Below are 57,671 nucleotides of genomic sequence, written 5' to 3' on the forward strand. Positions count from 1 at the left end.
ACAATTAAATGGACTTGACTATAAGAAGAGGTCATAACCCCCGAAGAGGAAGGGAAGCAGCTGCTACGACAGATAAGAGGGGGTCATAACCCCCGAAGAGGAAGGGAAGCAACTGCTATGACAGATAAGAAGAGGTCATAACCCCCGAAGGCGATAGGGATCGAGAGCTACGACAGATAAGAAGAGGTCATAACCCCCGAAGGCGATAGGGATCGAGAGCTACGACAGATAAGAAGAAGTCATAACCCCCGAAGGCGAAAGGGGTCGAGAGCTACGACAGATAAGAAGAGGTCATAACCCCCGATGGCGAAAGGGATCGAGACCTGCTACAGATAAGAAATGCTCTTAGCCCCGGAAGGTCTCAAACCAGTTTTTTTGCAAAATAAAACATTATAAATAATAATAGTAAATGAAAAGGAAGGTGTTATCAGTGGAGAACTTTACATTTTTAAATCCAACCAAATTAATTTTTGGAAAAGGCCAGCTTGAACAATTAAAAACTGAAATTCCGCAATATGGAAAAAAAGTGTTACTTGTTTATGGCGGCGGCAGTATTAAAAAAGGCGGCCTTTATAATCAAGTAACCAGCATCTTGGATGAAATAGGCGCACAGGTTTTTGAACTTTCCGGAGTAGAACCAAATCCGCGCATTTCAACCGCAAGAAAAGGTGTAGATATCTGTAAACAAGAAGGAATCGAATTTCTTTTAGCAGTCGGAGGCGGCAGTGTTATTGACTGCACCAAACTAATTGCCGCAGGTGCTAAATACGACGGAGATCCATGGGATATCGTGATAAAGAAGACCTTCGCACGCGAAGCACTGCCATTCGGAACCGTCTTAACACTTGCAGCAACTGGATCTGAGATGAATTCAGGCTCTGTTATTACCAATTGGGAAACCAATGAGAAATACGGCTGGGGAAGTGCCGTAACGTTCCCTAAGTTTTCAATCCTTGACCCGGTAAATACTTATACCGTTCCAAGAAATCAAACCATTTATGGCATGGTCGATATGATGTCACATGTGTTTGAACATTACTTCCATCTAGAAGAAAATACACAGTTTCAGGACCGCATGTGTGAATCACTGCTGATTACGGTGATGGAGACGGCTCCTAAGTTACTGGCAGACCTTGAAAACTATGAACACCGTGCTACGATTCTTTACGCGGGTACAATGGCTTTGAACGGCATGGTAAACATGGGCTATCATGGTGACTGGGCTACCCATAACCTCGAACACGCAGTATCGGCAGTCTATGATATTCCTCATGGCGGCGGCTTAGCGATTCTTTTCCCACACTGGATGGAGCATAACCTAAGTGTTAAACCGGAGCGCTTTAAGCAGCTGGCGGTTAGAGTGTTCGGCGTAAATCCAGAAGGAAAGACTGCGGAGGAAGCTGGTTTAGAAGGAATTCGTAAGCTGCGCGAATTCTGGAACAGTATAGAGGCTCCTGCGCGTCTGGCAGATTACGATATAGATGACAGTAAGATTGAATTGATGGCTGACCGTGCGATGGTGAATGGCGAATTTGGCAACTTTAAAAAGCTAAACCGTGACGACGTACTAGCTATTTACCGGGCTTCTTTATAAAAGTAGCAAATTGTCGAAAATGGGTACGTTTACATAAGCTTGGGTTTCTTGATTATTTACCCAAGCTTATGTAAAGTGATAACTGAAAATAAAATAATGGAGGATCACTACATGACACACGTTCGTTTTGATTACTCGAAAGCCCTCTCCTTTTTTGGAGAACATGAAATTACATATTTACGCGATGCGGTCAAGGTGGCCCATCATTCCCTGCATGAGGGAACAGGAGCTGGAAGTGACTTTAGAGGCTGGATCGAGCTTCCAACAAACTATGATAAAGAAGAATTCTCTCGGATTCAGAAATCAGCAGAGAAGATTAAATCAGATTCAGATGTTCTGCTTGTAATCGGTATTGGCGGATCATATCTTGGTGCAAGAGCAGCGATTGATATGCTTTCTCACAGCTTTTACAACGCACTTCCAAAAGAAAAACGCAGCAATCCACAGATCATCTTTGTTGGAAACAGCATTAGCTCAACTTATATGCACGATGTAATCGACTTGCTTGATGGTAAAGATTTTTCTATTAACGTTATCTCAAAATCAGGAACCACTACAGAGCCAGCCATTGCTTTCCGTATCTTCCGTAAAATTCTAGAAGAGAAATACGGTGTAGAGGAAGCTCGTAAACGCATCTACGCAACTACTGACAAAGCAAGAGGCGCGCTTAAAACATTAGCAAATGAAGAAGGCTACGAATCCTTTGTGATTCCGGATGATGTCGGCGGACGCTATTCTGTTTTAACAGCTGTAGGTCTATTGCCAATTGCAGTAGCTGGTGCAGATATTGACAAGATGATGGAAGGTGCTCGTCAAGCACAAAATGATTTCAGTCAGTCTGAACTAGAAGAAAACCAAGCCTACCAATATGCGGCTGTAAGAAATATTCTTTACAATAAAGGCAAAACGATTGAAATGCTGATTAACTATGAGCCAGGCTTACAGTATTTTAATGAATGGTGGAAGCAATTGTTTGGTGAAAGTGAAGGGAAAGACCAAAAAGGTATTTACCCATCTTCAGCCAACTACTCAACAGACCTTCACTCATTAGGACAATATGTTCAAGAAGGACGACGTGATCTATTCGAAACAATTGTGAAAGTAGACAAGCCTCGTCATGAGCTAACGATTGAAGCCTTTGAAAATGATTTAGATGGTCTTAACTATCTAGAAGGAAAAACCGTTGACTTTGTGAACAACAAAGCTTTTGAAGGAACCATGCTTGCCCATACAGATGGCGGTGTGCCAAACCTAATTGTCTCCATCCCTGCAATGGATGAATATTCTTTTGGCTACCTTGTTTATTTCTTTGAAAAAGCAGTTGCGATGAGCGGATACCTTCTAGGTGTGAATCCATTTGACCAGCCAGGCGTTGAAGCTTACAAGGTCAATATGTTTGCTCTATTAGGCAAACCAGGCTTTGAAGAGAAGAAAGCAGAACTTGAAAAACGTCTATAAATAGGAAAGCAGCAGCGCCTTGGCGCTGATGCAGAAATTTCTAAAAGTACGTGAGATAAATTAACAAAAGAGTGCTGATGCCATTTTTGCATCAGCACTCTTTTGTTTGGGGAAACTAACGCTATCCAAAAGGGGGGAAGTTTTTATGCTAGAAATACAATCCAAAGTCGAAGGAAAACAATTTGATCTATATAAGCTCGAGCAAAAATTAAAACCAATCGGCTATACGATTGGCGGTAATTGGGATTATGATCATGGAGCATTCGACTATAAACTTAATGATGAAGAAAGTTATCAGTTTCTAAGGGTGCCATTTACTGCGGTCGATGGCGAACTGGATACAAGAGGCTGCACCGTCGAGATGGGCCGGCCCTTTCTTCTGGGCCATCAATACGAATATGGCATTGATGAACACGGTGATACTGGTAATTTTTCAGCTTCCTTAAATCAATTTCAAGCACCTATTGATAAAGATGCAGATATTCCTGCTCAATATGTCAATAGAGGAAAAAGATTAGTGGCCGAATTAGAAAACGTCCTCTTATCCATCGAATAACTACTTAAATGTTAATAATTGGTCATGTTCTTTAATTTCAAATGAGTGCGGGGGATTAAGAATCGTCTCATCCCCCCTTTTTAATCCGATTAATAATAAGCCATTCTCCATCTGATTAATCCCTATTTCCCGGAAACTCCTCCCGATATCCGCTGTTTTGACAGGATTAGTAAAGAGCCTGCTTTCCTGCAGCTGGTTAATAACATTCAACAATAGTCCGTCCCCTTTAGAATGAAGGCTATTAATCATGAAGACACTTGTTAACTTATTAGACTGAATAACCTCATCTGCTCCAGCGCGCTTTGCATTCACCACTTGTTCAGCAGTCAAAATTTCAATAATACATTTTACTTGCGGGCATAGGCCCTTAATGGTCAGTAATGTTAAGATGCTGTTCATATCTGCTTGTAATTCATCGTTGCCCCTGTCAGCCGTAATGAGTACTTTTTCCGCATTTTCAATATCACTTTTTACAATTGTATCATCTACATGGCCTTTCCCTTGGATAAAATGGACGTATCTTGATTTAACAGGATTTGCTTCAAGTGTTTCATCAATTAAGATGATCATTTGTTGTTTATTTTCACTAGTAAGCTTATGGATTAATTCTTTTGAGCGCTCATTCCAGCCGATGATGATTATATGACCGGTCCCCTTAAACGCGATTTTTCCCTCAGAAAGGGCATCTTGTTTGGTGACAGCCGCAGCAGCTAATGTCCCAAAATAGGAGGAGACAAAAGCCACTCCAAATAGGATTAATAGTAAGGCCGTTAATCTGCCAAAGAATGAATGTGGCACATAATCCCCATATCCAACAGTAGATGCTGTAATAATCGCCCACCAGATCCCATCAAAGATCGTTGGAAAGGTGTCAGGCTCTAAAAAGTGTATGGATATCCCGAATGATAGAAACACCAGTAAAGCCATCATTAGGATACGGACTAGAAGCGGCAAGCGTAAAAAGCCTATATATACTCTGTTCGGCATAACTGGCACCTCGTTTCTGTACTCATTAGTATTATGGTCAAAAATAGTAAGTCTCATAATCTTTCTCGGAGATTTCAGCGAATAGGCCAATGTTCACAAAATGTTGGAATATGATGTATGAAACCTACTTGTATTCTCCTGGAAAAACTTATAAATTATCATTAATAGCATGGTTACAGTTATAATGTGAAGAGAGGGTTGACCTATGGAAATTAGAATTGAATCCCTTTTATCAACTATTGAAAATACGAGATTGGAAATGATTCATTTAGCACATCAATTTGGATATTCTAATCCCAGTGTAGTTAAATGCAGCCAGAAACTCGATTCACTATTAAATGTTTATCACAGTAATTTAATAAAAAGATAAGACAAGACCCTTCCAAGTAATTGGGAGGTTTTTTAATTTCTAGCTGCAGTGCCTGATCAAGGCGCTGTGGCTTTTTTTGCTTTTTTGGAATAATTTCCAACCTATCAGTAAATTTTAAAATGGAAGAACTTCTCGAACATAGGGGTGTTAAAGAGTGGTTATTGAAACGAAAAAGGAGCGCAGCTTAATCCTTTTCGCTTTAATTGTGATTGCGGTCTATCTCTCTCCATTATTCATTTTGCAGGAAAATGCCCATATCAGGGTTCATGATAATCTGGATTCTAATTTAGCCTGGTATAAGGTATTAGCAAGAAGTGGAGAAATGTTTGGCAGCGTGAATGCGGTCATTCCGCAAATTATCAACGGACAATTATCGAGAAATGCTTTTGGTACGGAATACAGTGTGATTGTTTGGTTATATACTCTTTTTCCGACAATGATTGCCTACGGATTAAGCCAAGCACTCACAAGGATCGTGGCTTTCTTTGGGATGTATTTATTGCTAAAAGACCATTTCATGCCTGATCAAAAATGGCTTGTCATCAAAGTTGGCAGTGCACTTGCGTTTGCTCTAACCCCTTTTTGGCCGTCAGGGATGCTGAGCACATTAGGGATGCCATTTGCCCTTTGGGCATTCTTGAATATTCGTAAGCACCAAGATACATGGAAGGACTATCTTGTTCTTACCTTAATTCCTTTATATGCAAGCATTGTATTAGGCTTTTTCTTTTTTCTTAGCGCGATGGGCGTTTTTTGGCTGTGGGATTGTTTTCGGGGAAAGGGATGGAACCTGCGCTTTTTATTTGCGATTGGTTATATGACGGGAATTTTTATGCTGGTGGAGTACCGACTGATTTATTCGTTTATGTTTTCCTCCGAACCTAATAGCCGGGATGAATACTTCCATGCGCATCTTCCATTTTGGAGAGCTGTTAGGCTTTTTGTGAAAAACTACGTACTTGGACACACCCATGTGATGACCGTCCATACCCTCATTATTTTGCCAGCAACCTTTATGGCGATGTACATCGTCGTGACCAAAAAGCTTTGGGAGCAGGAAAAGCTTTATTTGTTCTTATTTGGATTAAATATCGTTCTGTCGTTATGGTATGCCTTTTGGTTTTATGAGGGCTGGCTGCCGTTAACAAAGGTCTTTCACTTTATGGATACCTTTAATTTTGCCCGCTACCATTTTTTAAGACCGATGGAGATTTATGCAAGCTTTGCCCTTGCCTTAAAAATTATTGCCGGACACGGCCTTGATGGGGTGAAATTAGCGAAATGGCTGGTCATTTCCCAGATTGCTTTTTTAGGATTAATGAATGATGAAATTATTTACCGGGAAAAGCCAACGGTTAAAGAGTTTTTTGCAGAAGACTTGTTTACTGAGATAAAGGATTATATTGGCGATAACCCGGAAGAATACCGCGTCGCCAGTATCGGTATCCATCCGGCTGTTTCCCAATTTAATGGCTTCTATACCATTGATACCTATAATAATTTCTATCCATTAAGCTATAAACATCAATTTAGGAAAATCATTGCAAAAGAATTAGAAAAAAATAAAACAATCCAAAAATATTATGACAAGTGGGGCGGTCGCTGCTATCTTTTTACAGCCCAACTTGGAAAAAGATACATGATCAAAAAAGATTCAAAACGGCACTTAAAAAATCTTCAGCTAAATACAGAAGTCTTCAAAGAGATGGGCGGCCGTTATATCTTCTCAGCGATTCCAATTGACAATGCCGAGCAGAACCAGCTTTTCCTTGAAAAGGTATTCTCTTCAAAAAATGCAGCTTGGAAGATTTATTTATACAAAACAATGTAGACACCGGGGGTAGTACAAATGATAGAACCAGTCCTTACAATTGTTGTACCATGCTATAACGAACAAGAGGTGCTGCCAGAAACCATGAGCCAGCTCGAGGGACACCTAAAAGAGTTAATCTCTGAAGCGCTTATATCGTCGCAAAGTAAAATCTTACTGGTTGATGACGGTAGTAAGGATCGCACATGGGAGCTGATTTATAAGGAGGGGCTGCGGAACCATTTTGTCCGCGGCCTCAAGTTATCAAGGAATGTGGGCCATCAAAATGCCCTGCTGGCGGGGTTATTTACCGCGAAGGAGCATTCTGATTGTGTTATTTCGATTGATGCTGACCTTCAGGATGATATCCGGGTCATTCGTGAATTTATCGTCAAGTTCCATCAAGGTTTTGAAATTGTTTATGGTGTCCGCAAAGGACGGGAGACGGATACACTCTTTAAACGAAGCAGCGCACAAGGGTTTTACAAACTAATGAAAAAAATGGGAGTCGACCTGGTCTATAATCATGCCGATTACCGGCTGTTAAGCAAACGTGCCCTGCAGGAACTCGAACGGTTCAATGAGGTTAATTTATTTTTAAGAGGCATTGTTCCCCTGCTAGGTTTTCGCTCCGATGTTGTTTATTATGACCGTTTAGAAAGACAGGCAGGCGAAACAAAATACCCTTTGAAAAAAATGATCGGCTTTGCCTTTGATGGCATTACATCCTTTTCTATTTCCCCGATTCGTTTTGTTTTATTAACAGGATTTGTTTCGTTCTTTATGAGTTTGCTTTTTGGCGGATACTTCTTATTCCTTAAATTTTTTGGTACAACCTTAACTGGGTGGACGTCCTTAATTACCTCGATTTGGTTAATTGGCGGCCTGCAGTTGATTGCGATCGGCTTAATTGGTGAATATGTCGGGAAGATCTATAAGGAAACCAAGCAAAGGCCTAAATATATTGTAGAAATTGATTCCTATTCTTTACCAAAGCCTAGGCACCACTTCCTTAATCAGACTGGGGAAGAGGGAGGATATAGTTTTGATTTAAGAAAGGTGTCAGAAACCAATCAGTGAATTACCCATAGGGCTTTCCTTAAAATTAAGGGAAAGCTCTTTTTTTCTTTTTTTAGTTGTACAACCTTCTCCTGCTGAATAAACATGGATAGACAGGCATCTATCCATTGCTTTGGGGGGAGAGGTATTAATGAATGTATTTTTAAGTTATATACTTTTGGGATTATCGCTAGCCGCTCCAATTGGGCCGATTAATGCGGCCCAAATTGATCGTGGAATTCGAAATGGCTTTATGCACTCGTGGCTGATTGGGGTTGGAGCGGTTTTAGCAGATGGGATCTATATGCTTGTCGTTTACGTAGGAGTGGTTCAATTCCTAGAGACCGCCTTTATGCAAACCTTCCTGTGGTTCTTTGGCTGCTTTGTGCTAATGTATACAGGAATTGAAACATTTATGAATGCTGGAAAAATCAATTTGCAGAATGCCAGAGGGAAAGAGCCGCTTTACAAATCCTTCTTTTCCGGTTTCTTAATGTCCATTTCCAATCCATTAACCATCCTTTTCTGGTTAGGAATTTATGGATCTGTCCTTGCGAAAACCGCGGCTACCTATGATACCAGTCAATTAATTCTTTATAGCAGTGCCATTTTTATCGGCCTATTAACCTGGGATATCATGATGGCAGGTGTAGCAAGCAGCGCTCGCAAATTTTTAACTTCCCACTTACTAGTGGGTATATCTTGTCTATCGGGACTTTCCTTGGTTGGTTTTGGTATATATTTTGGCATGCAAGCGTTTCATAATATGTTTGGGTAACAAAAAAGTCAGCTTTAGAATAGCTGACTTTTTTGCTTTCAAAAGAAATTATATAAATTTTGACTTTGAGAATTGTCCAGCTCCAGCGCCCAGCGACTAGTGTACTTCGCCCATCTCCCTACGATAAGTCAACATCGAAATGCTGACACTCTTTGTGTTTCCTTTATCTCAGTCGATGGGCTCCAGTCCATACGTCGCTAAACGGCCGCTTCTGCTTTTCTTTATGCGGTTGGCCAAGGTTTTAGTACTTTACTCTTGCTTTTTTCCTTCTTCTTTTCCTTCTTCCATTTGAAACTCAGGATGAGGGTGATAATTCCGATCACCCCGATAAAGGCTAAGCTAATAAAGAAGCCTGGTCTGCTCGTATCGTGGAATAATGTTCCGCTAACTGCCACCAAAATAAAGAAAGCGCCTATTGTATACATGATTTTTTCCTTGCGCTTTAAATCTAAAATTTTTCGAGAGGATGCAAGAATAAAAAGCCAATTATAAAGAAGCATTAATCCTGCCGCCGTTGTAACCCACTCATAAATTTTATCCGGAAGTACCAGAGCCGAGACAATTGATGCCGTGATTCCAAGCATGGTAATGATTAAAGTCCATAAGGGTACCTTAAGCTTTCCTTTTTTAGCAAAACAAGCAGGAGCGTCTTCTTCTTCGCCCAAGGTTTCCAGCACGCTTGTGACACCATATAATGAGGCTGTCATGGTAGAAAAACCGGCAATAATCAGCGTAGCATTAAAGAAATGAGGGATAAAAGGCAGATGGTATGCATTTAACGCAACGACAAAAGTACTTTCCTTTGTATTGAATTGATTCCAGGAACAAATAATGACCGCCAAGCCAATCGATAATACATAAATAATCATGAGTGTAAACAGCATGACTTTTCCCGCCTTCGGTGCTTCACTTGGATCCTTAAGTTTTGTGGCCATTAAACCTAAGATTTCAATTCCGCCAAAAGCATAAAAGGCAAAAATAACAGCAGACCATAAACCGATCGTCCCATGCGGGATCAATTCATTGCTGCTATTCGGAAACTGGATCGGACGATTGCCCTCGATAACCCCAAAAAGGGCTAATAATGCAATCACGATAAACATGGTAATCGCTGAAATTTTTAAGATGGCTAGAATATTTTCGAGCCTGTTTAACACTTTCACTCCAATTAAAATAATCGTTAATCCCAAAATCGCATAGATGGCGGTAAATATCCATAATGGAATGTTTGGAAACCAGAAGCGAGAAAAGATGGACAGTGCGGTCAATTGACTCCCCATAATCAGCACTTCTGATGACCAATAGACCCAGCCGCTGCTAAACCCGGCCCATCGCCCATAGGCCTTCTTGGCATAGGACCTGAAACCGCCTTTTAAGGGCTCTTTTGCGGTCATTTTAGACAAGGCATCATAGACAAAGTAAGTACCAAGCGCAGCCATTAAAAACGCAAGTAAAATAGCGGGTCCTGCCATTTTAATGGCAAGCCCAGAGCCAAGGAAGAAGCCTGTTCCAATCGTACAGCCGACTCCAAATAGGGATAGCTGCCACCATTTCATATTGTTTTTTTCTTTTGCACCTGATTTGGATTTACTCATTGAATTCTCCTTTGCATCGATCATAGCCCTGTTAAAAAGGCTAAGGGTAGCTATTTATAGGTTACGACCTGTTGCACCTGGTGATTTATCTGTATTGGATTGATTATTATATTCACGATCATTTAGACCGGGCTGTTTCTTTTTATCACTTCCTAAATACTTTCCCTGATGTTTGAGCTCAACCTTCCTAAATTGATCAAAGTTTTCATTAACCACACTAAATCTCCTCTTTTCTCTTCATTTTGCTTTATCATTCTTAAGATACACGACCACCTGAAACTTATTCGATGGATCCTTGAAAAAACAAATGGGAAATTTACTGGAATTAAATTTTCATTACATAAACAACCCTAAAAAAAATGAAAATAGAAAGGAACGATTAAATAAAAACGTTGATGGGTAAATAGATGATGAAATTGCGTATAGTGAAAGGGGTTTTCACATGCTATCAACACAGCAGTTAGCGGAGTTAAGGTTACAATTGTTAAAGGAAAAAAGTAATGTGGAGGAACGTTTAGACCAGAACGACCATCTAGGATTTGAGCGCGGTCACGATCACGAATCAATGGGGGAGCTATCCAGCTACGATAACCATCCCGCTGATGATGCGACCGAACTATATGAGCGTGAAAAAGATAACGCCTTGCTCGAGCACTATAAATTACAATTAGGAAACATTAATCATGCCCTAGAGGCGATGGAACAAGGAACATATGGAAAGTGCGAGGTCTGTGGAAAAGAAATTCCGATGGAAAGATTGGAAGCTTTGCCAAATACGACGTATTGTATTGAGCATAGTCCTGACCAAGTAACCTCACATGACCGCCCGATTGAAGAAGGAGTCCTCATGCCTCCGTTTGGTAAGTTTGATATGGACGAATCGGACGAGAATGTAGCCTTTGATGCAGAGGATTCCTGGCAGGCAGTAGCGGAGTTTGGAACCTCTGATACACCATCTGATTTAGCCTTTCCTAAAGACCATTATAATGACACCTATAATGAATCTGAAGAGAGTATTGGCTATGTAGAGGACTATGAAAACTTTGTTGGAAATGATATGTATGGACAGAATATAACCGTTTATCCAAATGCCCAGCATGAAAAATACGAAGATGCTCTTGACGAAGAAGGAATTATGACAAGCTTTGGCGATTTGCCTGCTTTTGAACATGACCCATATGTTGACAATGATAAATGATAACGAAAAAAAGAAAACAGCTTTCGATTGAGAGCTGTTTTCCTACTTCAAAAAAAGTTATTTAGATTTTGACTTAGATAATTGTCTAGCTCCAGGCGCCATCGGCTCTAGGTCACAAGCCAATCCGTCCAAAAGGTTAAAGAACAACCTTTCGGCCGGCTCGTCTTGTGCTTGGCGCCGATAGGCAGGCGCCTTGCGCTTTTCTACTTATTCAAAACCTTTTCTAGGGATCGGAATATCCTTTCCATTCACATCATCAATGACGGCCCCGATTTCGCCTTCAGCATAAGTGTCGCTTACTTGCTCATGTGAAGTAGCAATGCCAGAGGATAGGTCGTCGCTTTCAGTGTAGTAGCTTGGATGATAAAAACTTCCTGCAAGTTCTTTTTTAGGGTTTGCTTTCTTATGTTCCACCTTTGTAACCTCCCTTTTTTGGATTAATCGTACAACCGTATTTTTTCTTATTTTACATTTATTACTCCTAAAAATTTTTGAAAGGGGAATGACGATGAAACAAAAAAATGAATTTCCATCACGTGAGGAGTTAGATGAAGCGTTCCATTATCTCCATGATCAAATCAACTGGATTTCTGTTGTCGAAGAAGTGGAGATGCAAAAGCAGGAAAAAGAGGTGGAAGAAGAGTAAGGGCATATTTGCTGCCCTTATTCAATATTGTTTAATCACACAATTGTTTTTCTCTGGACCCACCTAGGTCCTTTTTGATATGATTTTTTAGGCAAATCTGCTAATACTTAATAAGGAAACAGGACGAGAAATGTCTAGCTCCAGCGCCTAGCCCCTCGATGGTCTACAGCCAATCCGTCCAAAAGGTTAAAAAGCAACCTTCTGGCCGGCTCGTCTTATGCTTGTCGGGGCTGACCAAGGCGCTTGCGCTTTTCTTAATTTAAAGGTGGTTTCAAAATGGTAATGAGAGAAACTCTGGCGAAAAAAGTAGCCTGGATAAGTGTGATAAGTAATGTCATCCTGACAATCGGGAAGATTGTGATTGGCTGGTACGGACATAGTGATGCGGTTTTTGCAGATGGTATTCACTCTGCGGCAGATGTTTTTGCATCAGTGATTGTTCTGCTTGTGATTAAGATTGCCAATAAACCGGCCGATAAAGAACATCCATATGGCCATGGAAAAGCTGAGGTCATTGTATCGGAGATCATCGGGATTCTTCTTCTTATAGTTGCGATTTACGTGGCTTACGAAGGAATCAGCGGTTTCTTTCAGGAAGTGGAATCACCAAATCTGTTAGCAATGTGGGTCGCTCTTTTTTCATTTATTACGAAGATCATCTTATATCGAAGTTCCCTAAAAGTGGCTACTGAGAATCATAGTAAAGCCATTGAAGCGATCGCTTTTGATCATAAGGCGGATATTGTTGCCTCTATTGCAGCAGCGATTGGGGTTCTTCTTTCCATTATCGGAAGTCGGATGGATATTCATGTATTACTTTACGGTGATAAGGCTGCCAGTGTTTTTGTGGCTTATTTAATTTTTAAAATTGCGAAAGATATGTTAACCGAAGCGTTTGATATTTTATTAGAGCGGAATATCGACTCGGAAATTTTACAAGAATACATAGCTGTGATAAAGAATTTTCCAGAGGTAAAACGAATCGACCGAGTAAGAGCAAGAGAGCATGGCCATTATGTATTAGTGGACGTTCGTATTGCGATTGATCATTCTAAAACCATTAAACAGGGGCATGATTTAGCCAAATCCATTAAAGGGGCACTCATGGACCAGAATGATAATATTCGTGAAGTATTAATCCATCTAAACCCTTATTTTCCTGAAGACAAATAATTCCTAAAAAAACTCCTTTGTACTTTGAGGCATTTCGGTTTATGATAGGATAGGATATAAAAGAAAAGGGAGTTGATATTTTTGAGTTATTCCATAGACCCGGACCCAAGTAGGCGGGGGGAAGTCAATATAATTTTAGAATTGATTAAATTGAAGATCAGAATATCAACTCTTCAAAAGGTTGTTGGCTTCCTCGACTAAAGTATCAGAGGAGGTTTTGACATGTTAGAAATTTTCAAAAGTACCGATACAAGGGTTCTTGAACAGGTTGACACAGTCTCAAAAGGCTGCTGGGTGAATATGTATGCCCCAACTGCAGAAGAAATTAATAAGGTTTCAACTGATGCCCAAGTGGATGTCGATATTATTAAAGATGCGCTGGATGATGAAGAACGTCCGAGGATTGAACGTGATGACGGCCGAGTCTACATTATCGTCGACTTTCCATATATTGTTCACGATGAATCAGGCCTTGCTGTTTATGAAACCATTCCGATTGGCATCATTTTAACTGAGGATAATATTATTACGGTTTCCTTAAAGGATTCACCGATTATCGAAGAATTCCGTAAGAATCGTGTGAAAGAATTTTTTACCTTTAAAAAAACACGCTTTGCCTTGCAAATCCTGTTTGTGATTTCGTCTTATTATCTTCGTTATCTCAAGCAAATTAATAAGAAAACAAATGAAATAGAACGTGAAATACACCAGTCTTTAAAAAATAAAGAGCTATATGCCTTTCTTGCCTTAGAGAAAAGTTTAGTTTACTTTACCACTTCGTTAAAATCGAATAAGGTTGTCCTTGATAAGATTTTGAGGTTCAATTATTTAAAAATGTATGAAGAAGACAAAGATTTATTAGAAGACGTCATTATTGAGAAAACGCAGGCGATCGAAATGGCGGAAACCTACCGTTCGATTTTATCCGGGATGATGAATGCTTTTGCTTCAATTATTTCTAATAACTTGAATATTGTCATGAAATTTTTAACGTCGATCACGATTATTTTGTCCTTCCCGACGATGGTCGCTAGCTTTTATGGGATGAACGTGGATATCCCTTTTCAGCATGCAACCCATTCGTATGCCATACCACTTATCATTTCGGCATTTTTAACTAGTTTAACAGCGTTTATTTTTTGGAAAAAGAGATATTTCTAGATTACCAGTCTTTTAAAAGGCTGGTTTTTTTATTGGGTTTTTTCACTTTTTTAAAAATTTTCCCAACTTTTTTTCCTTATATCAACCGACTGTCTGAATATAATTTAGTTCCAGATGATTTTTGAAAATTGGATACTTTAAAAATAGTCTATGTATGACTATTAGGAACTTTTTTATTATAGTAAAATGGAATTAAAAGAAAGGCAAGCTGGTGACAAATGGAATTCGGAGCCCTGATTAAATACTATCGAACCCAACGAGGAATGACCCAAACAGAGCTTGCAAAAGGAATATGCTCTGTTCCGCATTTAAGTAAAATTGAAAACAATTCAAAGGAAGCAAACGAAGAAACGATCGCCCTTTTACTTGAACGGCTCAGCATTAGCCTTGAAGAAATGGAAGAAAAGGAAGATGAAATTAAACACCTCCTTAGAGATGTAAATAATAAAATAAATTTCTACCTGACTAAAGAGGTGGATGAGATTTATCAGAAATTAAAAAAAAGGGAGCATCTGACCCCATTCTCAAAACATATTTATATTTGGGAGCTAACGAAATATCGCTATCTCTTATTTAAAAGACAAATTGGGGAAGCGGAGTCGCAAAGGGACTTATTATTTAAACAAAAGAAAAAATTTTCCCAACATGAAAGCTATTTTTTTCGCTATTATAATGCGATATTCTTAATTTTAAAAGGACAGCACAAAAACGCTGATGACATCCTTGAAACCTTGTACATTGAAAATGAACATGATACAACGAGCGGCGAATTCCTATATCACCGGGCACTTGTAAAAAGTTCGCTAGAACAGTCTGGACATGCCATTCATTTCGGAAAGATGGCGCTGCAGATTTTTATGAACCAGCATAACTTCTTGCGCATTCTGCACACGTTAATGCTCTTAGGCATTAGTTACACGCACTCGAAAATTTACGAGGAAGCAGAAGGGTGTTTTCAGCATTTAATCCGGAATGCTGAATTGTTAAAGGAAGAAAAAATGCTGCCGCAGATTTACCATAACATGGGCTTCTTACAACATAAGATGAATAATGACAGGGAAGCACTGTTCTATTATGAAAAAAGTTTGGCTCTTCAGACTAACTTAGACCAGCACTATTTAGTTACCCTTTATTCTATAGGTGAAATTTATTGCTCTCTCCAATCGACTGAAAAGGCAAAAAAATATTTGCAGGAAGCCTTTTTACTTTCAAAAGAGTTAGGAAATAAGAAATATCGTCTTTTGGCAGAATTTTATTTATTTCATATGGCTTCACCGCAAAAAGCGTTCAAATATTTAGAAGCAAAGGTCATTCCTTATTTTGAGGAGACTAATGAACAGAAGGACTACCTTACTCGTTTTTATAAAATGCTGGCTGATTATTACAATGAAAACGGGATGGTTCACAAAGCAGTAAGCTATCTCAATAAAATTACAGGAGGAATCGTATGAAAAAAATGGCTGTTCTATTACTTTCCGTTTCGTTCCTTGTTCTTTTTGCATCCAATCACGAAGTAAAAAGCGAAGCTGTATCTCATACTCATGACTATGCTTACGTAGGGCCACAAGGACCTCCTATTCTGCCTCCAGTATGATAATGTTGTCTAAATTGGGCTGTTGATTTCCGCTCCAGGCGGCTTCGCTCCAATCAACAGGTTCTTTTACTTAGTCTAACAAAAAGGTATAATTTCTCATCATTAAGAGATTATACCTTTTTTGTTGTTACTTTAGGATTCTTAATGAACCGAAGATTTTCAATGTCCCTATTTTTTCAAGGGATTTTTTTAATTCATTGGAATGAATGACTATAAAGGGCAGAAAATAAGCAAAAAGTTACTTTTATAGGAGTTTACCCAATGAGACATATAAAAGAGTTTGAGCAAGATAAGCAGATTTGTATGCAGTATGAAGATGACCGTGATCGTTTTCACGGGGCTGTTGTTCCCCCCACATTCCAAAACACATTGTTTACTTATCCAAGATTGAGCGAATTAGTGGATGCTGTTCAGTCAGAAAAACACCATTATGTGTATGGAAGAGGAACGAATCCTACGGTTGAAATTGTGGAAAAAAAATTAGCTGCGTTAGAACGTGGGGAAGACTGCAAGACCTTTTCATCAGGAATGGCAGCAATCAGCGCGGCCCTTATCAATAGTGTTCAGAGTGGCGACCATGTCCTTTGCGTCAGTAATTTATATTACTCGACGATGGAACTCCTAAAATATTTAGGAAAGTTTCATATAAGTCATTCAGTTGTATATTCTACTAATACTGATGAAATATCTCAGGCGATTCAGTCCAACACCAAAGTCATTTTTCTCGAAAGTCCGACGGATATGACCTACCGATTAATTGATCTAGCGGCAGTCAGTAAGCTGGCTAAGGAAAACGGGATTCGTACCATTATTGATAATACTTGGGCAACTCCACTATTTCAAAAGCCAATAACCCTCGGAATCGATGTAGTCGTTCATTCAGCCTCCAAATATCTTGGCGGCCATAGTGACGTCTTAGGCGGGGCTTTAATTACGAGTAAAAAAATTATGAACACCTTATTTACTAAAGAATACTTGCTAATGGGCGCTGCCATGCCGCCGTCTGAAGCAGCGTTATTACTAAGAGGAATAAGAACATTACCATTGCGAATGCTGTCCCATCAGGAGAATGCATTAAAAGTGGCAACCTATTTGGAATCACATCCCAAAGTTGCAAAGGTTAACTATCCTGCTCTTGAATCCCATCCGGATTATACGCTGGGAAAAAAACAGTTATCAGGTTACAGCGGTCTGATGAGTATCGAATTAGCAGCATCAAATTATGAGCAAGTGGAAAAGGTCATTAACAAATTTAAAGCTTTTAAAATTGGGGTTTCCTGGGGCTCGTTTGAAAGCCTGGTTATTACCCCTAATCTTAAAAACAATGAAGGAAAGTTGATAAAGGAACATATGAGTCCAGGGACAATTCGTCTAGCGGTCGGTCTCGAGGATGTGAATGTTTTACTGCGTGATTTAGAGCAGGCCTTAAGTAATTAAAGAGTTCAAATCGAAAGCAGGTGAATGGTATGAGAGATGAAAAACGGCGTCAGCTGTTTGAAGATGATGAATGGGAAAAAGAGGCGATGAAACAACTGTATGGCGTGGAACCGGAAATGACGCTGCAAACAGCCCGGTTCGCCACAACAGAAAATCCGCTTCTAACGGAATATTACCAAGATCGATGTAATGATTACAAGAAGCCTGAATGAAATGAATCCCTTGTTGGGTATCCTACTAACATGTGTTTGTACTTTATGTAGAGGTTAAGGAGGATATCATGGAATCATTTGTGGTTGGGTTTCACCAAGAAGATAATGTAGACAGCATGCAAATACAGAAAATAAATCAAGAGGAATTTAACAAAGCAACAGAGGGCGGGACAAGACAATTATTCGAGCTTGATACCAATATTGGCTTTTTTGTCTTTTTTGACGCTGCAGACATTGATGGGAATCTCTCTTACATGGTCTTACAATATGAAGACGACAATGAAGATCCGGTCGGCTGTTATTCCTTTCAATTGAAAGACTTCTATGAATTTATGGTGTTATTCTTAAGTGACCTTCAAGTCAGCGAGGAAGAAACAGAGGAAGAGGAAGAGTATGGCGCAATCCATCATCTGGCCCACTTATTGTTTCATATCGTGGAAGCAGGCAAGGATCTTAAAGTGTAGAAAACAAGCACTGACGTTTTAGGTCAGTGCTTGTTTTTTTAACCTTTTGCGGGTTTCTTGCTGACTTCGACGCGGGCGTTCCCCATAAATATAATCGTAATCGCAGCAAGCACAATTGGAATCAATGTTAGGATAAAGGTGTGTGTGATCGAATAAGACATTGCTTGAACAATTTTATCTAAAATAAAATCCGGAATTTTTGCCCGCTCACTTGCTTGGAAAATTTGCCGGGGGTCGCCGATTTGGAATTGCTGTCCGCCCCCGCCTTGCATGCCTTTAAAGGCTTCCTTTAATTGATTTGTAAACAGGTTACCCTGGAGCGTACCAAAAATGGTTACCCCAAGTGTCATTCCGAAAGAACGTAAAAAGGAATTGGTTGAATTGGCTGTTCCCCGGTATTGCGGCTCCAAATTGTGCATTGAGGCGGTTGGCAGCAAGGAAAAAGAAAAGCCAACCCCAAAGCCAACCAAAATCATATAAATCGTTAGTAAATAGCGGGCGGTGTCGACCGTCATTGTTCCAAGTAAGTACATACCAGCTACATAAGAAACAATCGATAAGAACATCAAATTACGGAAAGACGTTTTTGTTAAAAAGATCCCTCCAATCGAACTTCCTGCTACTGACCCTAACATCATCGGTGTTAATATTAATCCAGCGTTTTTGGCTGTACCACCATAAACGGCTTGAACAAAAATCGGAATAAACACAGTTAAAATAATAAAGGTTCCGCCGTATAAGAACGACAGGATCTGTGAGGTAGCAAATAAGCGGCGTTTAAAAAGCCAAAGTGGTAAAATCGGTTCTGCTGCCTTGAACTCGGCAATGAAGAAGGCTACAAAAAAGATGAAAAAGCTGGCAAATAAACTGATGATTTGGACCGAATCCCAATCATATTCTTTACCGCCTAATTCGAGAGCAAACATCAGACTGACGACTGAAATGACAAGCGTAATCGCCCCAAGATAATCAATTTTTTGCTTGGCATGCTGTAAGGATTCATGATAGAAACGAACAATTAAAATAATGGATACAATCCCGATTGGAACGTTTACATAAAAGACCCAATGCCAGCTAATATAATCTGTTATATAGGCACCAAGTAATGGTCCAAGGACACTGGAGGCACCAAAAACAGCACCGAGCAAACCGGTCATCTTGCCGCGGTTTTCCGGCGGGAAAATGTCGAATACAATTGTGAACGCAATTGGCATAAGTGCGCCGCCGCCTATTCCTTGAATGGCCCGGTAAATACTTAACTGAACAATGGATTGGGCAATTCCACAAAGTGCTGAGCCAATCAGGAAGACGATTAACCCAAAAAGAAAGAAACGTTTGCGGCCATACATATCGGATAGCTTGCCGAAGATCGGCATTCCCGCCATGACGGCGACCATGTAGGCAGAGGTGACCCAGACAAATTTATCAAAGCCGCCGAGGTCTGAGACGATCGTTCCCATTGCCGTTGCCACGATGGTATTATCCATGGCCGACATTAATATCGCGAGCAAGAGCCCGGCCACAACGAGCTTAAGATTATTATCTTTTTTTATCATAAATATCCCCTTTATATTCCGAAATGGAAGTAGCTTGACTTTGGTAAAAGTACTCTCCTTTGCAAAAGATTTTCAGGACTAAATAAATTCTATTAATTGTTGAATGGCAATTAATTAGAAGGTTAAAGTAATTTTAAAAGGTTAGCTGAAAACCTGTCAAATGTTAAGTGAAATTAGCTAAATACTAGAAAGGATGAACATAGATATGTACCAAGTGAAGGTTCATCAAGAGAATGGACTAAGTGTATATGAATTATTCGATACCGAGTTCGGCAGCTGGCTGAAAGTTGTTCCTGAACGGGGAGGAATTATTACTGGGTTTGGGGTTGAAAATGAGGAAATTTTCTTTTTAAATGAAAATACACTCTATGATGCAGAAAAGAATATTAGAGGCGGAATACCGATTCTATTTCCCATCTCAGGACAATTAGAAAATGGGCAGTATGAATGGAACGGTCAGGTGTATAAAATGAAAAATCATGGGGTAGCCAGAAATTATCCCTGGGAAGTAGTGGAGACTTGTCCGAATGAAAAGACCGCCTCTATTACCTTACGATTAACTAGTAATGATGGTACACTGAAAGAGTATCCTTTTAAGTTTGAAGTCATCTTTACTTATACCATTACAAAAAATGACCTCCGGATTGATCAGGTCTATCGAAATATTTCGGAGAATACCATGCCGATTTATGCAGGATTTCATCCGTACTTTAAAACATCCTATAAGGATTTGATCTATCAAACGGATGCGAAAACCTACTTAGATTATAATGACATGCGCAAAAAATCAATACAAGGTTCATTGAATTTAACTGACTTAAAGGAGTCCGTTGTTCTATTAGATGCAGCTCAAAGGGAGATATCATTTGAGCTTCCCGATCAAAAGAAGACTGTTACAATGAGGTATGGGGATGAATTTAAGTATATTGTGTTATGGACTGAAAAAGACCAAGAATTTATTTGTGTAGAGCCATGGATGGCCAAGACCGATGAATTGAACCGTAAGGAAGAATTAGTCATGGTTGAACCAGGTAAAGCACTTCATTCATCATTAGTCATATCGATCAAATAGTGAATTTAAGATAATACGTAAAAACCTCCCGGAAAAAGGAGGTTTTTTACTACTATCTTTTAAAGAATTCAACTTTTTCTCCGTCAGGACCGTTCACAAAGAAGTTACGATACCCGTTTGGAAGCGTGTCGACTTGTTCACTTATAAATGAAACATCTAACCCCTTTAAACGGTTAAATTCCTCTTCAATATCATCAACTAAAAAAGCGATGTGGTTGACTTTCCCTTCCTCTGGAAGATCGGGATTGCCGCCATATACTAATTCCAATTCCGTTTCATCAGAACCATTGAAGCCAAGGAATGCTAAAGTTAAAGCTCCATTATTAATGGTAAACTGATCCTTAAGGTCCATCCCAACAATCTCTTGATAAAATGTCAGTGATGCATCTAGGTCTTTAACAAATACGCCAACGTGGTCCATTTTCTTTGCAGGCATTTGGATGCTCCTTAATAAATTAAGATTTTAATACATCATGGTCAACATAACGTTCACCATTGATTTCACTAATCACATTGATTGCTACTTTTGCGCCGTCGCCTGCTGTGATAATGGTATGTACACTTACACCAGCAACCGTTCCAGCAGCCCAAATACCATCGATATTGGTTTTTCCGGCAGTATCAACATCAAGAACTGTTTTAATTCTTGGTTCTGTTCCTGGCTTGGTTTTTAGACCAATAGGTTCTGCGAGAGCAGTTAAAGCTCCAGTTGCCACAATGACATGCTTGGCTTGGTATTGGCTTTGGTCGGTTACCACTTTGAAACCTTCTTCATTTTTTTGAACATCGGTTACAGTAGCTTCTACTATTTCTGCCCCAAATTTTGTTGCTTGCTTTTTACCGATTTCAATCAAATCTGGTCCAGTGATTTCAGAAACACCATAATGGTTTTCAATCCAAGCGCGTTTGGTCATGCTCTTGTCATTGTCGACAACCAACGTTTTTTTACCAGCTTTAGCTGTAAACAAAGCTGCACTTGCCCCTGCAGCGCCTGCTCCAATAATAACCACATCAAACATCAAAATCCCTCCAATATTTAGTAATAAGTCTAGCTTAGCGTAATTAAAAATGATTGTAAAATGAAGTGCTTTCATTTCAAAAATTCTGGCTAAAAAGCGACGATATTACTTGAATTATATGGAGCCAAGCTATAACGTAAAACCAACGAAGAAAAAATGGGAGATAATCATGATCGAGATAAAATCACTTGGAGACTTAAGCCTGCAAGTTTCGTTTGGAAACCAAATTAGTGAAAAAATCCAAAGGGAGATTCAGCAATTTATTAGAGGCCTTGAAGAGGCGGAAATAAAGGGAATTACCGAATGGGTGCCTGCTTATTCTACGGTTGCGATCTACTATCAGCCAGAAAGGATCAGCTATCATGATTTAGAAAGCTGGATCAAAAGAATCTACACTTCGGCTATTAAAATGAACGATGAACAGCGTTTGGTTTATGAAGTGCCCGTTTACTATGGCGGGACAACTGGCCCTGATTTAGCCTATGTTGCGAGGTATCATCAGTTACGTGAAGAAGAGGTTATTCGGCAGCATACAAGCAAGGAGTACCTTATTTATATGATGGGCTTTGTTCCGGGCTTCCCTTATCTAGGCGGGCTGCCTCCAAATCTTGCAGTCCCTAGACTGGAGCATCCACGGTCAAGTGTGCTGCCAGGTTCTGTTGGAATTGGCGGTAATCAAACAGGCATATACCCCACCGATGTTCCATCAGGATGGCGAATCCTTGGGATTACACCTTTAAAGCTGTTTGACCTAGATCGTCCATCACCGTTACTTTTTTCTGCGGGAAACTATATCAAATTTCATTCGATAGATTTTAAAGAGTATAAAAGAATCCAGCAATTAATTAACAATAAAACATATACGCTAAAAACTTATAAAAGGGAGAAGGACGTATGACTGTGATTGATTTGAATTGTGATTTGGGGGAAAGTTTTGGCGCCTTTAAGATTGGGAACGATGAGGAAGTTTTAAAACATATCTCCTCTGCGAATATTGCCTGTGGTTATCACGGCGGGGACCACAATGTCATGTTTGAGACGGTTAGCCGTGCCAAAAAATATGGAGTGCAAATAGGTGCTCATCCCGGCTTTCCTGATCTAGCTGGTTTTGGACGGAGAGAAATGAAGCTGGCACCGCGAGAGATATATAATCTTGTGGTTTATCAAATCGGTGCATTAGATGCTGTGTGTAAAGCTAACGGAACGAACCTTGTTCATGTAAAGCCGCATGGCGCTTTATATAATATGGCGGCCAGGAGCAGGGAAATGGCTGAGTCGATTGCGCAAGCTGTATTTGATGTTAATCCTGAGCTTGTTTTATTTGCACTTGCAGGCAGTGAGTTAGCGAAGGAGGGCAAGGAGAGGGGATTGCTGGTTGCTGGGGAAGTGTTTGCCGATCGTACTTACCAGCCTGACGGGACATTAACATACCGCGTGGAGCCGAATGCGATGATTCATGATTCGGCGTTTGCGATTACTCGGGTCATTCGCATGATTAAGGAAGGAAAGGTAGAGGCTGTTGATGGCTCAGATATAGCGATTCAAGCGGATACGATTTGTGTACATGGGGATGATCCGCAGGCGTTAGAATTTGTCTCAAAATTAAAGCAGGCTTTTCAACAAGTAAACATTCAGATTAGAAAAAGCTGGCGAACCTAATGGAGGCTATCTTTAAAGTATTGAAACCCGGTCTGCAAACAACAGTTCAGGATTTAGGCAGATATGGGTATCAACAATATGGTATCAGTCCATCCGGTGCGATGGACACCTATTCCATGCAAGTGGCAAATATTCTTGTTGGAAATCCTAATAGTGAAGCCGTACTCGAGTCAGCTATCATAGGGCCCGAGGTCGAGGCATTAAATGATGTAGCAATCGCCATTTGCGGCGGTAATTTTACGCCCAAAGTGGATGGGGAGGAAGTTTCGATGTGGAAAAGCTTCCTGTTACGGAAGGGTCAGGTTCTTACAGTTGGCCATAGTAAACGAGGAGCTCGAGCTTATATAGCCATTGGAGGAGGCATTGATGTTCCTTTTGTGTTAGGCAGCAAATCCACCTTTTTAAATGGGAAATTTGGCGGCTTTAAGGGACGGGCATTGCAGAAAGGAGATGTACTAGCAGGCAACCCCTTAATAAGAAAGCCTTATAAAATGCTTCATCCAGAATTGGCTCCCCAATATTCAAAAGAAATGACCATTCGGGTGGTTATTGGACCTCATGAGAATCGATTTACGGAGGAGAGTATACACCGGTTTTGCTCGGAGGAATATGTAGTGACCCATCAAGCCAATCGGATGGGCTATCAGCTAAAAGGCCCGAAACTTGAACACATCGGTAGTCCTGATATCATCTCCGAACCCATCCCGCTAGGCGGAATCCAAGTCCCCGCAAGCGGCCAGCCCATCATCCTCCTCGCCGATCGGCAAACCACCGGCGGCTACACAAGAATCGGAACAGTAATCTCAGCGGACATTCCGAAAGTTGCTCAAGCGGTGCCTGACACCATTCTTCACTTTTCCATGGTGTCAGTAGAGGAAGCGCAGCAGCATTATCTGGAAAGGCAGCGGTTATTAAAGTATTTGCAGCTGGGGGCAGCAAAATAAAAAGAACCATCATTTCCGTCATGGGATTGATGGTTCTCGTGTTTGAACAGATATAAATGGTCTTTTTTGGTTTTGGTTGTTCTTGTTCTCATATCCGTGAAAACAAATGGACTTCTCTTGACTTCGGGATTCATTTGTCCTTCGCGAGCTAGTTTTTCTCTAAGCTTTTTGGCTTTTGATTTTGCCATAATCATCACTCCTCTGATTTGGTTCATTTCATTATATAACAAATCGAGGAGCAATGTTAAAAAACTTAAATTTCCTGTCCTTTTGTTTGTTGGACAGATTCCTTTGCCGAAGCATTTTTTTTCGTATGAAGGAAGTAAAAAAGAACCAATCCAATTAAGATATAAAACGAAGAGAAGCAATAAAGAGTACTGTAATCCATCTTTGAGGCAATAACCCCAACAATAAACGAACCTAACGCAATTCCGGTATCATAGATGGATAAGAACGTGGCCGTTGCCAAACCTCTTTTTCGAGGTTCTGCATCTTGAATCGCGATCGTTTGGAAGGTTGGGAAAAGGGTACCCCAGCCAATCCCAATCAATCCTGCTGAAAAAAGGAAGGTAACCGCTCCATTACTTTGACTCAAAATAAACATACCAATCGCGAAAAGAACGATACATGGGAAACTAATCACATTAGGACCATGCTGATCCAGCCATTTACCTGTGAAGGGTCTTGACGCTAATAAGACAATCGCGTAGACAACAAAGAACATGCTGGCAATGTGCTCTAAGTGAATTTCACCTGCATAAATCGATACAAATGATAATAGAGCAGAATAGACAATCGCCATAAAGCTGCCAACGATTGAAATTGGCACGGCAGAAGCCTCAAACAGGCTGCTGATGGAAAAAGAAGAATGAGCTTTCGTTTGTTCAGGAGTTTCAAATGTATTATGTTTCACAATTAACCCTGTTATTAAAGAACAAAAAGCTACAATCACACTTAGAATAAATAATGGACGAGCACCCCATTGCTGCATCGCCAATAACCCCACAAACGGGCCAAAAACCATCGCTAAATTGGTTGACATCGCAAAATAGCCCATTCCTTCACCACGACGGGAAGCAGGAATGATATCTGCCACAATTGTCCCAACGGCTGTCGTCGCCATACCAAACCCAATCCCATGTAAGAGACGGATCACTAAGAAACCACCAACGGTTTTAGGTAAGAAATAAAGAAGTGAGGCTGCAGCGAAAAGAAAGAGTGCTGTTAGCAATACCTTCTTATTACCCGCCCGTTCAAGCCATTGTCCGGCAAGAGGCCGAGAAATAATCGCTGATAGTAAAAAGACCGTTGTCATCAAGCCTGCCATCGAAGAGCTACTATGTAATTCATCAAGGGCGTAAGAGGGAAGTGTAACAAGCAAGATGTAAAAAGTTAAAAATAGAAAAAGATTACTAAAGGAAATACTAATAAAGTTTTTTGTCCATAGTTTAGGTTTGTTCATGTGATGCACCTCAATTTATAAAATTTGCTGTAACCAGCTTTTTTGGAGTTTTACGAGTTGTTCTCGAGATTCAATGGGAAAGTCTCTCATGAGTTCATGATTGACCGAGTTAACAATATGCTCCCATTTTGAATATTCCTGATCAGCCAATTCTGTTAGCTGAACATGTTTTTCACGTTTGTCTTTCCCGGGGACTTGAGTCACATACCCTTGTTTTACTAAACGTTGAATGGTTCTTGTCATGGGCGGCGCTTCAACAAATAGGTAATCACAAAGTTCTTTTTGTGTCAGTGAACCTTTATTTTTCAGAACGTAGATAAGAGCCCACTGGGCACTGTATAGTCCTAATGGTTTTAAGGCTTCATTAAGTTTGTTGGTGAGATGTCTTGAAAGCTGATGAAGTGTATGGAATAATTCGTGGGTTAACATGGTTCGCTCCAATGTTTTTAAAATTAGTTACCTAGGTAACTATAGTGGAGATTGTAGAAATTGTCAAGGTGGGATTGAAAAAATGGGCAGGATTTGTGGGAGAATGGGATTTACGGAAATAATTGAAATTTGTACGGAATTAATTAGAAAATACGCGGAATTAATTAGAAAGTGCACGGAATTAATTAGAAAGTACACGGAAATAATTAGAGAGTGTACGGAATTAATTTGAAAATGCACGGAATTATTCCGGCTTCCCACGGGTATAACGCAAAGAAACGCGCAATAAATCAAAATTCCACGGGAAAATCAAAAATCTCACAGAATTACATATGCGCAAAATCCTCAAATCCCATACAAAACAAAGAATCCGCTGAAGAACCGCGGACTCTTTCTTATCTATTCACATTAAAATACCGAGCCTCAGGATGTGCAAACACAATTGCTGAAACCGATGCTTCAGGTTCCATCATACAGCCTTCCGTTAATTCAATCCCGATCTCTTCAGGGTGAATTAACTTAAACAGCTTCTTCTGATCTTCTAACTCCGGACAAGCCGGGTAACCAAATGAGAAACGCTGCCCTTGATATTTGGCCGTAAAACGATCCTGCATCGTGAAATCAAGCGGATCTGGGAATCCCCAGCGATCGCGCATCTGGCGGTGAATCAACTCGGCAAAGCCTTCAGCAGACTCAAGCGCCAATGATTGAAGCGCATGACTTTCAAGGAATCGTCCCTCAGCCTTAAACTCATCTGCTTTTTGGCGAATCCCTCTTCCAGCTGTCACTGTAAAGAAGCCAACATAATCCATCACACCGCTGTCAACCGACTTTAAAAAGTCAGCTAAACAAAGGAATGGTGCGGATTCCTGACGAGGAAAATCAAAGGTCTCAATAATAGTCTTTTGATCTACCGGATTATAGATATAGACCTTATTCCCGTCCGATTGCGCTGGGAAAAATTGATAGGCCGCTGCAGGTGTAATCCAGTTATTTGCACTGGCATCTGCTAACAATTGATCTACCGTTCCTTTAATTTTTAAGGCTTTATCATCCTTTTCGGCAAGCAGCTTCGAAAGTTTTCCTTTCAAACCAAGATGATGGCCGATCAACATTTGCATATTGATATAAGGCTCAATATGAGAAAGAGAATAAGATCTTAAAATATGTCTCTTCGTGTCCATCGGCGTAAAGACAGGTACCTCTGTTGACACCGCAGGTTTCACTTTTACCGCGACAGCACTAGCTGCACGGGTTGGTAATTCCCGTGGAATCTCCAAAGCTGCCAGCTTTTCTTCTTTATCTTCAAGCAGCTTTTGATACTCTTCTGGTGACTGTAATTGATTGGCAAGCGATAGACCGTTCATGGCATCCTTTGCATAAAGGACCAATCCATCATATTCCTTGGCAATCCTGGTATCGGTGAACTTACGAGATAGGGCAGCACCGCCAACAAGAATCGGCACAGAAATCCCAGCTTCTTTCATATCTTGGGCCGTTAACACCATTTGCTGCGCTGATTTCACCAATAAACCAGATAATCCGACCATATCGGGCTTCTCTTCACGAATCGCTTGCACCAAATCCGTTGGAGTAACCTTAATCCCTAAGTCAACGACGTTATAGCCGTTATTACTTAGGATGATATCTACGAGGTTTTTCCCGATATCGTGAACATCACCTTTAACCGTTGCTAAAATAACCTTCCCCTTAGAGGCAGAAACATCGCCTTTTTCCATATGAGGCTCTAGGAAGGAAACAGAGGCTTTCATGACCTCCGCACTTTGCAGAACCTCCGCGACAATTAACTGGTTATCATTAAAGAGGCGGCCAACTTCTTTCATGCCATCCATTAATGGACCGTTAATAATATCTAATGGAGCAGGGTAGGAGGCAAGCGCTAATTCTAAATCAGGAAGCAAACCTTCTTTTGTTCCTTCAATCACATAGTAGGCTAAGCGCTCTTCCAATGTCATATTTGGTATGGTTGTCTTTGCTTCCTTCTTTTTCCCACGGTAAAACTCGGTAAATGTAGCTAATGTTTCATCGGTTGTATCAAATAACAAAGCCTCTGCTAATTGCACTTCTTCCTTTGAAATCGAAGCAAAGCGCTCCAGCTTTTCCGTATTCACAATCGCATAATCCAAGCCAGCCTGCGTACAATGGTAGAGGAAGACCGAATTCAGCACCTCGCGTCCGACAGGAGGAAGACCGAAGGAAACGTTACTAATTCCAAGGATGGTCTGCACTTCCGGCATCGCTTCTTTAATCATCCTAATTCCTTCTACGGTTGCCTTAGCTGAGCCAATATATTGTTCATCCCCTGTACCAACTGGGAAAACAAGCGGGTCAAAAATGAGATCTTGTGACTTAAGGCCATATTTATGAACTAACAGGTCATGGGAACGTTTGGCAATGGCCAGTTTCCGTTCAGCTGAAACTCCCATTCCTTCTTCATCAATTGTTCCCACAACGACAGCCGCACCATATCGGTGAATTAACGGTACAATCGCTTCAAAGCGCTCTTCGCCATCCTCAAGGTTGATCGAGTTGATAATGGCTTTCCCTTGAGAATATTTGAGTGCTCTTTCGATGACCTTTTCATCCGTAGAATCAATAACAAGCGGAACCTTAACCTTTTTAACGACTTCCTTAATGAAATTCTCCATATCAATCATTTCGTCACGATCGGGATCGGCAAGGCAAATATCAATAACATGGGCGCCGCCCTTAACCTGAGCGCGGGCAATTTCCGACGCTTCTTCAAATTTGCCTTCTGTAATTAATCGTTTGAATTTACGAGAACCGATAACGTTTGTACGTTCTCCAACCATGATTGGCCGTAAAGTAGGATCATCGTAAATAAATGGCTCAATACCAGAAACCATGTGCGTGCTTGTTGATTGGAACGGACGTGGCTGGTATTGTTTCATCGCCTCAGCAATGACCTTGATATGTTCAGGTGTTGTACCACAGCAGCCGCCGACAATATTCAACCAGCCATGTGCCGCAAAATCGGAAAGCTTTTTCGCCAATATTTCTGGTGTTTCGTGATAGTGTCCGTCTTCATCAGGCAAGCCGGCATTTGGATAACAGCTGACAGCGGTTGTTGCCAAACCTGCAAGTGAACGAATATGGTCCTGCATGAATTCAGGGCCGGTCGCACAGTTAAGACCGACGGCGATCGGATTCATGTGTTCCACAGAAATAAAGAACGACTCAATTGTTTGCCCGGCCAAGGTTGTCCCCATTGGTTCAATGGTTCCGGAAATAAACAGCGGCAGGGTTTTACCCGTTTTTGAAAAAGCACTTTGAATTCCTACAAAACCAGCTTTCACATTTAATAAGTCCTGGCTAGTTTCTAGTAAAAGTAAATCAACACCGCCATCGATTAACCCAATCGCCTGCTCTTCATAAGTAGCAGAGAGGGCATCGAAAGTGGTTCCGCCTGTTACACTTAAGGTTTTGGTTGTCGGACCCATGGAACCAGCTACATAACGAGGCCATTCATCGGTCGATACGCTCATTGCTTCTCTGACAGCCAGCATCGATGCGATTTTATTAATCTCATAAGCTTTAAATCCCAGTTCATATTCATCTAAAACAAGGCTTGTTGCCCCAAACGTATTCGTTTCAATAATGTCTGCACCGGCTTCTAAATATTCCCGATGAATACGAGAAATGACGGAAGGAGCTGTTAGAACGAGGTGTTCGTTACAGCCCTCATACTGCTCGCCGCCAAAATCTTCTGCTGTAAGATCGGCTTGCTGCAGCATTGTACCCATTGCACCGTCCATGACTAAGATGCGCTTTTTAAGTTGTTCAGAAAATGGTGTTTTCGGCATAGCTGCCCCCCCTAATCTCACTAGCCCGCTGGTTTGTATAAGCAGCAAGTTCTGCTGTTAATTCAAACCTTAAGAATGGTGTAATTAAATAAATTCCATTAAATAAATCTAATGCTGTATCAATCAAGGACTTCGTAATCGCAATTCCTTCTCTAGCGGCCTGAAGCGGGTTATCATTCAAGAGAGCCATCCGGTCACGAATCGAATCGGCAATTTTGATCCCAGGCACTTCATTATGAAGAAACTCTGCGTTTTTACTGCTGGTTAACGGCATTAAGCCAATGTAAATCGGTGTATCAAGATGTTTGGTATTTTCATAGACTTCAATCAATTTCTCCTCAGAAAAAACTGGCTGAGAAATAAAGTAATCGGCACCATATTGAATCTTCTTCTCCAAACGCTTTACGGCTTTCTCAACCGAGCGGACATTTGGATTAAAGGCTGCTGCTACACTAAAAGCTGTTTTTTGTCCTAAATCTTTACCAGAGAAGGACAAGCCTTCGTTCATCTGTTTGATCATTTGAATCAGTTCAAACGACGACACATCATAAACGGAAGAGGCACCAGGGAAATCTCCGACTCTAGCAGGGTCTCCCGTAATCGCTAAGATATCATTCATTCCAAGGGTGTGAAGTCCCATTAGGTGCGATTGCAGCCCGATGATATTGCGGTCACGGCAGGCAAGATGAATCAGCGGGCGCATAGCGTATTCATTTTTTAAAAGATAGCCTAAGGATTCATTGGAAATCCGAACGGTTGCCAGTGAATTATCCGCAAGTGTGATCGAATCGATTCCCGCTTTTTTAAGCGCCTTAGCCCCTTCGAAAAACTTGGTCGTATCCAGCTTCCGAGGAGGGTCTAATTCAACAATCACTGAAGGCCGTTCTTTCACGATTTCCTGCAGGGGAGTGAATTCCCTTTTAGGAGTTGATTCGACAATAATCGGCTTTTGTTTCAATTTTACAACTTTTTCAGTCACAGGGATACTATTCTTTAATTCAGATGCATAGGCGCGAATATGGTCGGGTGTTGTACCGCAGCAGCCGCCGAGTAACCGAACTCCTTGACTGCGAAAGCTTTGCGCTGATTTTTGAAAATAATCGGCATCGCCTTCATAATGAAACTTTCCGTCTGTATAGGTAGGAAGGCTGGCGTTTGGATACGCAGAGAGAAAGGCATGCTTTGGAATTTCCACCTGTTCTAAAGCTAATAACATATGGTGCGGACCTAAGCGGCAATTGAGGCCGACAACATCGGCGCCAAGGCCTTCCAGTCTTTTTAACGCATCATTAACAGGTGTCCGGTCCTGTAAGAAACCAGGGTCCTGAAGGGAAACCTGAGTGATAATGGGCAGCTTTGTTTCCTTCCGGGCAATCGTTAGGACGGTTTCAAGTTCTTCTAAATCGTAAAAGGTTTCGAGCAATAGCCCATCCACACCTTCAAGGAGCAAACAATATAATTGCTCCCGAAAGCTCCGTTTTAATTCTTCTATTGTCATCGAACTTGTTTTAATACCACGGTTGCCGCCAATAGTCCCGACGACAAAAGCATTTGATTGAGCGGCTTTTTTAGCATTCCGGACGGCAGCGCTGTTGATTTCCTTAACCGAGTCTTCTAATCCATATCGCTGCAGCTTTAAATAATTGGCCGCATAGGTATGGGTTTGAATCACATCCGCTCCGGCATCAATATAGGCTCGATGAATATTTTGGATTTGCTCCGGTTGAGATAAATTCAACTCTTCCGAACACGTATCCACACCGAACGAATATAGCAGCGTGCCCATCGCACCATCCGCAATGAGGATTTGTTTTTGTAATTTTTCTAAAAGGTTCATAATCATTCCCCTTGATGTAGGACGAGATGTTTAGTACGAACTTGCTCAAGTGCCTGCGAAAAATCTTTTATTAAATCATCAGGATTTTCAAGTCCCACTGATAGTCGGACGAGTCCATCGGTAATTCCGCGCTGATGGCGGTCCTCACGAGACATAGCAGCATGAGACATTTTCGCTGGATAAGAGAGAATGGATTCTACCGCACCTAAACTGACGGCAAATACAGGTATTTTCACATTCGCAACAAAGGTGCGAAGCGCATCTTCAGTCGCTAATTCAAACGATAAAACAGCTCCTGGACCATCTGCTTGCTCTTTTTGAATTTGATATTGCGGGTGGCTTTCAAGCCCTGGATAGTGAACTTTTTCCACAAGTGGATGGGAATCTAAAAATTCTGCCATTTTTATCGCTGATTTTTGTGATTGCTCGAGGCGGACACTTAGCGTCTTAATTCCTCGTAGTACGAGCCAGGCATCTTGGACACCCAAGATGGCACCAAAACTATTTTGTAAGAATCCTAAGCGTTTAGCTAACTCTTCATCTTTAACAACGGCAAGACCTGCTACGACATCACTATGTCCTGCCAAAAATTTCGTTGCACTATGAAGGACAACATCTGCACCAAGTGCTAACGGTTTTTGGTGGGAAGGAGTCAGGAATGTGTTATCAACAAATGTTAACGCTCCGATTTCTTGTGCAATCCTACTAACCGCTCTAATATCCGTTACTTTCATTAATGGATTGGAAGGTGTTTCGACATAAAAGGCTTTTGTATTCGGCTGAATCGCTTCTTTTACTTCCGCCAAATTGGTCATATCGACAAACGTATGTTCAATCCCAAGTCTTGTCAGAACTTGAGTGACCATCCGGAAGGTACCGCCGTACACATCCTCGGTGATCACAATGTGGTCCCCAGATGATAGAAGAAGGAAGGCAGTTGAAATAGCGGCCATTCCTGATGCAAACGCAAATCCTTTCACTCCGCCTTCAAGTTCTGCAATTACATCCTCAAGTGCTTCACGAGTTGGATTCAAACTGCGGCCATAATCATACTTCCCAAATGAATCAAAATCAGCTTGATGGAAGGTGGACGCATGCTGGATCGGTACACTAACTGCCCCTGTTACTGGATCAATTTTATGCTTATTGTGGAGCAGTCTGGTTTCAAAGCTATATTCTTCGTGTGCCATTATTATGCGATCACTCCTTCTTGAACTCTAGCAAAAGCGTTCTGTAAGTCTTCAATAATATCTTGTGAATCTTCAATTCCAACAGAGAAACGTAATAAACGGTTGCAAACTCCGGCTTGAATGCGAATCTCTTCGGGGATATCCATATGTGTTTGCGTTGCTGGGTACGTAATGAAGCTTTCCGTTCCGCCTAAGCTTTCGGCAAAACTGATTAAATTTAAATTCTGTAAGAATGGATTTACCCATGCTTCGTCTTTAATTCTAAAAGAAACCATTCCACCGCGTCCTGGGTAGAGAACATCTGTTATAGCATCACTGTTTGAAAGGAATTCAACGATGGCTTTCGCATTCTTTTCATGTCGGTCCATGCGTAGGGACAATGTTTTCATTCCGCGCATTAATAACCAAGAGTCGAATGGACTTAACACCGCACCGGCTCCGTTGTGATGGAAGGCTAAGCCTTCACAAAGTTCTTTACCTTTCGCTACAACAAGGCCAGCCAGGACATCATTATGACCTCCAAGGTATTTCGTTCCGCTGTGGATGACAATATCCGCACCAAGGCTGATCGGCTGTTGTAAAAGCGGTGTATAGAACGTATTATCTACGATTAACAATAATCCATGCTGCTTAGCAATCTTTGAAATCGCCGCAATATCCGATTCCTGCATAAGCGGATTGGTTGGTGTTTCTAGGAAAATCGCCTTTGTTTGCGGAGTGATTTTTTTCTCCACTTCGTCCGGACAACAGGTATTTACGTATTGAGTCTTTAAGCCCCATTTTTTATAGCCTTTTTCTAATAGGCGGTAAGTTCCGCCATATAAATCATCGCTGACAATCCATTCATCACCAGATTCAAATAAGGCAAGAATAAGTTGGATAGCAGCCATTCCAGAACTGCAGGCAAATCCTTGATCCGCACCTTCTAAATCAGCGATCGTCTTTTCAAGGAGCTGACGGGTCGGGTTTCCTGTGCGGGTATAGTCAAACCCGGTTGATTGCCCGATTCCTTCATGGCGAAAGGCTGTAGAGAAGTATACAGGCGGGTTGACGGTTCCAGTTGTTGTTTCGCTGCGGTTGCCTATTTGGGCAAGTTTTGTATCGATTTTGTACATGACGGACACTCCTTGTAGTAAATAAAGTTTATAATGTTTCGCATTAACGCGATTGAGTAATAAAGCTTTTAGATAAATAAAAAAAGTCTTCTTATAAGAAGAAGACTTTTGGATGCACAACGCATTTGTCATTCTTCTTATCTTGCAAATTAGTAAATTTGCAGGACTTAGCACCTTTTCAATGAGAAAAAACATTGAAGGTTGCTGAGGTGTCGCAGGGCCCTTCCCTCAACCTCTCTTGATAAGAAAACAATTATTAGATTATTTATAAAATTTACTACAAATTTTGCGGTATGTCAATTTGTTTTTTTAGCAATAACTATATCAATGAAGAAACTAGGCGAAAAATCTTTATATAAAAATATATTAATAGTTAATGGAAAAATTGTTGACAGTGGTAGTTTATGGATTTATTATAGGGTTATAAGTTGTTCTCAATAAAGAACTAATATAGGTATTATGTAATGGGATTTAGTAGTTTTGATACATAACATTAATAAAATTATACCATAGATTCAGGAAAATAAATGAAAAGATATTTCCTTTAGTTAACTATGGATTTGATGTTCTATTTAGTGAACTTACATTTCGGTTAATAGATTTTTAAACTGGTGAAATGTATGGCAGGAGGAAAAGATGAGCGCTATAGCCGGAATATATCATTTAAATGATGAACCGATCAATTTAGAACATGGAAACAGGATGATGAAAGAATTAGAAAAATATCCGGCTGATGATGTTCAAACTTGGCATAACGACAAAGTCTTCCTTGGCTGCCATGCTCAATGGATCACACCTGAGTCTGTGGGGGAGAAACTTCCTTATTATGATCATGAGCGGAAGTTAGCGATTACGGCTGATGCAATTATTGATAATCGGGATGAATTGTTTGAGAGGTTACAAGTTAATAAGAGAAAACAAAAAGATATTACTGATAGCGAACTAATATTGCTTTCTTATCATAAATGGGGAGAGGATTCACCTAAATATCTAATCGGTGATTTTGCCTTCGTTGTATGGGATGAAATAGAAAAAAAACTTTTTGGAGCAAGAGACTTTTCGGGTGCCCGTACTCTTTATTTCCATTTTAATAATTCTCGATTTTCCTTTAGTACAGTAATTCATCCCTTATTTTCTATCCCTGATGTTAATAAGGAATCTAATGAACAATGGCTTGCGGAATTCTTGGTATTATCAGGTACTATTGATGCTGTGGATACTTCAATTACTCCATATAAAAATATTTTTCAAATTCCACCTTCTCATTACATTTTGGTGGAAAAAGGGAAAATATCATTTAAAAAATACTGTGATCTAAAGCAACAAAAACCAATAAAACTAAAAAATGATGAGGAGTATGTTGAAGCCTTTCAAGAGGTATTTCAGGAAGCAGTGAATGCTAGATTACGTACTCATCTAAATGTTGGTGCTCAACTTAGTGGTGGTTTAGATTCTGGTGCTGTAGTAAGTTATGCAGCTAGGACACTTAAAGAAAAAAATAAGAGTTTATATACTTTTAGTTATATTCCACCAAAAGATTTTGTGGATTTTACCCCAAAACAACTATTAGCTGATGAACGACCTTTTATTAAATCAACAGTAAATTATGTTGGGGGAATAGAAGATTATTATTTGGATTTTCATGGAAGAAATTCTTATTTAGAAATAGACAGTTTATTAGAAGTATTGGAAATGCCTTATAAATTTTTTGAGAATTCCTTCTGGTTAAAGGGAATGTTTGAGAAATCTAATGAAGCTAGGGTTGGGTTATTACTAAACGGCGATAGAGGAAACTTCAGCATTTCTTGGGGATTTGCCTTAGACTACTATTCAATTCTGCTGAAGAAACTAAGATGGCTACGCCTTTATCAAGAATTGGATAGGTATTCAAAAAATATTGGAGGACCAAGATTAAAAAGGCTACCGGAGATAATTAGTGTGGGATTTCCTTTTGTAAATCAGATTTTAGAACATGGAACTACATATAAACTGCCAGCTTTAATTAACCCAGTATTCGCCAAAAATACGCACGTATACGAAAAGCTTAAAGAATACGGGATTGAAAAAACAGGTTGGTTTCCTCCATCAACAATTTTTAAGGAAAGAAAGCGGCACTTTGAAAATCAATTTATGTGGAATGCAGGTAATACTCTTGCAGCAAAATTATCATTACACTACAAGCTATCCAAACGAGATCCGACAAATGATTTACGAGTAATTCGTTTTTGCCTTTCAATACCCGAGGATCAATATGTGCAGAACGGAGTCGACCGCTCTCTAATAAGAAGAGCAACTAAAAATCTTCTTCCGGATGATGTCAGATTAAATCAGCGTATACGTGGTGTTCAAGGTGCTGATTGGGTCCATAGACTAATTCCTCAATGGGATGCATTAAAGAATGATTTAAAAATGCTTAGTACTGATAAAAAAACTCTACACTTTTTAAATGGTCAAGTCATAAATAATGCATTAGTAAAGCTAAAGGAAGGACCTAAACCAGAGAATGCAACCGATCCAGAATATAAAATATTAATGCGTAGTTTAATTGTATCAAGATTTATTAACCAATTTACTTGAAAGGAGGTGAGATTATGAAAAAAGAATGGCAAAAACCTGAATTGCAAGTTCTAGATGTAAAAATGACAATGCTTGGAAAAGACGGCGATTTTACTGATGCAGCTTTCCCACAAAACACGCCAAAAGGTAAATTGACTTTTAGCTAATTGAAAACTAAAAAGTTATTTTAGTCTATACAGGTGCCATACATAGGTAACCTAGTAGATTACCAAAAATTCAAAATAAATATGATGAAAGCCCTTATATTTAAATATTGTAAGGGCTTTTCTCATAACTATTGTTATTGGAGGAAATTTAATGGTGAAAACTGAAAAAATGCTTACCTATAAAGCATTTGGTTTTTCTATTATAAGTCAGATACCTTTACCTGAATTAGAAGCGATTGATTTTACCAACTTAGAATCTGTAGATATTGAAGTGAAATTTGTAGATTTAACAACTAAGTGGTCAGAAATGTCAGATGACAGAAATACTTTTGTTATAAAAAGTAATTTTGTTCTATTTCAAGTTCCTGATGTAGCTATCTTTTCGGTTCAGGGGGGAACAACAATACTAGTCTCACCTTTGAAAGAAAATAAGGAAGATGTAATGAGACTCTATATTTTAGGAACATGTTTTGGTGCAATATTAATGCAAAGGAAAGTACTACCTCTGCATGGCAGTGCAGTTGTAATTAATGGGAAAGCATATGCTTTCGTTGGAGATTCAGGAGCAGGTAAGTCAACAATTGCATCAGCATTTTTAAATCAAGGATATCAACTATTAAGTGATGATGTAATAGCAATATCATTTCCACTGGAAGACTCTATTCCATATGTTATACCATCATATCCTCAGCAGAAGTTATGGAAGGATAGTTTAGAAATCCTTGGAATGGAAAGAAATAATTATCAACCAATATATGGTAGGGAAAATAAGTACTGCATTCCTATTAGCACCCAATTTTTTTCAGAAGAGATACCCCTCGGTGGTATCTTTGAATTAAAGAAGACAGAAAATAAAGAGTTCAATATAATTCCAATCAAAAACTTAGAACGTTTTTATAAACTTTATTATAACACTTATCAAAAGTCTCTAATACCAAATTTGGGCTTGTTGGATTGGCACTTTGTTACAACTTCAAAAATAATTGAAACTATTAATATGTACCAATTAGAACGTCCTCTTACCGGTACTAGTTCTACTCAAATTGTAGCTGGAGTTTTAAATACAATTAGCAAAGGAGAATTGGAATGATTAAAAATGTAAGTATAACGCTGGGAGATACTGTTAGGAAGACTGAAGGTCATATTACTAGTAATATGGGTGGAGAAAAAGTAATGCTAAGTATTAAGAATGGAAAATATTACAATGTAGGAGATATCGGTGGTGTTATTTGGGACCTCCTTGATGATACAACCTCTGTTAGTGAATTAGTCGCTAATTTAATTGTGGATTATAATGTTAGCCAAATTGAATGTGAAGAACATGTAGTTTCTTTTTTGAATATTTTATTGGATGAAGAATTAATTGAAATTAAAAATAGTTAACCTAAATAAATTAGGTAGGGAGCACTAATGAAATTGTTTAGAATGGTCCGGTTATTCTTGTTAATAGATAAGGATGTTAAATTGCTTTTGATCGAGGCATTTTTCCTTTTGGGATGGGCTCGAATTATTAAAAATAGGTCCTTTTCTAAGGTGGCTCCTTTGTTAGGAGAGTACATGAGTGAAACTACCATAAATGTTGATGAATCAGAAAAACAGATACTAATGAAAGTTTCTGAGGCGGTAAATCTAATGAGTCGTTATACGTTTTGGGAAAGTATGTGTCTTGTTAAAGCAATTGCCGCAATGAAAATGTTGGAAAGACGCCACATTGAAAGTACTATTTACCTTGGAACATCAAAAGATAAAAATGGTGAGCTAATTGCTCATGCATGGCTGCGTAGTGGGCCTTTCTACATAACAGGCGCAGAGGTAATGAATAAATTTGTTGTTGTAAGTAAATTTGCTAAAAAGGTACGTGTATAAAATAAATAAGGAGAAAGCTATGGATAATACATTCAGTCTCAATCTTTCTCAAGTCCCTATGGAATTAAAACTGATTATTGAAATACTTAAAAGTGAGGATATTGATAAAGAGCAATACAATTTAATAGAACTCCTTAAAGATACTAAGTGGGAGTTGTTTTTAGACTTAGCAATGCATCATCGTGTTTATCCATTATTATATTCTAAATTAACGAAAATGGATAAAAATCTAGTCCCTTCTTATGTGCTTCAAACAATTACCCAAACCTATGTATTTAATACATACCAGATGTTACAATTCAGTGGTGAAATGGAAGAAATTAGTAGACTGTTTAATAAGAATGACATTCGACTTCTTTGCTTAAAAGGTCCTGTAATAGGAGTAGACCTTTATGGGGATGTGTCACTACGAACATCGGGTGATTTGGATTTTCTTATTTCGATTGATGATTTAGTAAAAGCTGAAGAGTTGTTATTGAATATTGGATACGAAAAAGATGACTATATTAAAACAGTATTAAATGATTGGAAATGGAGACATCACCATATTACATATATCCATCCAGAAAAGAAGATGAAAATAGAAATTCATTGGAGATTAAATCCGGGTCCTGGGAAAGAGCCGAATTTTAGTGATTTGTGGAAACGGAAAAGAAAAAGCTCTCTCACTAGTTATCCAATATACTATTTAGGTAGAGAAGATTTATTTCTATTTCTTGTTTCTCATGGAGCAAGGCATGGTTGGTCTCGTTTAAGATGGTTATTAGACATAAATCAAATTTCAGGGCAGGAAGTCAATTGGGATCATCTCACTATTCTTTTAAAAAAATTCAATTTTTTTGATGTAGGAGGCCAAGCACTTATTTTGTCTTCAGAATTATTTAATACTCCTATAATAAAAGAAATGAAGATTTTAATTAATAACAATCGGGCAATTAAATTAGCGCAAGCCGCTATTTTTTATCTTGAAAGAATGGTAAATCTGCATAATGATCCTGTGCCAACTGAAATAGCAAGATATCATAAAACTCATTTGTTTAGTTTAATGTCCAAGAAGCAAAGGCTTGTATTTATTACCAGTTTCATGTATCCATATCCAGAAGATGCTGAAACATTGCCATTACCGAATAAGATACATTTTTTATACTTTCTATTACGTCCTTTTTTATGGGCCTGGAGGAAAGCTAAGTACCGTACGGTAATTTAGGAGGAAGTGTAGATGGAGCAACTTTTATATTTTACTAGACGTTTACAATCCCTTGCAGGTCCGATACTTTATTTTAATCTAATCGGTATGGTATTAATAAGTTTATTCGAGGGGGTAGGCATTTTATTATTAGTACCATTGATAAACCTTAGCGGGTTAGTGGAAGTTGATTCCCAAACTACCCCTGCGTTATCTTGGTTATCAAGATTGTTTGGAAGTTTACCTAGATCTTATAGTTTAGTTATAATTTTGAGTGTTTTTATTTTAATAATTGTTGGGCAAAGCTTTTTTCAAAGAAAGCAAACCATTTTAAACGTTAAAATTCAGCAAGGATATATTCGACATTTACGTGAGGATATTTATAAGTCTTTGTTACAAACTAATTGGGAATTTTTTCTTAATAAAAGAAAATCGGATCTCATTAATTTAATGACTAATGAAATAACACTAGTGAGTGCAGGAACAAACTTGTTTCTTCAATTATTAACCTCAATTGTTTTTACTCTTATTCAGTTAGGAATTGCATTTTTGTTATCTATCCAGTTGACTTTATCTGTCCTTATATTTGGAATAGGAATAATCCTTTTTTCAAGAAGGTTTATTAATAAGTCAAATGTTTTAGGAAAAGAAACATATCAGCTTACTCAGGCGTATACTGCAGGTATTACTGACCACTTCAATGGGATTAAAGATATAAAAAGTAACATGTTAGAAGGAATCCACATCAGACTCTTTAATGATTTAAGTGAAAAGATGGAAAAAAATCGAATAGAATTAATAAAGGTTAATACAATTTCGCAATTTATTTATAAGGTAATTTCAGCTATTTTAATAGCATTTTTTATGTTTTTTTCTATAAAAATAGTTAATGCGAAACCTGCACAATTAATGCTAATTGTGGTTATTTTTTCAAGGTTATGGCCTAGATTTAGTGGTTTGCAATCAAATCTAGAGCAATTAGGCTCAATAATCCCCTCCTTTAACGCACTATTAGAATTACAAAGTAAATGCAAACAATTTAAGGAATTCGATGAATTTGCCCACAATCACATTGAGCCATTTAGAATTGAGAAACACATTGAATGTAAAAATGTATACTTTCGGTATAACTCTAATCAACCGGTTTATGCATTGGAAAATATTAATCTAATTGTCCCAGCAAATAAGATGACTGCGATTGTTGGACGTTCTGGAGCTGGAAAAAGCACATTAATTGATTTATTAATGGGTCTTAATTGTCCTGAATCTGGTCAGGTTCTAATAGATGGTAATCCATTGGATACTGAAAATTTGCACTCATTAAGAAAGTCAATTAGCTATGTTCCCCAAGATCCTTTTTTGTTTAATGGTAGCATACGAGAAAATATGTTCATTATAGATCCAAAAACGAGTGAAAAGGAAATATGGGAGGCTCTAAAATTTGCAGCAGCTGAAAACTTTGTAAGAAATTTACCTAATGGGCTTGATACTCTAATTGGTGATAGGGGGGTTAAGTTATCTGGTGGAGAACGTCAGAGACTTGTATTAGCTAGAGCAGTTTTACGAAAGCCATCAATTCTTATTTTAGATGAAGCAACAAGTGCTTTAGATACAGAAAATGAAACAAGGATTCAAGAGGCGATAGAAGAGCTCAAAGGAACAATGACCGTAATTGTAATTGCACATCGATTATCAACTATTAGAAATGCTGATCAAGTGGTTGTATTGGATGAAGGGAAAATTATTCAAAATGGACAGTTTAACCAATTAGCCAATGAAAAAAGGGGGCTGTTTAGTAATTTACTAGAAAAGCAAATGGGAGTAAGTGTTTGATTCATTTTGATTTCCTTATTTTATACAATATATGATTGTTAAAATATACATTGTTATTGACATGTTCTTTATAAAGAACTAATATAATGAATATAGTTCTGTATTTAATTTTTTTCAAAAAAGGTTCATTATGGAGAACGGAAGTAGTTTAGTGATGTCATATTGGTAAGGTGGTAGAATGGAACGTTTAAATGGGATTAATGGTAGAAATAAAGCAAAGGAAATTAATTTAACGGAGATATTCACAGTTCTAAAAAGGAATCTTTGGATAATTGTATTAGTTACAGTTTTAGCAGGAACAGCAGGAGCAATATTAAACAATGCGTCTACTACACCTTTATATGCATCTTCATCAAGAATTATTATTGGGGCTGATGAAGAGTCAAGAAAAACGCTTCAGGTTATAGTAAAAGATTCGGTTATATTAGATAGAGTTATTCAACAACTAGGACTAAATTCAACAACTGAGGAACTAGCCGGAAAAATTACTGTTACTAGCATTGATTCATCTCAAGTAGTTAGTATTACTGTGATAGATCCAAATCCTGAACAAGCAGCAAACATAGCGGATACCACAGCTCAAATCTTTAGGGATGAAGTTCCTAATATTATTGGTCAAGATTATGTTCGACTATTATCAAAAGCAAAGGTAAACCCTGTTCCAATTAATCAAAAAAACAATAATAAGCTTTATCTTGGCATAATTGGGGGTCTTGTTGTTGGAATCGGATTAGCCTTTTTATTAGATTCATTCGATGATAGGATCCGACCTAATCATGATATTGAAAACCTACTGGGTCTTCCCTTATTAGGAAGAGTTCCAAAAGTAACCAAAAGAAATGTTAAAAAGAGAAGCATGAAATTTCAATTGGAATCTAGAGGTGAGAATATTGGTCTTAAATAAAATTCGAAGATTTTGGTCGGCAGAAAATAGAACAATAATTGCACACACTCATCCTGATTCTGTGATTTCTGAACAATTTAGAATGATTCAAACCAATATGAAATTCATCATGTCAGAGCAAAACAGCCGTACTATATTAATTACTTCTTCAGAAGACGGTGAAGGAAAATCTACAATAGCGACTAACCTTGCTGTTTCGTTAGCCCAGCAGAAGAAAAAAGTTCTTTTAATCGATGGGAATTTAAGAAAGCCTGCTTTACATTCTTTCTTTAATACATCAAATAAGATTGGTTTAACCGATGTTCTTACAGGAAGAGCATCATTTTCTGAGGCTATAATTCATACTGAAGTTTGGAGGCTGGATTTACTAACAAGTGGAGTAGTTCCTTTTAATCCAGTTGAATTAATTGGTTCACAGAGGCTGCCAGAGCTCCTTAATAAGGTAGAACAAAGTTATGATATTATTATAATTGATTCCAATTCAATCTTAGAGGTAACAGATACTAAGCTTCTTGCAAGTCAGTGTGACGGAGTTATACTTGTAACTCAAAATGGAAAAACCAAATTAGAAAAAGCTGCTGAAGCAAAGAAAGTAATTGAATTTTCCAAAGCAAATATTGTGGGAATAGTTTTAAACCAATAATTAGCTTAAAGGGTAAAATTTTTTTGAACTATTGTTCGTTATTAGAAACGTATTGATGCTTGGTAATTCTTTATGCTTATGGAGATGTCTCCTTTCCAATATCAATGGAGGCACTCGATCATGCTGTGGGTTATAACCTTAGACACAAGTTGTCAAGAGTGTGATGTGAGGGAGGGTTAAATGCCCTATTTTACTAATAAAAATTTTTAATTATACGTTCTTAATTGAGAATATATAATTAAGGATTTTTAAAAGGAAGTGATATTTTGAAGAATGATAATCTTTATCCAAAATGTATTAAAAAGGCAGTGAGGTATATTAAGCAAGATGCCTCCAGAGATCAATTGGTTGAAATCAAAAAAGTGATTGACAATGCAATCCGAATTAGAACAAAAACAACAATTTAATTCCATTACAAGGAATAAATCTAGGGGGGGTTATATGTCTTATCAACAACGATTATCCTTATTTATACTTATAGATTCATGTATAGTATTAACTGCTATTTTTATAAGCTGCTTTTTAGTAAATGGAACGATTCAGGTTGTAACCTTTCCAGTCTTAATAAGCTGTATTGTTATTTTACTAGGTCATTATACATTATCATTTAAATTTCATTTGTACAAAAAAGCCTGGGAATATGCGAGTGTTGGTGAATTGTTAAGTATCTTAAAGATTGTAACTATCTCTGTATTTCTCGCAGCTATTTTCCAACAGTTAATCGTTCATGAAATATTTTTTCGATTACTTGCCGTAACCTGGTTACTTAATATGTCTATAATTGGAGGGTCTCGTTTTTGTTGGAGAATACATAGAGATGCTCGTCTTAATAAAATGGTTAATAAAAAAAGAACGCTAATTGTAGGGGCGGGATCGGCTGGAACTATGGTGGTGAGGCAGTTAATACAAAATATTCAAGCGGACCTTTTACCAGTTGCTTTTATTGATGATGACCCTAAAAAACACAGACTTGATATATTAGGTGTTCCTGTGGTGGGAAGTATCGATGATATCGAGAAGTCCGTTATTGAGTATGAAATAGATAATATAGTGATTGCCATACCATCATTGATGAAAAAAGAGTTAAAAGCTATTTTCCTAGAATGTGCAAAAACAAACGCTAAAACACAAATATTACCAATGTTAGAAGATTTAATGACTGGAAAAGTGTCAGTTAGTCAATTTCGTGATGTACAGGTAGAGGATTTACTAGGTAGGGAACCAGTTGAATTAGATATCAATAGAATATCAGATAATGTAACGAATAAAGTAGTTTTAGTTACTGGTGCCGGAGGATCAATAGGATCAGAAATATGTAGACAAATAGTGAATTTTAATCCCAAAACACTAATTTTATTAGGGCATGGTGAAAATAGCATCTATTCTATTGAAATGGAATTAAAAGAAATGAATAAAAATACTACAATTGAATTAATTCCAGTGATTGCTGATATACAAGATGAAAAGAAATTGATGTCCATTATGAATACATACCAACCTGATATTGTTTACCATGCTGCAGCTCATAAACATGTTCCTCTAATGGAAGCAAATCCAGAAGAAGCTGTTAAAAATAACATTATTGGGACAATGAAGGTAGCAAAAGCTGCGAGTTGGAATGGTGTAAAGACCTTCGTTATGATATCAACCGATAAAGCGGTGAACCCTACGAGTGTTATGGGTGCGGCAAAAAAGCTAGCCGAAATGATTATCCAACATATGGACCAACAAAGTAATACTAAATTTGTTGCGGTCCGTTTTGGAAATGTATTGGGAAGTAGAGGAAGTGTAATTCCTTTATTTAAAAAGCAGATTGAAAAAGGAGGGCCTGTTACAGTTACCCATCCTGATATGATTCGCTACTTTATGACCATTCCAGAGGCGTCAAGATTAGTGCTTCAAGCAGGAGCACTTGCAAACGGAGGAGAAATTTTTGTATTAGATATGGGTGACCCTGTAAAAATTGTAGATTTAGCAAAAAATCTAATCAAACTATCGGGTAATTCTATTGAAGAAATTGGTATTGAATTTTCAGGAATTAGACCGGGGGAAAAATTATTTGAGGAATTATTAAAAGAGGACGAGGTTCATGAACAGCAAATTTACCCAAAGATTTATATTGGGAGAACTTCTGAATTGTTAATAAAAGAAATCGAAGAAATAGTTCTAACATATTCTAGCATGGAAAAAGAAGAAATAAGGGCAAGACTCATTGATCTAGCTAACTATAACGTAATGCCGAAATCAAAAATTTCAGTTCCAGTGTAACGATGTTACTTAGATCCAACTTTAATAAACAGTATTATCCCCCTTGTGGACTTGGAATAATATTTCTTTCAGCGACAAAAGTAACGTAAAAGAAATGCTCCTAGATTTATTACATCTGTTCTAGAAGGGAGCTAATTAAATAGTTCGATAGAAAAGGATGGATGTTAGTAATGAAAAAGAAAGTTTTATTCTGTGCAACTGTGGATTATCATTTTAAGGCTTTTCATTTACAATATCTAAAATGGTTTAAAGAGCAAGGTTGGGAAGTTCACGTTGCTGCTGCGGGAGAATTGATACTTCCATTTGTAGATAAGAAGTTTAATATCCCTATTCAAAGATTACCTTTTCATAAAAAGAATATAAAGGCTTATAAGGAACTAAAAAAAATAATCGATTACAATCACTACAATATTATTCATGGTCATACCCCCATGGGAGGGGTACTAACACGGGTGGCTGCAAGGAATGTAAGAAAACAGGGAACAAAGGTGATTTATACAGCACACGGTTTTCATTTTTGTAAAGGAGCACCATTAATAAACTGGCTTCTTTATTATCCAATAGAAAAGGTCCTTGCTTCTTTCACTGATTGCCTTGTAACAATTAATCAAGAGGATTATCAATTGGCTAAATCTCACCGATTTAAGGCAAAATCTATCAAGCACGTGCATGGCGTTGGTGTCAATACGGATATTTTTAAACCTGTAACTGATTCACAAAAGAATAATTCAAGGAAATCATTAGGCTATAAGCTTGATGATTTTTTAATGTTTTATGCTGCTGAATTTAATAAAAATAAAAACCAAAAGTTGTTAATTGAATCCATAGCTCTCTTAAAAGATGAAGTACCCAATGCTAAACTTTTGTTAGCAGGTGATGGGCCTTTATTAGATGAATGTCAAAAGCTAGCGCAAATATTAAAGGTGGAAGATATGATTGATTTTCTGGGGTTTAGAAATGATATTGAAAATCTGTTAAATATCAGTGATTTAGCAGTGGCTTCCAGTCAAAGAGAAGGGCTTCCTGTAAATATTATGGAAGCGATGGCCTGCGGGCTCCCTGTAGTTGCAAATAATAATAGGGGGCATAGGGAACTTATACAAAATGAAAAAAATGGATGGCTCATTGAAAATCAATCATCAGATTTTGCTGAAAAAATCAAACTAATAGCAAATAATAGACAATTAAAAAATGAACTTGGTTCAAATGGACGTAAAAAGATTTTAACAAACTTTAGTAACCAAAAGGTTTTGGGTGAAAAAAGTGAAATTTACCTTGAACAAATGAATGAATTGGAGGGTAATTTGTGGGCGGTCCATTAAGAATTTTACATGTTGTGGTCAATATGAACCGTGGTGGAGCAGAAACGTTAATCATGAATCTATATCGGAATATGGATAGATCAAAGGTTCAATTTGATTTCCTAACAAGTAAAGAGGGGGTTTTTGATAAGGAAATTATTGAGTTAGGTGGAATAATTCATCGAATACCTTATATAAATAATGTTGGTCATTTTAAATATTTAGAAAATCTATTTAATTTCTTTAGCAGTAATAAACAATATAGTATTGTCCATTCTCACATGGATAAAATGAGTGGGCTTATTCTAAAGACTGCAAAAAAGGCTGGAATTCAATTTAGAATTTCTCATAGTCATAACACCAATAGTGAGGGTGGATTACTAGCAAAATGTTATAAGTGGTACGCTGGAGGTTTTATTGAGAAATGTGCAACAGATCTAATTGCTTGCTCTTCGGAAGCCTCTAAATGGTTATTTGGTCGAAGAACAGGTGATGCATTGATATTAAAGAATGGAATTGATTATGAAAAATTTAAATACTCTCCCATAGTAAGCAATAATATACGTCAGGAATTAAACCTGAACAATAATGAATTACTCGTGGGGCATGTAGGGAGATTTTGCCATCAAAAAAACCATGAGTTTTTATTGGAGATTTTTTCAGAAATAATAAAAATCAGACCAAATTCGTATCTTCTATTAGTTGGAGAAGGACCCTTAAAGAAAAGTATGGAGGAAAAAGCTGAGAAAAATGGACTGCTTAATAAAGTGAAATTTTTAGGTTTAAGAAGTGATATAAACCATTTAGTACAAGCATTTGATTTAATGATTTTTCCATCATTTCACGAAGGATTGCCAGTTACATTAATTGAAGCTCAGGGAGCAGGCTTACCTTGTTTGGTTAGTGATTCTATAACAAAAGAAGTAGATATTGGCGCCGGTTTAATAAGCTATAAAAATCTTAATGATTCACCAAAGAAATGGGCAGACGAAGCAATATGTCTTAGAAAGGGACTAAAAGACAATTCGAGATTTCTAATAGAAAAGGGATTTGATATAACTCAATCTGCTGCATGGATTCAAGATTATTATACGAATTTAATATCAACAAAACAAAAGTCATTAACTATATTTCAATCTGTTTCTCTATAAATATAGGTTATTGAGTAGGAGAGTAAAATGTCTAAGATAACATGTTGTATAAGGTTAGGAGAGGTTCCTCTTCATCTTTATAATATTACTGCTGGATTTCAACTCCTTAAAAAGAATGGAATTATTGATTTAAAAGTTGAGAAATTAAATGCAAATGAAAAATTACCCTACAATATGATGGAGGTAATCGTTAATAATCAATACCGGGTCTTATATGATGTTAACGATGGATATGATAACCTTTTAACGGAAAAACAGGACTATGTTAGGTTTATGAATAACCTCTTAAATAGTTATGATTACTATTTTAAACGAAGTTTTAGCAGAAAATATAATGAAAATTTATGTAGTAACCATAAAATGTATCCCCTTGGGCTTAATTATATGGTTACAATCCCTAGGAATATATCACATTCACCCACAAAACAGGATCCCAAAAAGGACAAGATTAAGAAAATGGTACGTATGTTACCTTTCTCCGAATACTATAATGGCCAATACTATGTTCATTCATTTGAGGATATTCCAACTATAGATCTGAATCCAAAAATTTTATTTATGGCTAGATTGTGGGATATAAATGGTGATACTACTGAAGGAATTTCTTTGGATAAAAAGGAGGAACGAATTTTCATAAATGAACTGCGAGTAAACTGTATTAGATTATGTAAAAAAGAATTTGGTGACCAATTTTTTGGAGGAATATCACCATCAAGATTTGCTTCTGAGAATTATCCAGATGTCATTATTAACGATAAAGCAATTACAAAGAGGAATAATTACATAAAAAAGGTAAAAGAATCATCTATTTGTGTTGCAACAATGGGATTACATGAATCTATTGGCTGGAAATTTGCAGAATATATTGCGGCAAGCAGGGCAATTGTTACTGAAGAATTACACTATGAAGTACCAGGAAATCTTTTGGATAAGTACAATTACCTTACTTTTAAAACAGCCGAAGAGTGTGTGGAACAAATATATAGGTTAATTAACAATGCTGAATTACGATATCAAATGATGATAAATAATTTTAATTATTATCATCAATTTGTAAGACCAGATAGATTGGTACTAAATAGTATTATGACTGTACTCAATAAAGGGGGTATTAAGCATGAAGCCAATCCTAACAATATTCACACCTACATATAATCGTGCTTACACTTTACATTTATGCTATGAGAGTTTAAAAAGACAAACTTCCAAAGATTTTACCTGGTTAATAGTTGACGATGGTTCAACAGATAATACAAGACAATTAGTAGAAGGATGGATTGCCGAGAATATAGTTCCCATTCGATATTACCATCAAGAAAATCAGGGAATGCATGGAGCACATAATACAGCCTATGAGTTAATTGACACAGAGCTAAATGTATGTATTGATTCTGATGATTATATGCCAGATGATGCGGTAGAGAAAATTAAGTTAAATTGGGAGAAGTTTGGCGATGAAAAATACGCAGGGATGATAGGTTTGGATGCTACCCCAGAAGGAAATGTAATCGGTACGGTGATGCCAAATGGCGTAAAGGAATCTAGTTTATTTAATTTATATGCAAAACATAAAGTTAAAGGAGACAAGAAACTAGTTTATCGGACAGATTTAACTAAAAATACTCCTCCATATCCGATTTTTACAGGAGAAAAGTATTGTCCGTTAAGTTATAAATATATTCTTATAGACCAAAAGTTCCCATTACTATTGATGAATGAAGTCCTATGTTATGTCGAGTACCTGCCTGATGGATCGAGTATGAATATTATAAACCAATATAAAAGGAACCCTAGAAGTTTTTCCTTTTTTCGAAAGGTAGCTATGCAAAACGCACCAAATTTAAAAAATCGATATAGAGAGGCAATTCACTATGTCTCAAGTAATTTATTACTTAAAAATTTTAGATACATACTTGAATCCCCTTGTAAATTAACAACACTTTTTGCAACTCCTATTGGAATCATTTTATTTTTTTATATTAAAAATACAAAAAAATTAACAGTTCTAAATAGTATTAAATAGAATATCATGACATTTTGACAGTAAAAAACAGTTATTACGGAAGTGATTAAATAAAATGACCATATTATGGGTGAATCTTGGGCTTGTTTATATATTTTCGACATTCGCAAGATATTTTTCTAAGCCTCTATTGGCAAATTCGGAATATATTAGACCCAATGTACTTCTGACATTTTTTTCTGCATTAATCTTAATTCTTGTTTCCGGCCTTAGAATAAATATTGGAGATACTAAGGCATATATGAACTCTTACTCCAAAACCCTTTTTACTTGGGAGAATATAAAGGGTAAAAAGGATATTGGTTTTAATATTTATCAAATGGTTTTACAAAAGGTGTCGGTTGATCCCCAATTTATTATAATAATTACTTCTTTAATAACTAATTTGATAATAATTTTAGTTTTATATAAATATTCAAGGATTTTTGAACTAGGAGTATATGTTTATATAACTGGGGGATTATTTGTTACTGGAATGAATGGAATTAGACAATTTCTCGCGGCTGCTATAGTGTTTTCTGCTTCAAAATTTCTATTTAATGGTAACTGGAAGGCGTATTTTTTGGTAATATTGATTGCTGCCCAGTTTCATAATACTGCTTATATACTTCTTCCAATTTATTTTTTAGTAAGAAGAAAAGCTTGGTCAGCGTCCACACTTTTCCTACTGATAATAGCTATAGGTATAGTAATTGGGTTTAATGAATTCAGCACAGTTTTATTTTCAGCTCTTGAGGATACCCAATATGGTGGTTATAAGGATATTGTTTACGGCGGAGCAAATATTATAAGAGTTTTTGTTTATGCAGTCCCTATTGTAATAGCATATTTTGGAAGAGAGAAATTATCAAATATTAATGAAAATAGTGACTATATTATAAATATGTGTATCTTGGGCTTTGTTTTTATGATTATCTCAACACAAGACTGGATATTTGCAAGATTTACATTTTATTTTGGGTTGTACAACATTATATTGATTTCGTGGGTTACAAAACTATTTAATTTTAAAGATGAAAAACTAATTTATTTCCTAATTATAGTATTTTATTTTTTGTATTTTTACTATGAAAATGTTATTAGTCTAAATATTATTTATAAAAGTAATTATTTGGATTTCTAGTGATATTATCCATTTATATATATATATATCTGTGGAGGTTGTGTAGAAAATGGCGGATGCAAAGAGGATATTGCATATTGTTAGTGCAATGAACCGTGGTGGCACGGAAACTTTATTAATGAATATTTATCGTAATTTAGATAAAACACAGGTACAGTTTGACTTTGTTACACATAGAGAGGAGAAATGTGATTATGACGATGAAATTACTAATTTAGGTGGGGAAATATATAAGATTCCTAGTTTAGGGAGTGCAGGCCCGATAAATTATATAAAAGAATTAAAAAGAATTACTTCATCGAAACGGTACATTGCTGTACACTCACATACAGATTATCAAAGTGGTTTTCCTATACTGGCGGCAAAATTGACAGGAATAAATAAGAGAATCTCTCATTCACACAGTAATCAATGGACAAAAGGAAATAGCTTTAAAGAAAAACTAACTTTGAAAATTTTAAGAAAAATAATTAAGTATTCAGCAACTGATTATTGTGCATGTAGTTTAGAAGCAGGTCAATTTTTATTTGGGTCCAAATTGGTAGATCAGGGTAATGTACATATATTGAAAAATGGAATAGATGTTAGCAAATTTTTAAATTTAGGTGAATGTACTACTAGTGTAAGACGTGAATTTAATATTCCATTAGGATCAAATATTATAGGTCATGTAGGAAGCCTATCTCATATAAAAAATCAAGAATTTATCTTAAAAATATTGAGGCAATTGCTAAATGAGGGATTAGACGTTACATTGATCTTAGTTGGGAAAGGTCAATTAAGAGATTATCTAGAAAACGAAGCGAAAAGATTGAATGTATATAAAAATATAAGGTTTGCGGGAAGTAGGGGAGACATTCCACGATTAATGAAGGCATTCGATATTTTTTTATTTCCTTCCATTTTTGAAGGGTTTGGAATAGCTCCAATCGAAGCTCAATGTGCAGGGGTACCTTGTGTAGTGTCTGATGTTCTTCCGAAAACAACAGATATGGGTTTGGGTCTAATGAAATATGTTAGTCTCGATGATAGTATAAAGAATTGGGCAAAGGAAATAAAAAAAGCATTAGAAATTAATAAACCTGAAGATAAAACAGTTAACAATAATTTTTCGAAATTAGGTTTTAATATCTTAGAAAATATCCCTGAGTGGTTATCATTATATGGTATAAACAATGATTAGTTGCAGAACTTTATCGAATTAATTGCTTCCTTAAGTATAGAAATGGAATTAAAATCTAATAAAGAAACGTGGGGTACCAGTGAAAAAGAAGTTATTGTTTGTTACTTTATATCTTCATACTGGCGGAGTAGAAAAAAGTTTATTAGCATTATTATCCTCTATAGATTATAACAAATATGAAGTCGATCTCGCATTATTTGATCACAGTGGACTACTATTTAATATGGTTCCAAAAGAAGTAAATGTTTTACCCCCGATTTATAAACATTTTTCTTCTACGCTATCAGTTTCGGTTTTAGGCTTATTAAAAGAGAGAAAGTTTCGTCTATTGACTGGAAAAGTTCTTTCAACCTTGTTAGGTAAGCTTTCATTGAATAAGGGAATAGGAATTAGATGGTCAGTATTTAAAAACTCAATTAGTAAAATAGATAAACACTACGATGTCGCTATTAGTTACTTTGATTTTTTTAGTAATTATTACGTAACGGAGAAAATAAGTGCAAATAAAAAAATTGTATATAATCACCAAGATTATGAGTTTAGTTTTAGACAGGGTTGGGGGAGTAAAAATCTTGAAAGGCGATGCTTTTCAAAGAGTAACTATATCGTTTCTGTTTCCGAATCTGCTGAAGAATCGCTAAAAAAATTTTTCCCCGATATTTCAAATAAAATTAAAATTATAAATAATATTTCTCCAATAGAAACGGTAAAGAAAATGTCAGAAGAAGAGGGATATACTGATAGCTTTGATGGGATTCGTATCGCCACTGTAGCTCGACTTGCTGAGGAAAAAGGGATATGGCTTGCTCTTGAGGCTTGTTATCTACTTGTTCAACAACAATATAATATTCGGTGGTATATAGTCGGGAATGGTGTTTTAAGAAAGAAAGTAGAATCAAAAATTTATGAGTTGGGATTAGAAGATAGGTTTATATTATTAGGTGAAAAGCTTAATCCCTATCCGTTTATTAAAAACTGTGATGTTTATGTTCAACCATCATTAACAGAAGCACATTGTATTGCAGTAGAGGAAGCCAAAAATCTTCATTGTCCCATAATTGTTACAGATATTCCATCGTTCAAAAAACAAATCATTGATGAAGAAACAGGAGTAATAGCACAATTAAGCCCTAAAGGATTAGAAAAGTCTTTATGTAAGTTAATAAATTCAACTGAATTACGTAGTAGATTAAGTAACAATCTTAGAAATAACCAGCATGATAATCAAGAAGAAATAGATAAATTTTTAGAGTTGGTTGAAATATAGTTTATTAAAATAATAAAATGGGTGAATAAATATGTTGGGTAAATTATCTGAATACTTAAAATTAAAAATCAGAGGCGAGTACTCTATAGAAATGTTAAAAAAAAGAGGCTTACTAGTGGGAGATAATTTTTCTAATAACACGGGTGTAATAATTGATCCAGATCATTGTTGGTTAATTGAAATTGGAAATAATGTTGTTTTTGGACCCAGGGTTCATGTTTTAGCTCACGATGCAAGTACAAATAGGCATAATAAATACACTAAAATAGCAAGAGTTAAGATAAGCGATAATGTTTTTATCGGTGCATCAACCGTAGTACTTCCAGGGGTATCAATTGGAGAAAATGTAATAATCGGGGCTGGAAGTGTGGTTTCTAAGGATATACCTTCAAATTTAGTAGCTGCTGGAAACCCAGCAAGAGCAATATGCAGTATAGAGGACTATAATAAGAAGTACTCTAATTTAATAAATGAAAGACCTCTATATAATGATAATTGGACATTAAGGAAGCCGATGTCACAAAAAATGAAGGAGTTACAAAGGGAAGCATTGGTTGATGGGTGCGGGTTTGTAGAATAATAATAAATTGTTTAATAATAATTCTTAAAATTATTTTGACCCATATAATCAAATTTTACTTAGGAGTATAAATATGAAGAGAAAAATTTGTGCAATTTTATACTATTTAATTGGTAAGAATCTGCCGGCTTCTTATACTTATTACTCTGTATTTGGTAAACAAATACATATTTCGATAGGAATGAAAGTAAGGCGTTTCTTGGCATCTAGAATGTTATTGAGGAGTGGGAAAAATATTAATGTCGAACACGGTGCAAATTTTGGTAGAGATGTATCATTAGGTGATAACTCAGGAATTGGTTATAAATGTGACGTAGCTAGTGGGACTATTATAGGAAAGAATGTTATGATGGGTCCAGAAGTACTAATTTTTAATATTAATCACGAGCATTCCAGAACTGACACTCCTATGTGTAAGCAAGGTTTTCAAAAAGAAAAATATGTAATTATTGGAAATGATGTTTGGATAGGAAGAAGAGCGATAATTCTTCCAGGGGTAACAATTGGAGATGGATGTATTGTAGGGGCTGGGTCTGTTGTTTCAAAAGATGTAGCCCCCTACTCTGTAGTGGTTGGGAATCCAGCAAAAGTAGTGAAGAAACGAAATAATATAAGTATCACAAATATTTCAGCGATAATAGATTGATAATTTATAATATTTAATTAATGGAGACGATTTGATGTCACGTAATTTAGAAGTAATGTCAGCTGTGAAAAAGATATGTTTAGAATTACTTTTAGAGGTTGACCGGATATGTAAAAAGCATAAAATTAGATATTTTTTATACGGTGGTACATTACTTGGTGCCGTAAGACATGAAGGATTCATACCATGGGATGATGATATTGACATCTTAATTTTTCGGGATGATTATAATCGATTTATAAAAGCTTGTAACAAGGAACTAAAGGTTGATTATTTTTTAGAAACTAGTAAAACTGAGCCCTTAAGTATTGTTACTTGGGGAAAACTTCACAAAAAAAATACGTCATTTATCCATGATAATGTTCCAAAAGGTTGTTTTCAGGGGATTTCAATTGACATATTTGCCTTTGATAAGATACCAGAAAATAAAGTTATGAGGTTCTTATTTGGAAAGTTCCATAACAGTATTAATTTTATTTATAGTCAAAGATTTGGATATAGATCAGAAAACCCTTCTTTTAAAAGAAGGGTTTTTAATTTATTGATTGATTGTACAAAGTTTATTCCAGATATTACATTTAAGAATTGGTATCATGATCTCAGTACTAAGTACAATAAATATGATAATTTGAATTTTGGTATCCACAATAGTTTCCGAAAATTTCACAAAAAGGTAATGCCTATTAAGTACTTTGAGGAAACTTGTTACTTGAAATTTGAAGGACATAAATTATGTGCCCCAAAGGAATGGGATAAAATCCTTAAATCATATTACGGTGTAAATTATATGGATTTACCCCCTGAGAATGAAAGAGTATACCATCACGCTTCAATTATCGATCCATTTAATTCCTGGGAGAAATATTTAAATAAAAGAGGGTCTTATAATTGAATTATAAAATAACTATTATTATTCCTGTTTATAATGGCGAAAGATATCTAGAGGAGTGTTGTTCAGCGTTATCAAATCAAACGTTAAAAGAGATTGAAGTTATTTTTGTAAATGATGGATCAATTGATAGAACTAAGGAAATCTTGGATGGTATTTCAAAAGACAATGAAAATATAACTGTTATTCACCAAGAAAATAAAGGTCCTGGGGCTTCACGAAATGTAGGAATTGAAGTTGCTAGAGGAGAATATATAGGATTTGTTGATGTGGATGATTATCCGCTCCCCAGCATGTATGAACAGATGTACAATTTGGCTAATACTAATCACGCGGATATAGTAGTTTGTGGATATATTGAAATCAATGGGGATAATTCTTCAGTAAAAAGCTTAGATTTTATTACTGGTACTATATTTCAAAAGCAACAAATTCGGGAGAAAATATTAAAACCAATATTAAGAAAGGGTGGCGGACTGTTTGCATCCTTATTTAATAAAATATATCGCTTATCTTGGATAAGAACCCATGGATTAAGGATAGAGGAGAAAAGAAATTATGGAGAAGATTGGTATTTTAATCAATTAGCCCTTGGAAGAGCAAAAAAAATTACTTTTATTAAGGAACCTCTTTATAAATACATGAGAGTTAATCCACATAGTCTTACCTTAAGCTATAGACATGATCTGTTTGATTTACATTTAAAATCTAGGGAGTTTCTTAAAGAAAGGATGGAGGATTGGGGGTTGATTTCTATAGAGGATCAATTTATGTCAAATACTCGCTTTTTAGAAAAAGTATTAGAAGCTAGCTTTAATGAAATGAGTAGTAAAAATCCTTCTAATATTTATAAAAGATTTTTAAGCATAAAAACTATGATAAATAATCCTGAGGTGCAATACGCTGCCAAAAGCTCTGAAAAAAGTTTTAAAACCTTATTAATTTTAAATAAATTATGGTTTCCACTTTCTTTATATTCCTGGTATTTTGCAAATATTAAACCAGTTCTATATAGGACTAAGATTGTACTAATAAATATAATAAAATATTGATGATGCTTTTAAAAAAATTATTAGGAAGATAGTGTACTATGAAAATAAACCAATTAAAATTGGGCTCGATTTTATCTTATGTTTCTTTATTTGTTTCAAATTTGGTTGTATTTTTTTATACACCGTTTATGCTTAAGCATCTTGGTCAAGCGGAATATGGAATTTATGCTCTAATGGGTTCATTTGTAGGGTACTTAGGGATATTGGAGTTCGGACTGGGTAATACAGTTATTAGGTATATAGCGTTGTTTCGGGCACAAGGTAGAAAGGATAAAGAATCTAACCTCATAGCACTTTGTCTAATGATTTATACCTTAATTGGAATAATTTGTTTATTATTCGGCTTTGTTCTGTATAACAAAATAGATGCCTTGTTCACTAGTTTAAGTGAACCTGAACTTCAAATTGCAAGGATAATTTTTATTATAATGATTGTAAATCTCGCCCTTTCTTTTCCATTTAATGTATTTAGCTCCATAATGTCTGGTTATGAAAAGTTTATTTTACCTCGTGCAGTTAATATTATTAGAAGTATCTTAATGCCATGTGTTATGATTCCCTTGCTGCTTCTTGGATATAAGTCAATTTCTATAGTCATGGTGCAATCGATTTTTAATATTTTAGCTGCCACAATTAACATATGGTATGTTCTTAAAGTACTTAAGATTAAAATTCGTCTCATTTATTTTGATAAATCATTTTTTAAGGATTTGATTAAATATTCATTTTATGTGTTTCTTATTGCTCTGGTTAATCAGATATATTGGAACACAGATCAAGTAATACTAGGAGTAGTATCGAATACAGTAGCTG

General features: G+C 37.2%; 54 protein-coding genes, 1 pseudogene and 1 riboswitch (1 of these 56 running past the window's edge). Of the genes and pseudogenes, 41 read left to right on the forward strand and 14 right to left on the reverse strand.

What is annotated here, in order from left to right; translation table 11 throughout:
• The first annotated feature begins 430 nt into the window (after positions 1-430).
• From J7E81_RS17705 to J7E81_RS17715, 3 genes are all read left to right on the forward strand, one after another.
• Positions 431-1,594: an iron-containing alcohol dehydrogenase gene (locus J7E81_RS17705; RefSeq protein ID WP_215044432.1), complete on the forward strand. Its 1,164-nt coding sequence runs from the start codon at positions 431-433 to the stop codon at positions 1,592-1,594.
• A 111-nt stretch (positions 1,595-1,705) separates the two neighbouring features.
• Positions 1,706-3,052, forward strand: a complete 1,347-nt coding sequence (locus J7E81_RS17710) for a glucose-6-phosphate isomerase (protein ID WP_215044434.1) — start codon at positions 1,706-1,708, stop codon at positions 3,050-3,052.
• 145 nt (positions 3,053-3,197) lie between these two features.
• Positions 3,198-3,608: a YugN-like family protein gene (locus tag J7E81_RS17715; protein WP_215044436.1), complete on the forward strand. Its 411-nt coding sequence runs from the start codon at positions 3,198-3,200 to the stop codon at positions 3,606-3,608.
• Here J7E81_RS17715 and J7E81_RS17720 read toward each other — a convergent pair whose 3' ends face one another.
• On the reverse strand, positions 3,609-4,595 hold the full coding sequence (locus J7E81_RS17720) for a potassium channel family protein (RefSeq protein ID WP_215044438.1): 987 nt from the start codon (positions 4,593-4,595) through the stop codon (positions 3,609-3,611).
• Between the two features lie 205 nt (positions 4,596-4,800).
• Between J7E81_RS17720 and J7E81_RS17725 the strand changes: the two genes are divergently transcribed.
• The 4 genes from J7E81_RS17725 to J7E81_RS17740 all read left to right on the forward strand — a co-directional run bounded on the left by J7E81_RS17725 (position 4,801) and on the right by J7E81_RS17740 (position 8,612).
• Positions 4,801-4,965 carry an aspartyl-phosphate phosphatase Spo0E family protein gene (locus J7E81_RS17725; RefSeq protein ID WP_215044440.1) on the forward strand — a complete coding sequence of 55 codons (165 nt, stop codon included), beginning with the start codon at positions 4,801-4,803 and terminating at the stop codon, positions 4,963-4,965.
• Between the two features lie 154 nt (positions 4,966-5,119).
• Positions 5,120-6,796 carry a DUF6044 family protein gene (locus J7E81_RS17730; RefSeq protein WP_215044442.1) on the forward strand — a complete coding sequence of 559 codons (1,677 nt, stop codon included), beginning with the start codon at positions 5,120-5,122 and terminating at the stop codon, positions 6,794-6,796.
• Between the two features lie 18 nt (positions 6,797-6,814).
• On the forward strand, positions 6,815-7,855 hold the full coding sequence (locus J7E81_RS17735) for a glycosyltransferase family 2 protein (protein WP_215044444.1): 1,041 nt from the start codon (positions 6,815-6,817) through the stop codon (positions 7,853-7,855).
• Between the two features lie 130 nt (positions 7,856-7,985).
• Positions 7,986-8,612: a LysE family transporter gene (locus tag J7E81_RS17740; RefSeq protein WP_215044446.1), complete on the forward strand. Its 627-nt coding sequence runs from the start codon at positions 7,986-7,988 to the stop codon at positions 8,610-8,612.
• Between the two features lie 221 nt (positions 8,613-8,833).
• Here the strand turns inward: J7E81_RS17740 and J7E81_RS17745 are convergent, their stop codons facing one another.
• Together J7E81_RS17745 and J7E81_RS17750 are read right to left on the reverse strand one after the other, a co-directional pair.
• Positions 8,834-10,207 (reverse strand): amino acid permease, encoded by a 1,374-nt coding sequence (locus tag J7E81_RS17745; protein ID WP_215044449.1) that lies wholly within the window; start codon positions 10,205-10,207, stop codon positions 8,834-8,836.
• 54 nt (positions 10,208-10,261) lie between these two features.
• Positions 10,262-10,423, reverse strand: coding sequence for a hypothetical protein (locus tag J7E81_RS17750; RefSeq protein WP_215044451.1), 162 nt, complete (start codon positions 10,421-10,423; stop codon positions 10,262-10,264).
• A 226-nt stretch (positions 10,424-10,649) separates the two neighbouring features.
• Here J7E81_RS17750 and J7E81_RS17755 point away from each other — a divergent pair, with 226 nt between their 5' ends.
• Positions 10,650-11,405 (forward strand): yteA family sporulation protein, encoded by a 756-nt coding sequence (locus J7E81_RS17755; protein WP_215044453.1) that lies wholly within the window; start codon positions 10,650-10,652, stop codon positions 11,403-11,405.
• A gap of 207 nt (positions 11,406-11,612) precedes the next feature.
• Here J7E81_RS17755 and J7E81_RS30605 read toward each other — a convergent pair whose 3' ends face one another.
• Positions 11,613-11,819 (reverse strand): YozQ family protein, encoded by a 207-nt coding sequence (locus tag J7E81_RS30605; RefSeq protein WP_215044455.1) that lies wholly within the window; start codon positions 11,817-11,819, stop codon positions 11,613-11,615.
• Positions 11,820-11,913: 94 nt separating this feature from the next.
• Here J7E81_RS30605 and J7E81_RS17765 point away from each other — a divergent pair, with 94 nt between their 5' ends.
• The 7 genes from J7E81_RS17765 (at position 11,914) to J7E81_RS17795 (ending at position 18,092) form a co-directional block, all read left to right on the forward strand.
• Positions 11,914-12,051 (forward strand): hypothetical protein, encoded by a 138-nt coding sequence (locus tag J7E81_RS17765; protein WP_215044456.1) that lies wholly within the window; start codon positions 11,914-11,916, stop codon positions 12,049-12,051.
• Positions 12,052-12,327: 276 nt separating this feature from the next.
• Positions 12,328-13,224: a cation diffusion facilitator family transporter gene (locus J7E81_RS17770; RefSeq protein WP_215044458.1), complete on the forward strand. Its 897-nt coding sequence runs from the start codon at positions 12,328-12,330 to the stop codon at positions 13,222-13,224.
• Between the two features lie 222 nt (positions 13,225-13,446).
• Complete coding sequence (locus J7E81_RS17775; RefSeq protein WP_215044460.1) at positions 13,447-14,385, forward strand: magnesium transporter CorA family protein; 939 nt, start codon at positions 13,447-13,449, stop codon at positions 14,383-14,385.
• Positions 14,386-14,603: 218 nt separating this feature from the next.
• Entirely contained in the window at positions 14,604-15,836 is a 1,233-nt protein-coding gene (locus J7E81_RS17780; protein ID WP_215044462.1) for a tetratricopeptide repeat protein, read from the forward strand.
• A gap of 404 nt (positions 15,837-16,240) precedes the next feature.
• On the forward strand, positions 16,241-17,416 hold the full coding sequence (locus J7E81_RS17785; RefSeq protein WP_215044464.1) for a trans-sulfuration enzyme family protein: 1,176 nt from the start codon (positions 16,241-16,243) through the stop codon (positions 17,414-17,416).
• Between the two features lie 29 nt (positions 17,417-17,445).
• A complete protein-coding gene (locus tag J7E81_RS17790) occupies positions 17,446-17,628 on the forward strand; it encodes a hypothetical protein (protein WP_215044833.1) in 183 nt (60 codons plus the stop codon).
• A gap of 68 nt (positions 17,629-17,696) precedes the next feature.
• Positions 17,697-18,092 carry a cytosolic protein gene (locus J7E81_RS17795; protein ID WP_215044466.1) on the forward strand — a complete coding sequence of 132 codons (396 nt, stop codon included), beginning with the start codon at positions 17,697-17,699 and terminating at the stop codon, positions 18,090-18,092.
• Between the two features lie 38 nt (positions 18,093-18,130).
• Here J7E81_RS17795 and J7E81_RS17800 read toward each other — a convergent pair whose 3' ends face one another.
• A complete protein-coding gene (locus tag J7E81_RS17800) occupies positions 18,131-19,648 on the reverse strand; it encodes an MDR family MFS transporter (protein WP_215044468.1) in 1,518 nt (505 codons plus the stop codon).
• 205 nt (positions 19,649-19,853) lie between these two features.
• Between J7E81_RS17800 and J7E81_RS17805 the strand changes: the two genes are divergently transcribed.
• Complete coding sequence (locus tag J7E81_RS17805) at positions 19,854-20,720, forward strand: aldose epimerase family protein (protein ID WP_215044471.1); 867 nt, start codon at positions 19,854-19,856, stop codon at positions 20,718-20,720.
• 52 nt (positions 20,721-20,772) lie between these two features.
• Here the strand turns inward: J7E81_RS17805 and J7E81_RS17810 are convergent, their stop codons facing one another.
• Both J7E81_RS17810 and J7E81_RS17815 read right to left on the reverse strand, forming a co-directional pair.
• Positions 20,773-21,156, reverse strand: coding sequence for a VOC family protein (locus tag J7E81_RS17810; protein ID WP_215044474.1), 384 nt, complete (start codon positions 21,154-21,156; stop codon positions 20,773-20,775).
• Between the two features lie 19 nt (positions 21,157-21,175).
• Positions 21,176-21,739, reverse strand: a complete 564-nt coding sequence (locus tag J7E81_RS17815) for an FAD-dependent oxidoreductase (protein WP_215044476.1) — start codon at positions 21,737-21,739, stop codon at positions 21,176-21,178.
• 169 nt (positions 21,740-21,908) lie between these two features.
• Between J7E81_RS17815 and pxpB the strand changes: the two genes are divergently transcribed.
• From pxpB to J7E81_RS17830, 3 genes are read left to right on the forward strand one after another with little or no spacing between them, the layout of a single operon-like run.
• Positions 21,909-22,637: a 5-oxoprolinase subunit PxpB gene (pxpB, locus tag J7E81_RS17820; RefSeq protein ID WP_215044478.1), complete on the forward strand. Its 729-nt coding sequence runs from the start codon at positions 21,909-21,911 to the stop codon at positions 22,635-22,637.
• A complete protein-coding gene (locus tag J7E81_RS17825; protein WP_215044480.1) occupies positions 22,634-23,398 on the forward strand; it encodes a LamB/YcsF family protein in 765 nt (254 codons plus the stop codon). The genes pxpB and J7E81_RS17825 overlap by 4 nt, the downstream gene beginning before the upstream one ends.
• Positions 23,398-24,342, forward strand: coding sequence for a 5-oxoprolinase subunit C family protein (locus tag J7E81_RS17830; protein ID WP_215044482.1), 945 nt, complete (start codon positions 23,398-23,400; stop codon positions 24,340-24,342). The genes J7E81_RS17825 and J7E81_RS17830 overlap by 1 nt, the downstream gene beginning before the upstream one ends.
• Here J7E81_RS17830 and J7E81_RS17835 read toward each other — a convergent pair.
• The 7 genes from J7E81_RS17835 to J7E81_RS17865 all read right to left on the reverse strand — a co-directional run bounded on the left by J7E81_RS17835 (position 24,288) and on the right by J7E81_RS17865 (position 34,220).
• Positions 24,288-24,530, reverse strand: a complete 243-nt coding sequence (locus J7E81_RS17835; RefSeq protein ID WP_215044484.1) for a hypothetical protein — start codon at positions 24,528-24,530, stop codon at positions 24,288-24,290. The two genes, J7E81_RS17830 and J7E81_RS17835, sit on opposite strands and share 55 nt — an antisense overlap.
• Positions 24,531-24,595: 65 nt before the next feature.
• Positions 24,596-25,804, reverse strand: coding sequence for an MFS transporter (locus tag J7E81_RS17840; RefSeq protein WP_215044486.1), 1,209 nt, complete (start codon positions 25,802-25,804; stop codon positions 24,596-24,598).
• 15 nt (positions 25,805-25,819) lie between these two features.
• Positions 25,820-26,233: a MarR family winged helix-turn-helix transcriptional regulator gene (locus J7E81_RS17845; protein ID WP_215044488.1), complete on the reverse strand. Its 414-nt coding sequence runs from the start codon at positions 26,231-26,233 to the stop codon at positions 25,820-25,822.
• Positions 26,234-26,628: 395 nt separating this feature from the next.
• Positions 26,629-30,078, reverse strand: coding sequence for a methionine synthase (gene metH, locus J7E81_RS17850; protein WP_215044490.1), 3,450 nt, complete (start codon positions 30,076-30,078; stop codon positions 26,629-26,631).
• Positions 30,056-31,915, reverse strand: coding sequence for a bifunctional homocysteine S-methyltransferase/methylenetetrahydrofolate reductase (locus tag J7E81_RS17855; RefSeq protein WP_215044491.1), 1,860 nt, complete (start codon positions 31,913-31,915; stop codon positions 30,056-30,058). Before J7E81_RS17855 ends, metH begins: the two co-directional genes overlap by 23 nt.
• A gap of 2 nt (positions 31,916-31,917) precedes the next feature.
• Entirely contained in the window at positions 31,918-33,105 is a 1,188-nt protein-coding gene (gene metC, locus J7E81_RS17860; RefSeq protein ID WP_215044493.1) for a cystathionine beta-lyase, read from the reverse strand.
• Positions 33,106-33,107: 2 nt separating this feature from the next.
• Positions 33,108-34,220, reverse strand: a complete 1,113-nt coding sequence (locus J7E81_RS17865; RefSeq protein ID WP_215044495.1) for a methionine biosynthesis PLP-dependent protein — start codon at positions 34,218-34,220, stop codon at positions 33,108-33,110.
• A 134-nt stretch (positions 34,221-34,354) separates the two neighbouring features.
• Positions 34,355-34,468, reverse strand: a riboswitch (SAM riboswitch).
• A gap of 388 nt (positions 34,469-34,856) precedes the next feature.
• On the opposite strand from J7E81_RS17865, the gene J7E81_RS17870 reads away from it, so the two are divergent.
• The 22 genes and pseudogenes from J7E81_RS17870 to J7E81_RS17975 form a co-directional block, all read left to right on the forward strand.
• Positions 34,857-36,797 carry a lasso peptide isopeptide bond-forming cyclase gene (locus J7E81_RS17870; RefSeq protein ID WP_215044497.1) on the forward strand — a complete coding sequence of 647 codons (1,941 nt, stop codon included), beginning with the start codon at positions 34,857-34,859 and terminating at the stop codon, positions 36,795-36,797.
• Between the two features lie 14 nt (positions 36,798-36,811).
• Positions 36,812-36,943: a paeninodin family lasso peptide gene (locus J7E81_RS17875; RefSeq protein WP_215044499.1), complete on the forward strand. Its 132-nt coding sequence runs from the start codon at positions 36,812-36,814 to the stop codon at positions 36,941-36,943.
• Between the two features lie 151 nt (positions 36,944-37,094).
• Positions 37,095-38,033, forward strand: coding sequence for a phosphoenolpyruvate carboxykinase (ATP) (locus J7E81_RS17880; RefSeq protein WP_215044501.1), 939 nt, complete (start codon positions 37,095-37,097; stop codon positions 38,031-38,033).
• Positions 38,030-38,326, forward strand: a complete 297-nt coding sequence (locus J7E81_RS17885) for a lasso peptide biosynthesis PqqD family chaperone (protein ID WP_215044503.1) — start codon at positions 38,030-38,032, stop codon at positions 38,324-38,326. The genes J7E81_RS17880 and J7E81_RS17885 overlap by 4 nt, the downstream gene beginning before the upstream one ends.
• A gap of 27 nt (positions 38,327-38,353) precedes the next feature.
• Positions 38,354-38,809 (forward strand): lasso peptide biosynthesis B2 protein, encoded by a 456-nt coding sequence (locus J7E81_RS17890; protein ID WP_215044505.1) that lies wholly within the window; start codon positions 38,354-38,356, stop codon positions 38,807-38,809.
• A gap of 19 nt (positions 38,810-38,828) precedes the next feature.
• Positions 38,829-40,016 carry a nucleotidyltransferase domain-containing protein gene (locus J7E81_RS17895; RefSeq protein WP_215044507.1) on the forward strand — a complete coding sequence of 396 codons (1,188 nt, stop codon included), beginning with the start codon at positions 38,829-38,831 and terminating at the stop codon, positions 40,014-40,016.
• Positions 40,017-40,028: 12 nt separating this feature from the next.
• The gene (locus J7E81_RS17900) at positions 40,029-41,828 is read left to right on the forward strand and encodes an ABC transporter ATP-binding protein (RefSeq protein WP_215044509.1); all 1,800 of its coding nucleotides are present in this window, start codon (positions 40,029-40,031) and stop codon (positions 41,826-41,828) included.
• 178 nt (positions 41,829-42,006) lie between these two features.
• Positions 42,007-42,732 (forward strand): YveK family protein, encoded by a 726-nt coding sequence (locus J7E81_RS17905; protein WP_215044511.1) that lies wholly within the window; start codon positions 42,007-42,009, stop codon positions 42,730-42,732.
• Positions 42,719-43,375 carry a CpsD/CapB family tyrosine-protein kinase gene (locus J7E81_RS17910; protein WP_251028725.1) on the forward strand — a complete coding sequence of 219 codons (657 nt, stop codon included), beginning with the start codon at positions 42,719-42,721 and terminating at the stop codon, positions 43,373-43,375. Before J7E81_RS17905 ends, J7E81_RS17910 begins: the two co-directional genes overlap by 14 nt.
• A gap of 441 nt (positions 43,376-43,816) precedes the next feature.
• The gene (locus J7E81_RS17915) at positions 43,817-45,643 is read left to right on the forward strand and encodes a polysaccharide biosynthesis protein (protein WP_215044513.1); all 1,827 of its coding nucleotides are present in this window, start codon (positions 43,817-43,819) and stop codon (positions 45,641-45,643) included.
• 170 nt (positions 45,644-45,813) lie between these two features.
• Entirely contained in the window at positions 45,814-46,965 is a 1,152-nt protein-coding gene (locus tag J7E81_RS17920) for a glycosyltransferase family 4 protein (RefSeq protein ID WP_215044515.1), read from the forward strand.
• On the forward strand, positions 46,950-48,095 hold the full coding sequence (locus J7E81_RS17925; protein WP_215044517.1) for a glycosyltransferase family 1 protein: 1,146 nt from the start codon (positions 46,950-46,952) through the stop codon (positions 48,093-48,095). The genes J7E81_RS17920 and J7E81_RS17925 overlap by 16 nt, the downstream gene beginning before the upstream one ends.
• A gap of 27 nt (positions 48,096-48,122) precedes the next feature.
• Positions 48,123-49,250 (forward strand): glycosyltransferase family 1 protein, encoded by a 1,128-nt coding sequence (locus J7E81_RS17930; protein ID WP_215044519.1) that lies wholly within the window; start codon positions 48,123-48,125, stop codon positions 49,248-49,250.
• Positions 49,213-50,118 (forward strand): glycosyltransferase family 2 protein, encoded by a 906-nt coding sequence (locus tag J7E81_RS17935; protein ID WP_215044521.1) that lies wholly within the window; start codon positions 49,213-49,215, stop codon positions 50,116-50,118. Before J7E81_RS17930 ends, J7E81_RS17935 begins: the two co-directional genes overlap by 38 nt.
• A gap of 55 nt (positions 50,119-50,173) precedes the next feature.
• Positions 50,174-51,241 (forward strand): EpsG family protein, encoded by a 1,068-nt coding sequence (locus J7E81_RS17940; RefSeq protein WP_215044523.1) that lies wholly within the window; start codon positions 50,174-50,176, stop codon positions 51,239-51,241.
• Between the two features lie 49 nt (positions 51,242-51,290).
• Positions 51,291-52,424 carry a glycosyltransferase family 1 protein gene (locus tag J7E81_RS17945; protein ID WP_215044526.1) on the forward strand — a complete coding sequence of 378 codons (1,134 nt, stop codon included), beginning with the start codon at positions 51,291-51,293 and terminating at the stop codon, positions 52,422-52,424.
• A 79-nt stretch (positions 52,425-52,503) separates the two neighbouring features.
• Positions 52,504-53,691: a glycosyltransferase gene (locus J7E81_RS31110; protein WP_215044528.1), complete on the forward strand. Its 1,188-nt coding sequence runs from the start codon at positions 52,504-52,506 to the stop codon at positions 53,689-53,691.
• Positions 53,692-53,722: 31 nt separating this feature from the next.
• Positions 53,723-54,271, forward strand: coding sequence for a DapH/DapD/GlmU-related protein (locus J7E81_RS17955; protein WP_215044530.1), 549 nt, complete (start codon positions 53,723-53,725; stop codon positions 54,269-54,271).
• A 445-nt stretch (positions 54,272-54,716) separates the two neighbouring features.
• A pseudogene (locus J7E81_RS31380) lies at positions 54,717-54,917 on the forward strand (DapH/DapD/GlmU-related protein); the annotation flags it as partial.
• A gap of 34 nt (positions 54,918-54,951) precedes the next feature.
• Positions 54,952-55,809, forward strand: a complete 858-nt coding sequence (locus tag J7E81_RS17965) for a LicD family protein (RefSeq protein ID WP_215044531.1) — start codon at positions 54,952-54,954, stop codon at positions 55,807-55,809.
• Entirely contained in the window at positions 55,806-56,858 is a 1,053-nt protein-coding gene (locus tag J7E81_RS17970) for a glycosyltransferase family 2 protein (protein WP_215044533.1), read from the forward strand. Before J7E81_RS17965 ends, J7E81_RS17970 begins: the two co-directional genes overlap by 4 nt.
• A gap of 38 nt (positions 56,859-56,896) precedes the next feature.
• Positions 56,897-57,671 carry the 5' portion of an oligosaccharide flippase family protein gene (locus J7E81_RS17975; protein ID WP_215044535.1) on the forward strand. 764 nt of this gene lie beyond the right edge of the window, so 775 of the gene's 1,539 nt are visible here — the first part of the coding sequence; its start codon is at positions 56,897-56,899; its stop codon lies off the right edge, out of view.

Origin of the sequence: Bacillus sp. ISL-18 (assembly GCF_018613415.1) — a bacterium.
GTDB lineage: Bacteria > Bacillota > Bacilli > Bacillales > Cytobacillaceae > Neobacillus.

Coding starts and splice junctions, on each gene's coding strand:
- J7E81_RS17775 (WP_215044460.1), top strand. CDS start 13,447: ATGTTAGAAATTTTCAAAAGTACCGATACAAGGGTTCTTGAACAGGTT.
- J7E81_RS17710 (WP_215044434.1), top strand. CDS start 1,706: ATGACACACGTTCGTTTTGATTACTCGAAAGCCCTCTCCTTTTTTGGA.
- J7E81_RS17720 (WP_215044438.1), bottom strand. CDS start 4,595: ATGCCGAACAGAGTATATATAGGCTTTTTACGCTTGCCGCTTCTAGTC.
- J7E81_RS17935 (WP_215044521.1), top strand. CDS start 49,213: ATGAAGCCAATCCTAACAATATTCACACCTACATATAATCGTGCTTAC.
- J7E81_RS17830 (WP_215044482.1), top strand. CDS start 23,398: ATGGAGGCTATCTTTAAAGTATTGAAACCCGGTCTGCAAACAACAGTT.
- J7E81_RS17865 (WP_215044495.1), bottom strand. CDS start 34,220: ATGTACAAAATCGATACAAAACTTGCCCAAATAGGCAACCGCAGCGAA.
- J7E81_RS17810 (WP_215044474.1), bottom strand. CDS start 21,156: ATGCCTGCAAAGAAAATGGACCACGTTGGCGTATTTGTTAAAGACCTA.
- J7E81_RS17770 (WP_215044458.1), top strand. CDS start 12,328: ATGGTAATGAGAGAAACTCTGGCGAAAAAAGTAGCCTGGATAAGTGTG.
- J7E81_RS17845 (WP_215044488.1), bottom strand. CDS start 26,233: ATGTTAACCCACGAATTATTCCATACACTTCATCAGCTTTCAAGACAT.
- J7E81_RS17745 (WP_215044449.1), bottom strand. CDS start 10,207: ATGAGTAAATCCAAATCAGGTGCAAAAGAAAAAAACAATATGAAATGG.
- J7E81_RS17785 (WP_215044464.1), top strand. CDS start 16,241: ATGAGACATATAAAAGAGTTTGAGCAAGATAAGCAGATTTGTATGCAG.
- J7E81_RS17725 (WP_215044440.1), top strand. CDS start 4,801: ATGGAAATTAGAATTGAATCCCTTTTATCAACTATTGAAAATACGAGA.
- J7E81_RS17880 (WP_215044501.1), top strand. CDS start 37,095: ATGGTGAAAACTGAAAAAATGCTTACCTATAAAGCATTTGGTTTTTCT.
- J7E81_RS17765 (WP_215044456.1), top strand. CDS start 11,914: ATGAAACAAAAAAATGAATTTCCATCACGTGAGGAGTTAGATGAAGCG.
- J7E81_RS17885 (WP_215044503.1), top strand. CDS start 38,030: ATGATTAAAAATGTAAGTATAACGCTGGGAGATACTGTTAGGAAGACT.
- J7E81_RS17715 (WP_215044436.1), top strand. CDS start 3,198: ATGCTAGAAATACAATCCAAAGTCGAAGGAAAACAATTTGATCTATAT.
- J7E81_RS17900 (WP_215044509.1), top strand. CDS start 40,029: ATGGAGCAACTTTTATATTTTACTAGACGTTTACAATCCCTTGCAGGT.
- J7E81_RS17930 (WP_215044519.1), top strand. CDS start 48,123: ATGTCTAAGATAACATGTTGTATAAGGTTAGGAGAGGTTCCTCTTCAT.
- pxpB (WP_215044478.1), top strand. CDS start 21,909: ATGATCGAGATAAAATCACTTGGAGACTTAAGCCTGCAAGTTTCGTTT.
- J7E81_RS17855 (WP_215044491.1), bottom strand. CDS start 31,915: ATGAACCTTTTAGAAAAATTACAAAAACAAATCCTCATTGCGGATGGT.
- J7E81_RS17840 (WP_215044486.1), bottom strand. CDS start 25,804: ATGAACAAACCTAAACTATGGACAAAAAACTTTATTAGTATTTCCTTT.
- J7E81_RS17870 (WP_215044497.1), top strand. CDS start 34,857: ATGAGCGCTATAGCCGGAATATATCATTTAAATGATGAACCGATCAAT.
- J7E81_RS17920 (WP_215044515.1), top strand. CDS start 45,814: ATGAAAAAGAAAGTTTTATTCTGTGCAACTGTGGATTATCATTTTAAG.
- J7E81_RS17815 (WP_215044476.1), bottom strand. CDS start 21,739: ATGTTTGATGTGGTTATTATTGGAGCAGGCGCTGCAGGGGCAAGTGCA.
- J7E81_RS17965 (WP_215044531.1), top strand. CDS start 54,952: ATGTCACGTAATTTAGAAGTAATGTCAGCTGTGAAAAAGATATGTTTA.
- J7E81_RS17875 (WP_215044499.1), top strand. CDS start 36,812: ATGAAAAAAGAATGGCAAAAACCTGAATTGCAAGTTCTAGATGTAAAA.
- J7E81_RS17945 (WP_215044526.1), top strand. CDS start 51,291: ATGGCGGATGCAAAGAGGATATTGCATATTGTTAGTGCAATGAACCGT.
- metH (WP_215044490.1), bottom strand. CDS start 30,078: ATGCCGAAAACACCATTTTCTGAACAACTTAAAAAGCGCATCTTAGTC.
- J7E81_RS17905 (WP_215044511.1), top strand. CDS start 42,007: ATGGAACGTTTAAATGGGATTAATGGTAGAAATAAAGCAAAGGAAATT.
- J7E81_RS17915 (WP_215044513.1), top strand. CDS start 43,817: ATGTCTTATCAACAACGATTATCCTTATTTATACTTATAGATTCATGT.
- J7E81_RS17795 (WP_215044466.1), top strand. CDS start 17,697: ATGGAATCATTTGTGGTTGGGTTTCACCAAGAAGATAATGTAGACAGC.
- metC (WP_215044493.1), bottom strand. CDS start 33,105: ATGGCACACGAAGAATATAGCTTTGAAACCAGACTGCTCCACAATAAG.
- J7E81_RS17780 (WP_215044462.1), top strand. CDS start 14,604: ATGGAATTCGGAGCCCTGATTAAATACTATCGAACCCAACGAGGAATG.
- J7E81_RS17755 (WP_215044453.1), top strand. CDS start 10,650: ATGCTATCAACACAGCAGTTAGCGGAGTTAAGGTTACAATTGTTAAAG.
- J7E81_RS17955 (WP_215044530.1), top strand. CDS start 53,723: ATGTTGGGTAAATTATCTGAATACTTAAAATTAAAAATCAGAGGCGAG.
- J7E81_RS17790 (WP_215044833.1), top strand. CDS start 17,446: ATGAGAGATGAAAAACGGCGTCAGCTGTTTGAAGATGATGAATGGGAA.
- J7E81_RS17940 (WP_215044523.1), top strand. CDS start 50,174: ATGACCATATTATGGGTGAATCTTGGGCTTGTTTATATATTTTCGACA.
- J7E81_RS17805 (WP_215044471.1), top strand. CDS start 19,854: ATGTACCAAGTGAAGGTTCATCAAGAGAATGGACTAAGTGTATATGAA.
- J7E81_RS17825 (WP_215044480.1), top strand. CDS start 22,634: ATGACTGTGATTGATTTGAATTGTGATTTGGGGGAAAGTTTTGGCGCC.
- J7E81_RS17740 (WP_215044446.1), top strand. CDS start 7,986: ATGAATGTATTTTTAAGTTATATACTTTTGGGATTATCGCTAGCCGCT.
- J7E81_RS17890 (WP_215044505.1), top strand. CDS start 38,354: ATGAAATTGTTTAGAATGGTCCGGTTATTCTTGTTAATAGATAAGGAT.
- J7E81_RS17895 (WP_215044507.1), top strand. CDS start 38,829: ATGGATAATACATTCAGTCTCAATCTTTCTCAAGTCCCTATGGAATTA.
- J7E81_RS17835 (WP_215044484.1), bottom strand. CDS start 24,530: ATGGCAAAATCAAAAGCCAAAAAGCTTAGAGAAAAACTAGCTCGCGAA.
- J7E81_RS17800 (WP_215044468.1), bottom strand. CDS start 19,648: ATGATAAAAAAAGATAATAATCTTAAGCTCGTTGTGGCCGGGCTCTTG.
- J7E81_RS17735 (WP_215044444.1), top strand. CDS start 6,815: ATGATAGAACCAGTCCTTACAATTGTTGTACCATGCTATAACGAACAA.